General features: G+C 40.2%; 43 protein-coding genes. 18 read left to right on the forward strand and 25 right to left on the reverse strand.

All coding sequences use genetic code 11. The features are described 5' to 3' along the window. Positions 1-97 precede the first annotated feature (97 nt). The gene (locus PaeCFBP13512_RS21580; RefSeq protein ID WP_069329538.1) at positions 98-1,600 is read right to left on the reverse strand and encodes an HD-GYP domain-containing protein; all 1,503 of its coding nucleotides are present in this window, start codon (positions 1,598-1,600) and stop codon (positions 98-100) included. Between the two features lie 176 nt (positions 1,601-1,776). On the opposite strand from PaeCFBP13512_RS21580, the gene PaeCFBP13512_RS21585 reads away from it, so the two are divergent. Beyond that, complete coding sequence (locus tag PaeCFBP13512_RS21585; RefSeq protein WP_137225886.1) at positions 1,777-3,252, forward strand: potassium/proton antiporter; 1,476 nt, start codon at positions 1,777-1,779, stop codon at positions 3,250-3,252. Positions 3,253-3,371: 119 nt separating this feature from the next. On the opposite strand, the gene PaeCFBP13512_RS21590 is transcribed toward PaeCFBP13512_RS21585, so the two are convergent. Next, a complete protein-coding gene (locus PaeCFBP13512_RS21590; protein ID WP_069329539.1) occupies positions 3,372-4,265 on the reverse strand; it encodes an anti-sigma factor domain-containing protein in 894 nt (297 codons plus the stop codon). Then, positions 4,262-4,810: an RNA polymerase sigma factor gene (locus PaeCFBP13512_RS21595; protein WP_241669457.1), complete on the reverse strand. Its 549-nt coding sequence runs from the start codon at positions 4,808-4,810 to the stop codon at positions 4,262-4,264. The genes PaeCFBP13512_RS21590 and PaeCFBP13512_RS21595 overlap by 4 nt, the downstream gene beginning before the upstream one ends. Positions 4,811-5,187: 377 nt before the next feature. Between PaeCFBP13512_RS21595 and PaeCFBP13512_RS21600 the strand changes: the two genes are divergently transcribed. The 3 genes from PaeCFBP13512_RS21600 to PaeCFBP13512_RS21610 all read left to right on the forward strand — a co-directional run bounded on the left by PaeCFBP13512_RS21600 (position 5,188) and on the right by PaeCFBP13512_RS21610 (position 8,992). Beyond that, on the forward strand, positions 5,188-6,876 hold the full coding sequence (locus tag PaeCFBP13512_RS21600; RefSeq protein ID WP_161594334.1) for a copper amine oxidase N-terminal domain-containing protein: 1,689 nt from the start codon (positions 5,188-5,190) through the stop codon (positions 6,874-6,876). A 260-nt stretch (positions 6,877-7,136) separates the two neighbouring features. Continuing rightward, on the forward strand, positions 7,137-7,619 hold the full coding sequence (locus PaeCFBP13512_RS21605; RefSeq protein WP_069329542.1) for a copper amine oxidase N-terminal domain-containing protein: 483 nt from the start codon (positions 7,137-7,139) through the stop codon (positions 7,617-7,619). 659 nt (positions 7,620-8,278) lie between these two features. Beyond that, positions 8,279-8,992 (forward strand): YoaK family protein, encoded by a 714-nt coding sequence (locus PaeCFBP13512_RS21610; protein ID WP_137225890.1) that lies wholly within the window; start codon positions 8,279-8,281, stop codon positions 8,990-8,992. A 336-nt stretch (positions 8,993-9,328) separates the two neighbouring features. Here PaeCFBP13512_RS21610 and PaeCFBP13512_RS21615 read toward each other — a convergent pair whose 3' ends face one another. Further along, positions 9,329-9,634, reverse strand: a complete 306-nt coding sequence (locus tag PaeCFBP13512_RS21615; protein ID WP_137225892.1) for an MTH1187 family thiamine-binding protein — start codon at positions 9,632-9,634, stop codon at positions 9,329-9,331. A gap of 367 nt (positions 9,635-10,001) precedes the next feature. Between PaeCFBP13512_RS21615 and PaeCFBP13512_RS21620 the strand changes: the two genes are divergently transcribed. The 6 genes from PaeCFBP13512_RS21620 (at position 10,002) to PaeCFBP13512_RS21645 (ending at position 16,865) form a co-directional block, all read left to right on the forward strand. Then, positions 10,002-12,002, forward strand: a complete 2,001-nt coding sequence (locus PaeCFBP13512_RS21620) for an anaerobic ribonucleoside triphosphate reductase (RefSeq protein WP_137225894.1) — start codon at positions 10,002-10,004, stop codon at positions 12,000-12,002. After that, a complete protein-coding gene (gene nrdG / locus PaeCFBP13512_RS21625) occupies positions 11,999-12,556 on the forward strand; it encodes an anaerobic ribonucleoside-triphosphate reductase activating protein (protein WP_137225896.1) in 558 nt (185 codons plus the stop codon). The genes PaeCFBP13512_RS21620 and nrdG overlap by 4 nt, the downstream gene beginning before the upstream one ends. Before the next feature lie 300 nt (positions 12,557-12,856). Further along, positions 12,857-13,687 (forward strand): TerC family protein, encoded by an 831-nt coding sequence (locus tag PaeCFBP13512_RS21630; RefSeq protein WP_069329547.1) that lies wholly within the window; start codon positions 12,857-12,859, stop codon positions 13,685-13,687. Between the two features lie 7 nt (positions 13,688-13,694). Then, positions 13,695-14,324, forward strand: a complete 630-nt coding sequence (locus PaeCFBP13512_RS21635; RefSeq protein WP_069329548.1) for a DedA family protein — start codon at positions 13,695-13,697, stop codon at positions 14,322-14,324. 455 nt (positions 14,325-14,779) lie between these two features. Continuing rightward, positions 14,780-16,366: a methyl-accepting chemotaxis protein gene (locus tag PaeCFBP13512_RS21640; protein WP_069329549.1), complete on the forward strand. Its 1,587-nt coding sequence runs from the start codon at positions 14,780-14,782 to the stop codon at positions 16,364-16,366. 49 nt (positions 16,367-16,415) lie between these two features. Next, positions 16,416-16,865: a chemotaxis protein CheW gene (locus PaeCFBP13512_RS21645; RefSeq protein WP_161594335.1), complete on the forward strand. Its 450-nt coding sequence runs from the start codon at positions 16,416-16,418 to the stop codon at positions 16,863-16,865. Here the strand turns inward: PaeCFBP13512_RS21645 and PaeCFBP13512_RS21650 are convergent. The 3 genes from PaeCFBP13512_RS21650 to PaeCFBP13512_RS21660 all read right to left on the reverse strand — a co-directional run bounded on the left by PaeCFBP13512_RS21650 (position 16,849) and on the right by PaeCFBP13512_RS21660 (position 19,768). Beyond that, positions 16,849-18,477, reverse strand: a complete 1,629-nt coding sequence (locus PaeCFBP13512_RS21650) for an NAD(P)H-hydrate dehydratase (protein ID WP_137225900.1) — start codon at positions 18,475-18,477, stop codon at positions 16,849-16,851. The genes PaeCFBP13512_RS21645 and PaeCFBP13512_RS21650 overlap by 17 nt on opposite strands. A gap of 138 nt (positions 18,478-18,615) precedes the next feature. Further along, the gene (locus tag PaeCFBP13512_RS21655) at positions 18,616-19,248 is read right to left on the reverse strand and encodes an NAD(P)-dependent oxidoreductase (RefSeq protein WP_137225902.1); all 633 of its coding nucleotides are present in this window, start codon (positions 19,246-19,248) and stop codon (positions 18,616-18,618) included. 73 nt (positions 19,249-19,321) lie between these two features. Then, positions 19,322-19,768 (reverse strand): Rrf2 family transcriptional regulator, encoded by a 447-nt coding sequence (locus PaeCFBP13512_RS21660; protein ID WP_137225904.1) that lies wholly within the window; start codon positions 19,766-19,768, stop codon positions 19,322-19,324. A gap of 282 nt (positions 19,769-20,050) precedes the next feature. Between PaeCFBP13512_RS21660 and PaeCFBP13512_RS21665 the strand changes: the two genes are divergently transcribed. Further along, positions 20,051-20,905 carry a hypothetical protein gene (locus PaeCFBP13512_RS21665; RefSeq protein WP_137225906.1) on the forward strand — a complete coding sequence of 285 codons (855 nt, stop codon included), beginning with the start codon at positions 20,051-20,053 and terminating at the stop codon, positions 20,903-20,905. A 93-nt stretch (positions 20,906-20,998) separates the two neighbouring features. On the opposite strand, the gene PaeCFBP13512_RS21670 is transcribed toward PaeCFBP13512_RS21665, so the two are convergent. The 6 genes from PaeCFBP13512_RS21670 to PaeCFBP13512_RS21695 form a co-directional block, all read right to left on the reverse strand. Next, positions 20,999-22,069, reverse strand: coding sequence for a lactonase family protein (locus PaeCFBP13512_RS21670; RefSeq protein WP_137225908.1), 1,071 nt, complete (start codon positions 22,067-22,069; stop codon positions 20,999-21,001). A 78-nt stretch (positions 22,070-22,147) separates the two neighbouring features. Continuing rightward, positions 22,148-23,221: an AbrB family transcriptional regulator gene (locus PaeCFBP13512_RS21675; RefSeq protein WP_137225910.1), complete on the reverse strand. Its 1,074-nt coding sequence runs from the start codon at positions 23,219-23,221 to the stop codon at positions 22,148-22,150. Further along, on the reverse strand, positions 23,218-23,946 hold the full coding sequence (locus PaeCFBP13512_RS21680) for an MBL fold metallo-hydrolase (protein WP_137225912.1): 729 nt from the start codon (positions 23,944-23,946) through the stop codon (positions 23,218-23,220). The genes PaeCFBP13512_RS21675 and PaeCFBP13512_RS21680 overlap by 4 nt, the downstream gene beginning before the upstream one ends. Positions 23,947-24,033: 87 nt before the next feature. Continuing rightward, positions 24,034-25,113 (reverse strand): GGDEF domain-containing protein, encoded by a 1,080-nt coding sequence (locus PaeCFBP13512_RS21685; RefSeq protein ID WP_137225914.1) that lies wholly within the window; start codon positions 25,111-25,113, stop codon positions 24,034-24,036. A gap of 196 nt (positions 25,114-25,309) precedes the next feature. Further along, positions 25,310-25,939, reverse strand: a complete 630-nt coding sequence (locus PaeCFBP13512_RS21690; RefSeq protein WP_069329558.1) for a nitroreductase family protein — start codon at positions 25,937-25,939, stop codon at positions 25,310-25,312. Between the two features lie 250 nt (positions 25,940-26,189). Beyond that, entirely contained in the window at positions 26,190-27,401 is a 1,212-nt protein-coding gene (locus PaeCFBP13512_RS21695; protein ID WP_137225916.1) for an amidase, read from the reverse strand. Between the two features lie 201 nt (positions 27,402-27,602). On the opposite strand from PaeCFBP13512_RS21695, the gene PaeCFBP13512_RS21700 reads away from it, so the two are divergent. The 3 genes from PaeCFBP13512_RS21700 to PaeCFBP13512_RS21710 are packed head-to-tail and all read left to right on the forward strand — an operon-like array spanning position 27,603 to position 29,314. After that, positions 27,603-28,085 (forward strand): Lrp/AsnC family transcriptional regulator, encoded by a 483-nt coding sequence (locus PaeCFBP13512_RS21700; RefSeq protein WP_069329560.1) that lies wholly within the window; start codon positions 27,603-27,605, stop codon positions 28,083-28,085. Between the two features lie 3 nt (positions 28,086-28,088). Continuing rightward, complete coding sequence (locus PaeCFBP13512_RS21705) at positions 28,089-28,751, forward strand: chromate transporter (RefSeq protein ID WP_137225918.1); 663 nt, start codon at positions 28,089-28,091, stop codon at positions 28,749-28,751. Continuing rightward, a complete protein-coding gene (locus tag PaeCFBP13512_RS21710; RefSeq protein WP_137225920.1) occupies positions 28,751-29,314 on the forward strand; it encodes a chromate transporter in 564 nt (187 codons plus the stop codon). Before PaeCFBP13512_RS21705 ends, PaeCFBP13512_RS21710 begins: the two co-directional genes overlap by 1 nt. Before the next feature lie 77 nt (positions 29,315-29,391). Here the strand turns inward: PaeCFBP13512_RS21710 and PaeCFBP13512_RS21715 are convergent, their stop codons facing one another. The 3 genes from PaeCFBP13512_RS21715 to PaeCFBP13512_RS21725 all read right to left on the reverse strand — a co-directional run bounded on the left by PaeCFBP13512_RS21715 (position 29,392) and on the right by PaeCFBP13512_RS21725 (position 31,743). Beyond that, on the reverse strand, positions 29,392-30,465 hold the full coding sequence (locus PaeCFBP13512_RS21715; RefSeq protein ID WP_137225922.1) for an S-layer homology domain-containing protein: 1,074 nt from the start codon (positions 30,463-30,465) through the stop codon (positions 29,392-29,394). 85 nt (positions 30,466-30,550) lie between these two features. Next, positions 30,551-31,189 (reverse strand): hypothetical protein, encoded by a 639-nt coding sequence (locus PaeCFBP13512_RS21720; RefSeq protein ID WP_069329563.1) that lies wholly within the window; start codon positions 31,187-31,189, stop codon positions 30,551-30,553. Further along, a complete protein-coding gene (locus tag PaeCFBP13512_RS21725) occupies positions 31,186-31,743 on the reverse strand; it encodes an RNA polymerase sigma factor (RefSeq protein WP_137225924.1) in 558 nt (185 codons plus the stop codon). The genes PaeCFBP13512_RS21720 and PaeCFBP13512_RS21725 overlap by 4 nt, the downstream gene beginning before the upstream one ends. Before the next feature lie 295 nt (positions 31,744-32,038). Between PaeCFBP13512_RS21725 and PaeCFBP13512_RS21730 the strand changes: the two genes are divergently transcribed. Further along, positions 32,039-33,373, forward strand: a complete 1,335-nt coding sequence (locus tag PaeCFBP13512_RS21730; protein WP_137225925.1) for an SMP-30/gluconolactonase/LRE family protein — start codon at positions 32,039-32,041, stop codon at positions 33,371-33,373. 99 nt (positions 33,374-33,472) lie between these two features. On the opposite strand, the gene PaeCFBP13512_RS21735 is transcribed toward PaeCFBP13512_RS21730, so the two are convergent. Further along, positions 33,473-33,877 carry a CBS domain-containing protein gene (locus tag PaeCFBP13512_RS21735; protein ID WP_069329566.1) on the reverse strand — a complete coding sequence of 135 codons (405 nt, stop codon included), beginning with the start codon at positions 33,875-33,877 and terminating at the stop codon, positions 33,473-33,475. 206 nt (positions 33,878-34,083) lie between these two features. On the opposite strand from PaeCFBP13512_RS21735, the gene PaeCFBP13512_RS21740 reads away from it, so the two are divergent. After that, the gene (locus PaeCFBP13512_RS21740; RefSeq protein WP_161594336.1) at positions 34,084-34,506 is read left to right on the forward strand and encodes an Imm63 family immunity protein; all 423 of its coding nucleotides are present in this window, start codon (positions 34,084-34,086) and stop codon (positions 34,504-34,506) included. Between the two features lie 88 nt (positions 34,507-34,594). Here PaeCFBP13512_RS21740 and PaeCFBP13512_RS21745 read toward each other — a convergent pair whose 3' ends face one another. The 3 genes from PaeCFBP13512_RS21745 to PaeCFBP13512_RS21755 all read right to left on the reverse strand — a co-directional run bounded on the left by PaeCFBP13512_RS21745 (position 34,595) and on the right by PaeCFBP13512_RS21755 (position 38,698). Next, a complete protein-coding gene (locus tag PaeCFBP13512_RS21745) occupies positions 34,595-35,047 on the reverse strand; it encodes an Lrp/AsnC family transcriptional regulator (RefSeq protein ID WP_069329568.1) in 453 nt (150 codons plus the stop codon). Between the two features lie 238 nt (positions 35,048-35,285). Then, positions 35,286-38,306, reverse strand: coding sequence for an ATP-binding protein (locus PaeCFBP13512_RS21750; RefSeq protein WP_137225929.1), 3,021 nt, complete (start codon positions 38,304-38,306; stop codon positions 35,286-35,288). Further along, on the reverse strand, positions 38,306-38,698 hold the full coding sequence (locus PaeCFBP13512_RS21755) for a response regulator transcription factor (RefSeq protein ID WP_069329570.1): 393 nt from the start codon (positions 38,696-38,698) through the stop codon (positions 38,306-38,308). The genes PaeCFBP13512_RS21750 and PaeCFBP13512_RS21755 overlap by 1 nt, the downstream gene beginning before the upstream one ends. 268 nt (positions 38,699-38,966) lie before the next feature. Here PaeCFBP13512_RS21755 and PaeCFBP13512_RS21760 point away from each other — a divergent pair, with 268 nt between their 5' ends. Then, positions 38,967-39,479: a CcdC family protein gene (locus PaeCFBP13512_RS21760; protein ID WP_069329571.1), complete on the forward strand. Its 513-nt coding sequence runs from the start codon at positions 38,967-38,969 to the stop codon at positions 39,477-39,479. Between the two features lie 100 nt (positions 39,480-39,579). On the opposite strand, the gene PaeCFBP13512_RS21765 is transcribed toward PaeCFBP13512_RS21760, so the two are convergent. Further along, complete coding sequence (locus tag PaeCFBP13512_RS21765) at positions 39,580-40,593, reverse strand: NADP-dependent oxidoreductase (RefSeq protein WP_137225931.1); 1,014 nt, start codon at positions 40,591-40,593, stop codon at positions 39,580-39,582. 266 nt (positions 40,594-40,859) lie between these two features. Here PaeCFBP13512_RS21765 and PaeCFBP13512_RS21770 point away from each other — a divergent pair, with 266 nt between their 5' ends. After that, the gene (locus PaeCFBP13512_RS21770; protein WP_069329573.1) at positions 40,860-41,840 is read left to right on the forward strand and encodes an L-lactate dehydrogenase; all 981 of its coding nucleotides are present in this window, start codon (positions 40,860-40,862) and stop codon (positions 41,838-41,840) included. 142 nt (positions 41,841-41,982) lie between these two features. Here PaeCFBP13512_RS21770 and PaeCFBP13512_RS21775 read toward each other — a convergent pair whose 3' ends face one another. From PaeCFBP13512_RS21775 to PaeCFBP13512_RS21790, 4 genes are all read right to left on the reverse strand, one after another. Continuing rightward, a complete protein-coding gene (locus tag PaeCFBP13512_RS21775) occupies positions 41,983-42,747 on the reverse strand; it encodes an alpha/beta hydrolase (RefSeq protein WP_137225933.1) in 765 nt (254 codons plus the stop codon). Between the two features lie 566 nt (positions 42,748-43,313). Continuing rightward, positions 43,314-43,778, reverse strand: a complete 465-nt coding sequence (locus tag PaeCFBP13512_RS21780; RefSeq protein ID WP_241669458.1) for a universal stress protein — start codon at positions 43,776-43,778, stop codon at positions 43,314-43,316. 54 nt (positions 43,779-43,832) lie between these two features. Continuing rightward, on the reverse strand, positions 43,833-45,047 hold the full coding sequence (locus PaeCFBP13512_RS21785) for an MFS transporter (RefSeq protein ID WP_069329578.1): 1,215 nt from the start codon (positions 45,045-45,047) through the stop codon (positions 43,833-43,835). Between the two features lie 26 nt (positions 45,048-45,073). Next, positions 45,074-45,493 carry a MerR family transcriptional regulator gene (locus PaeCFBP13512_RS21790; RefSeq protein ID WP_069329579.1) on the reverse strand — a complete coding sequence of 140 codons (420 nt, stop codon included), beginning with the start codon at positions 45,491-45,493 and terminating at the stop codon, positions 45,074-45,076. Between the last annotated feature and the right edge of the window lie 200 nt (positions 45,494-45,693).

Consider the following 45,693-nt stretch of genomic DNA (forward strand, 5'->3'; position numbering starts at 1 on the left):
ATCAAACCTGATTTTTGCATAGCAAAATATCTTACATCCAGCGCTTGGCACTATAAGCGCGACTTCTTCTACTTGAATTAAAAAAAGAGCTAATCTTTTAAGAGATTAGCTCTTTTTTCTTGCGATAATTATCAATAAAAATGGAAGCAAATTGAGGGTCCCACTGTGTTCCCCGTCCTTCTTCCAAAATCATAATCGCTTTTTCAGAAGGCATTCCTTTCCGGTAAGGACGATTTGAAGTCATCGCATCATACGCATCAGCTACAGCGATAATTCGACCGAACAATGGAATATCATTTCCTTGTAGTCCGTCAGGATACCCTTTACCATCATAACGTTCATGATGAGAACGTACACCCGGAAGATAAGGTTGCATCGCATCTTTAGGCTCAACCTGTTTTAGAATACTTTCACCCAGTGCAGGATGCTTTTTGATCTGATCGAATTCTTCATCCGTCAGCTTGCCATCTTTTAATAATACAGAATCGGTAATACCGATCTTTCCAATATCATGAAGCAATGCTGTTTTACGTAAGCGATCCAATTCATAAGCGCCAAGCCCAGCATTTTCACCAATAATGACGGCATATTCAGCGACTCGTAACGAATGCCCAGCTGTATAGGGATCACGCGCATCCAGCGCCGCCGCCAGTGTAGCAAAGTAACTATCTTGTAATTGAGCATTACGTTGATCCCGTAATTGCAATCCTTTGATCATATGATTAAAGCCTGAGATCAACAATGAGAAGTCATCTGAATAATAATCTTCCGCTTCTCCGTTGAAATCACCATTTTTGACATGTGCCATTTCACTGTATAGATTGCTGATCGGATGTTCTACATCTCGTGCTAATAATTGCGCGCCCACTATACTAAAAGCAATACTAACCACAATCACAGCTCCTGCCCAGCTCCAATATTCACTGGTCTGCACACCGGTTATTTCTTGCAAACGAATCTGTGCAGCTAAGCTAAATAACACCAATGGAAACACGCCGATCAAAAAAATACTGAGTTGAAATTTACGACGAACCGATACATGCACTTGTCCTAACAACCAAATTTCTTTGTCATAGAGACGATGCAGACGTTCTTTCATGACGATTAACATCGGACGAATAGCTGTTGCTGTGAGAAAAAATTCAATAAAAGCATGCATACTTGCCACCATTAATGCACCTGCGCCACCAATCCACAAATAATAGGTGGGTAACGTAATCCAACCTTTTCCCATACAGATCAGCATCAATATCAATGCAGGTACCGTTAATCCTAAGAAATGCGGCAACATGATACGATATACCGATAATTTAGGGAATTTATGTAGCTGGACATAAGCACGCTCTAGCATTTCTTCAGAAGGTAGATCAATCGCACATACTTCACGAATCGGACGAATATGATGCCAGAATACAAGACTTTCAATACTTAACATGATTAGAAACGAAAACATCATAATGCCGACCATTCTTATATTTTGCAAGAGTGGTGCATCAACCGTTGTTAAAACAAATAATCCACCAACGACAGCGACTGCAATCACCGATCCGATTATATAATTCAATAAAATTTGCTTGAGGAATGCTCGATATGACTTCAAAGTAGTCTCCTCTTTTCTTAAATACAGTACTTGTTAGCATGATCATTTTTTCTTATCTTTATTTATTTCGGTTCTTACACTTTAAAAGTTGATGTTTTTAGAAAGATGATTTCGTTTATATATAAAAGCTTAATATATAACTATAGATATACTTTATGATAAAAAGGGGCTTGCCTATGCATACAACAGAAATGACCAGTAATTTGATCTTACTTCTTGGAAGCCTTCTACTGATCGGTGTGCTTTCGACCAAATTTTCTTCTCGCTTCGGGATGCCAGCGTTAGTCTTTTTTATACTGGCGGGAATGGGACTCGGGCGTTTCATTTATTATGATAATGCTTTTATCACGCAATGGTTTGGTGTATTAGCACTCGTTATTATTTTGTTTGAAGGTGGGATGCAGACACGGATGGAGATGGTAAAGCCTGTTATTCGTCCTGCCTTATCGTTAGCAACGATCGGTGTGTTATTAACTACATTTATTATCGGTTATTTTGCTCATTTAATTCTGGGTGTTAGTCTGATAGAAGGATTATTATTCGGGGCGATTGTAGGTTCAACCGATGCGGCCGCTGTATTCTCTGTACTGGGTAGCAAAAATGTCAGCAAAAAACTCACGTCTACTCTTGAAGCCGAATCCGGTAGTAACGATCCTATGGCGGTCTTTTTAACGATTATGTTTATCGAATTGATTCAAGATCCTTCGATCAGTATTTGGAGCAAAATTCTTTCTTTTTTCTGGGAAATGGGTTTTGGACTCGTACTCGGTATTATTTGCGGTAAGCTCGCTGTGATGCTGATTAACAAAATCAATTTCGAGACAGCCAGTCTTTATCCAGTACTTGCTATTTCAGCTGCTCTATTTACCTATGGTGTGAGTTCACTAACTCATGCCAGCGGTTTTCTTGGCGTATACGTGATGGCACTCGTGATGGGTAATTCAGATCTCACCTATCGACGTTCGATTTTACAATTCAATCAAGGTTTCGGCTGGATTATGCAGATACTGATGTTTGTTTTACTTGGATTACTTGTTTTCCCTTCTCAATTACCTGCTGTCGCCTGGCAAGGAATCATCTTATCTGTGCTACTCATTCTCGTAGCCAGACCCGTTGGTGTATTTTTGAGTCTTTTGGTCAGCAAGTTCTCGTTTCGGGAAAAAACGTTATTGTCTTGGGCAGGACTTCGTGGAGCAGTACCGATTGTACTCGCCACCTATCCACTATTAGCAGGCGTTCCTAACGGACATTTATTTTTTAATGTTGTTTTCTTTATCGTGTTATCTTCTGCACTGATTCAAGGAACGACCATTTCACCCCTTGCTGAAAAGTTAGGCTTAACCGAGAATGTACCGGATCAACAACCTTCGATTATTGAACTTGTAGCGACCGGTCGTACCACATCAGAGATCAGTCATCTGACTCTCGATAAGCGTAGCTGTATGATCAATCGAGAAATTCAAGATATTCATTTACCGGAAAGTGTATTGATTACTGCACTGATTCGCAATGAAGAAATACTGACACCGCGCGGTAATACAGTATTGATGGCTGGCGATAAAGTCTATCTATTAGGACCCAAAGCCAAGCGTGAACATATTCGTAAATTATTTACAGGCGAGATAGATCCTACTTCTCCGCCGCTAATCTAACAGGTGAGCGTATGTCTTAGTCTTAATCTATATACGCAAAACAAGCGCTCTTCCGATAAAGGGAGGGCGCTTGCTATGGGTGTACATCTATTCTTAAATATTGTAAAGAACGGACTTGCTTAACCTTGAATTTCAGCGGCAAGCACAATAGGTCCTCGTGGTTGATCGCCCTGTTTGTCCGGTTCAAGTGTAATCGCAATGGTGTCATAATCTTCGGGTTGGAATGTATAATACATCGCTCCTGTTCCGTCTTGAGTAAGGAACGTTCCTGCACTTTGTTTCACATCACCTTTGATCAGCCAGACTTGAAAAGCTTCTTTACCTTTTAACTTCGGCAAATTATCGGCTTGAACGAGTAAATGTGTTCCTTTATCATCAATTACGATCGTAGCCAAACCTTGAGCTACAATATCAGCTGTAGCTGGATTCAGCTTAACGGCTTTATCTACTTTAAGACCTTGTGTAGGCATAGAAACAGTTGCTAATTTGCCTTGTAAACTGTTCACTTGTGTACTCGAAATCGCTAATTGCTGTTGTAGACTATCAATTTCCCCTCGCAAATTAGAAGCGTACACACCTATAATCACAGCGGCGGCAGCAACCAATGTTGTAGCAACACGCCAGAATCTATTTTTACCTTTATGTTGAACCCAAGCTTTGTCTTCTTGAGTGCTGTATACTACTGATGGCTTCACAGTCTGATCATCCGATGATTTTTCCACTACGATAGGAGTGGTTCCCCGATCATCTGATATCGTTTGTTCTGTATGGCTAGGTGTAAGTATATGACTCAACACACGATTTTTCATACCTTTTGGTGGCGCAACGTCTTCAACGGCGAATGGCAAAGTATCCATCACCTCCCGAAGTTCTTCAACCGCCAGACGGCATTGTTCGTCTTCTTGCAGATACGCTTCAAAGCGTTGCTGTTCTTCTTGATTCAGACCACCCAGTACATACATTTCAATCATATCGTGCATATCACTTTTCTTATATTGATTATCATTATTCATAAATAGTTTTCCCCCCTCACCGCTCCAGCAAGCTTCTTATGAAGCTGCCTTATGGCAAGTCTTACTCTGCTCTTGACTGTCCCTAACGGAATACTGTATCGCTCGGAGACTTCATGCTGAGTCAATCCTTGAAAATATATAGATTCAATAACTTGCTTCTGATCTTCTCTAAGTTCATTCATCGCTTCTTTAATACGCTGCCGCTCCCAGTTCAGCGTAACTTGTTCTTCCGTGTTCGCCTTCAGATCAGGGATACCGCGAAGCGTTTCATCTTTGGTAGGGTCAACAGGCGCCCGTGATGATTTACGACGCAGCATATCTACAGCAATATTGCGCGTAATCGTGAACATCCATGTAGACAGCTTCCCCTGACTTTGGTCATATCGTTCTGCATGATTCCACACACGCAGAAATAATTCCTGTACAACTTCTTCTGCTGCCATCGTATCTTGTACGATCCGATAGGCGAACGAATACACTGCCCGTTCATAACGGTCATATACGCATTCAAGTGCTTCGGCGTCTTTTTGAGAAATCCGTCGCATAAGTTCTCTGTCTTCTGCTATATCGTTCATCCAAGGGCTCCTTTCCCGTTCCCTTATATTATAACCTTCGCAAGAAATTTTGCTACGGATGACTTTTCAAAAAATATTATTTTGTCATTCTCGAATTTACAATTTAAGTTTATTTTGGAAATCTTGATTCAATTCTAAGTCAATGGCTTATTAAGTAGAGTAGACAGTTTAATTGCTATACTTCTGAGAATTGCGTCACAAAGGGGTTACAAATCAGTTAAATCTTTTTCATGTTTACGCAGAAATATGATCCACTGCTCCAAAGTAAGCGTATCCTTTTACGTAATACCTGTTCTTAATTGAACAGTATGCAATTGATCCTACATTATTTTAAGGAGAGTGGAAACATGTACAAATCTGTTCTATCTAAGGTCATCATGCTGCTTATGGCAGTAGTCTTGATCTTACCAACAACCGTTGGAGCTGCCGCTGCAACATCTAAGGGCGCTGGTGCTGATCTTCGTTCAACATTGGGACAAATTCTTGGTGAACATGCTTTACTCGCAGTGATTGCAATGCAAAAAGGTATTGATGGCAAAGCTGATTTTGATCAAGCTGCCGCTGCTTTGAATGCAAATACAGATGATTTGAGTGCTGCTGTCGCTTCTGTTTATGGTAATGAAGCTGGCGCTGCTTTCAAAACAATCTGGGCTTCTCATATTGGTTATTTCGTGGATTATGTGAAAGCAACAGCTGCTAATGACACTGCTGCCAAACAAAAAGCGAAAGACGAATTAGAAGAATATAAAGTAACACAAGCCAAGTTCTTTGCAGATGCAAATCCTAATTTGCCACAATCTGCATTGGAAGCAGGATTGGAAGAACATATTAATATGCTATTAACTGCATTTGATGCATATGTAGCAAAAGATTATACAAAAGCATACACAACTGCGGATGAAGCTTACAAACATATGTATATGTTTGGTGATATCTTAAGCGCTGCAATTGTAAAACAATATCCTGACAAATTTACAACAGACATGTCTACAATGGGAGCTTCTGATTTGCGCTCTGCTCTAGGTATCATTTTGGGCGAGCATGCAACATTAGCTGTCTGGGCAATGCAAAAAGGAATTGACGGTGCGCCTGATTTCGAACAAGCCGCTGGTCTTTTGAACAAAAACACAGATGAGTTAAGTGCTGCTGTCGCTTCTGTTTACGGTAACGAAGCTGGCGCTGCTTTCAAAACAATCTGGGCTTCTCATATCGGATACTTTGTCGATTATGTAAAAGCAACTGCTGCTGGTGATACAACAGCAAAACAAAAAGCGATTGATGAATTAGCTGAGTACAAAGTAACTCAAGCAAAATTCTTCGCTGATGCTAACCCTAACTTACCTCAAGCTGCTCTTGAAGCTGGACTTACAGAACATATCGCAATGTTGCTTAAAGCATTCGATTCCTATGTAGCTAAAGATTACACAACAGCTTATTCTGAAGCACGTATGTCTTACCACCACATGTTTGGATTTGCAGACATTTTAAGCGAAGCAATCGTAATGCAATACCCTGCTAAATTCGGTGGTACTGCTACTCCAACTCCGACAACACCAGCTACACCTTCTATGCCAAGCATGCCTAATATGCCTGCTACACCACCAACAACACCTTCTACAGGTGGAGCGAATGGTACAAGTGCAGATACTAGTCCTGAATTGAAAACAAAAGTAATGCAATTTACACCAGGTAGCAAAATGTACATGGTTAATGGTGTATCTATGATGATGAGTACTCCAGCTACTGTATACAAAGGAAAAACATATGTACCGTTGCGTTACCTTGCAGCGAATGCAAATATGAAAGTGTTCTATACGAAAGAAACATCTACAACTTGGTTGGATACTGGTATCCAACGTTATGAGTTCTGGGTCAATTCTAAAGTATACAAAGTCGACAACATGCGTAAAGGTATGAACGATATGGTCATTTCCCGTAACGGACAGACTCTTATCCCTGTACGTTGGTTTGTAGACAACTTTGAATGGAACATGAGCGTGAATAACAACACCGTTACAATCAGCAAAACGTATTAATATTGAGATCATTATAAATATGATCTGTCTTTAATCGTTTGACGCCAAACAACACCTTGTGCAGATCTATGCGCAAGGTGTTGTTTGGTGTTCATTGTTAGTTGATGTATAGACCATTTTATCTTTAATTTTTGTATTCGCTTTAATATATTACTCATTTGTCATTTTTTTTAATTACGAACTGATTAGTTATTGTCAAATTGGTTTATAAGTTAGTAAGAGAGCAAAAAATATATCTATTAGACGAAGGAGCACTACACATGAAATTAAACAAATTGCTTGCACCTGTACTTGGATTGTCCCTATTGTTACCAGCTGCTGGAGCATTTGCAGCAACACCAACAACAGCAGATATGAGTCCTGAACTAAAAACGAAAGTGATTCAATTTACAATGGGAAGTAAAATGTACATGGTTAATGGCGCTTCAATGTCTATGCCAATGGCTCCTGTTGTATATAAAGGAACTACATATGTACCATTGCGTCAACTTGCAATGAATGCAAACATGAAAGTATCTTACAACAAAGAAACATCTACAACTTGGTTGGATACTGGTATCCAACGTTATGAGTTCTGGGTAAACTCTAAAGTATACAAAGTCGACAACATGCGTAAAGGCTTGAACGATATGGTTATTTCCCGTAACGGACAAACTCTTGTACCTGTACGTTGGTTTGTAGATAACTTTGAGTGGGATATGAACGTTAGCAACAACATGATTACAATCAACAAAACATATTAATCTGCTGATATTCAGTAGAACACATATAAGCAAAGACATCCTCAATGAGGGTGTCTTTTTTCTTTTCAAAATATACAGTCTATGGCTCAAAAGTTAATTCTTGCTTTTTATCTGAAATAAGCGTATAATAATTACTGTTATTGTTTAACCCTCGGTTTTATCCTTCGCATTCTTTTTTCGGTATGCTGCCGGAATCATCTCAAATTTCCTTTATGATTAAAACCCAAGAAATTTGAAGTTTGCCGATTCACACTGGCGCGGTCATCGGAGCCGCAAGGACAAGAGAGAGGTAGGGCTTTTGTTGTTTTGGACTCAACTGTAACTTAGATGTTATACAGAGCGAACCAAAACCGTCCCCGTCCATTTCCAAATTCGGGGTTACGGGTTAAAAATAGCTGCAGTCAGCAGCCATATTATCATCAGACTGGGCAGATTACAGTAATCGTGCTCCTACGAAGTGTATTTTGTATACGCGGCAACTTTGAATATAATGATTTATCACATATTTCTGATATTTTTTACACATATGGCTTTTAGGTTGCAATCAATAACGGCATAACTTTTGGATATTATGCCCACACATCCCCGGAAACATCTAGACCTGCTTACAGGTTATGTTTTCGGGGATTTCTATGTCTTAACCGATTGGAGGATTGGATATGTCCAAGCAACATTTGCGTTATGTATTGTTATTACTATTATGTTTTACAGCTGGACTGGTTGATGTGATTGGTTATCTACGATTAGAGCATGTATTCACAGCGAATATGACAGGAAATATTGTTGTACTGGGTATGTCGCTCGGTCGATTACAAGATCTGGCGATTGCACGTGTATTAACCGCATTAGTTGGATTCATACTGGGTAATATTATTGCTGCTATTCTAATCGGAAGTGATAAATCCCCTTCTCTCTGGCATCCTCGTGTGACAACTGCATTGATTGTGGAATGGGTTCTACTTTGTGCATTTGCTGTTATAGCATATCTTCCTTTAACCGAAACACTTGTGTTTGTCTGTCTGGGTTGCCTCAGTATGGCTATGGGGATTCAGACAACAGCGGCTAGACGATTAGGGATTGCCGGTATCTCGACAACGGTACTCACCAACAATCTAGTCAATGCTGTAGAAGATATGGTTGCTCATCTACGCCAGCTCTTTTTTAATCGTACCCAAACAACCAGTCGCTTATTATCGACTGAATCTCGATTACGCATCTTAGGTATTATGCTGTATGCTTGTGGTGCAATGATCGCTACTGTATTAGAACGCCACTTTCCTCTACTGCTCGGCTGGATTCCAGTAGGTCTGGTAGCGATGGTTATCGTTATAGCATGCTGGAAATATCCTCAATCCCGTTCGATGCAAAAGTAAAAAATAATCTTTTTCTCTAACAAAACAAAAAAAGAGACCCCAACGGTCGCAGCCGCTGGGGTCAAGGTATAGTAATTCAAAAGGGGTTATTACAGTCATTATAATAGGTACATCTTAATATTACCTTAGGCGAACCTGAAAGAAACATTAATTTTTCAATTTTAGGTATCTTGCTTTATAATGTCTTACAAAAAAAGGAACTCCACGGTCGCAGTCCATGGAGTTCAGTAATGCTTATATATTCAAAAGGGGTATGTCATTACTATAACCGCTGTATCTTAAAACTTTATGAAATGCACCTAAAAATCGCATTAAAATTCATTTTTTTTGATTTATTTAAGAATGTAGCTTTTGATTGACTGAATCTAACTTATATTGTGCTGAAGTCGGATGATCTCGTCGATCATCTATTTTGATCGATGTAGATACACGTCCTGCTCCTTCTTGAAAAGGAGATTCATGCAAAGCAAGGATCGCTTTCATCACATCCCTTATTTCTCCCTCAATGATGGTACTCATCGGTGTTAATTGTGTCTGTACACCCGTCTGCTCACTTAATACCCGTTGCATCTGTGCTACATAACTACTAATACTGGTGCTTCCTGTTCCTAACGGAATAACCGTTACTTCAGCTATAGCCATTTTATTCTCCTCCTTGAGTAGATAATATTAATCTTATTATATAGTTTACCCATTCTACGGTTGGTATGCCTATGTTGAATCTTCTGTGCACCTTATTGTAGCTAGGTTCTTCTATTGATTGAAGTTGTAAAGAGATAAATATCACTTACATAATCAACATATTGATATAAATTAATAAAGTGATAACTATATATAGATCATCTGTAGATTTGTAATGAAAAATATTTATTTGTGATGATGTGTACGTATAGCTATTTTAGCTGAATGGTAACCCTAACACCCGACACCTTCTATCTTTATGATGTCGGGTGTTATTTATCTGTTAGGTAATGATCCTTGTTCTATCTAATGAAAGGAAGTGTGATTAATGTCTATTTTGACTTCACATCGCAAATCAGCTTACATAGCACCTCAACCCTCTCCTGAATTGCAATCGATTCTGGATATGGGTGAACATATTATTGATGGTGAACATGAATCAGCACGTGAAAATGCCAATCTGAATGGAGCAAGCTTTTCCGGTAAAATGAGCCGTCTAGGTAGTGAATATGCTAAATGGTACACCAAGCGTCAGTTGTTACCTCAACCGATTGCTCAAGCAGTTGCACAAAATCGCATCTATATTCATGATCTAGATCATTATGCGGTCGGTACAACCAATTGTATCTTTATTCCTTTTGATAAATTATTACGAGATGGATTCAGTAGTGGTAATGGCAGTCTACGTACTCCAAACTCGATTATGACAGCTATGGCGCAAGTAGCGATTATTTTTCAATGTCAGCAAAATGCGCAGTATGGCGGTGTAGCCGCTAATAAATTGGATTACGATCTAGCTCCTTATGTCACCAAGTCTTTCCGTAAACATCTGCGTAAAGGATTCCGTTATTTTGATGAAAGTAACGAGTGGAGTGAACAGCTTCTCCAGACGGCTATTATGGATGATATTGTTTTAGCTGAACAGTATCCGCGTGCTTATCAATATGCCCTAGAAGAAACGAAAGTCGAAACGCTACAAGCCGCAGAAAGTCTAATCCATAACCTGAATACGATGTCTAGCCGTGGAGGTGGGCAGATTCCTTTTACCAGTATTAATTATGGAACATGTACCTCTACCGAAGGACGATTGATCGTACAATGTCTGCTAGCTGCTACTGTGCGAGGACTTGGTCATGGCGAGACACCGATTTTCCCGATTCAAATTTTCAAATGTAAACAAGGCGTGAACCAGCAAGCTGGCGATGTTAATTATGATCTATTTCTTCAAGCGATAGATTGTTCGGCTCGTCGTCTATACCCCAACTTCGCCAATCTGGATGCACCGATCAACCGTGAGCTTGAAATTCCAGGCGAACCGGATACTGAATTTGCTACTATGGGTTGCCGTACACGGGTGATGGCTGATCGATTCGGACGTAATCATCTGTCTGGTAAAGGGAATCTTTCTTTCAATACGATTAATCTGGTAAAGCTGGGACTGGATTATGGTATGGCTATTGCTGGACAACGCTCGGTCGCTGACGAGCAAGGATTCTACCATGAGTTGGATGAATGTATAGAGCTTGCTGCACAAGGATTATTGCATCGTTATCATCTTCAAGCGTCTCAACCTGCCAAAGCATCTGATTTTATGATGCGTGAAGGGGTATGGGAAGGCGGCGACCTTCTTGCTCCCGATGATGCTGTAGAAGATTGTCTGAAGCATGGTTCGTTATCGATCGGATTTATTGGATTGGCTGAATGTATGAAATCTCTATATGGAGCACATCACGGGGAAAATGATACCGTTTATCAACAAGCATTGACACTGATTGCTTATATGAGAACTGCTTGTGATGAACTTAGTGAGCGCTATAATCTTAACTTTTCACTCATGGCAACACCAGCTGAAGGATTATCAGGTAAATTTGTGACTGTTGATCGTGAACACTATGGTGCGATTGCAGGAGTGACCGATCGTGAGTATTACACCAATTCATTTCATATTCCTGTCTATTATTCGATTACCGCTGCTCGCAAAATTCAGTTAGAAGCGCCTTTCCACAGTTATTGTAATGCAGGAGCGATTTCGTATATTGAGCTGGATGGTAATGCCCGTCATAATGTAAAAGCGATGCAACAGATTATTCAATATGCGCTGGCTCAACATATTAGTTACTTTAGTATTAATCATCCGATTGATCGCTGTACCGGTTGCGGACACGAAGGCATTATAGGAAGTCACTGCCCTGCTTGTGGTGCCTCTGAACTGGATGTTCCTATCGCTCGCTTGCGCCGTGTAACAGGGTATCTTACAGGTGATTATCAGACTCGATTCAATCCTGCCAAGCAAGCAGAAGTGCGGGATCGGTTGAAACATTCACGATGAATATCTGTGGTTATATTCCCGAGTCAGTCAATGAAGGCGATGGATTACGAGCCGTCATTTTTATCAGCGGTTGTAAGCATGGTTGCGCAGGTTGTTTTAGTCGACATACATGGTCTTTTCAAGCAGGAGAACCTTTTACCCAGAAGCTTCAACAACAACTTATTGATGAGATGAAGCAGAATCCTTTATTGGATGGAATAACGATAGCTGGAGGAGATCCTTTTTTCTCCGCTATCGAAGTTTCTTCATTTGTGCAGGAAGTTCGGCATCAGCTCCCTCATTTCTCAATCTGGATCTATAGCGGATATACATGGGAAGAATTGAATACTTCTTCTATAGAAGGTGTTCAGACATTATTAAACCAATGCGATATACTGATTGATGGCCCATTTGTAGAGTCACAAAGTGATGTTTCTTTGCGTTATCGGGGAAGTCGTAATCAACGAATTATTGATATTCAGCAAAGTGCTATCCAGCAAAAACCTATTTTATGTCAATCCAGTGACATTGGCTATAAAAGTGCCGATATCACCGCTATGACTACATTAACATAATTGACTTATCTTCTTAAATTGCTTATGATTTGTTTAGTAAGATAATGGTTAAGTAAGAATTGTAAGAGATTTACTAACCACATAACTCTATATTCCTGTTAAAGGGGAGTAGCTGTACAGGCAAAGTCGTCATTACGGGATTTATCCCCGGTTTTGCTTGGCAATGATAAACATTGTTAGCGAGACCTTTACCATGTTTTGGTGAAGACTCGTTATTTTTCTGGGAGACCTTTACCAATCATGGTAAAGGTCTTTTTTATATACTAACGACAAAAAAACGAGATTTAGGGAGGCAATTCAATGGATGTAGCATTGTTATTGGAGTATGGATGGGTATTACTCGTACTGATCGTACTGGAAGGTCTGCTCGCAGCAGATAACGCTTTGGTACTCGCAATTATGGTTAAACATTTACCTGAAGAAGAACGCAAAAGGGCACTGTTTTATGGACTATTCGGTGCATTTGTTTTCAGATTAGGTTCACTATTCATTATTTCATTCCTTGTCGATGTATGGCAGGTTCAAGCGATTGGTGCACTTTACCTTCTGTATATCGCATTTAATCATATTATTCGTAAAATTATTTCTCATCGCTCCAAAATTGATGAAGCTGCTGAAGAAGCTGGCCCAGATGGTAAGCCTAAAAAGCAATCTGGTTTCTGGATGACTGTATTCAAAGTCGAAGTGGCTGATATTGCATTTGCAGTAGATTCGATCTTAGCAGCTGTTGCTCTAGCTGTAGCATTGCCTGCAAGTGGATTGCCTGCTATCGGTGGTATGGATGGCGGACACTTTATCGTTATCTTCTTGGGTGGATTTATCGGTCTAATCATTATGCGTTTTGCTGCTTCTTATTTCGTGAAATTGTTGCAAAGTCGCCCAGGTCTAGAAGTTGCTGCTTTTGTTATCGTAGGTTGGGTAGGTGTGAAGCTTGCTGTCATCACGCTTGCACATCCAGCGCTAGGTGTATTGCCTGAACATTTCCCTGAAAATACGATCTGGAAATTGTCGTTCTATATTGTACTTGTAGCGATCGCTGTGTGCGGTTGGTTGTTATCTAGCAAAGTAGAAGTTAAAGATGAAGACAATGCTGTACGTGAAGTCGAAAAAGAGATTAAAGAAGATCTATAATTAGCCGATGCATGAATGGTTAATAGGTCTGATCGAGGGATTCAAAAGTCTGGGCTATGTTGGCATTGCATTAGCCCTGACCTTCGAATTCGTCCCGGCAGAGTTGGTTCTTCCACTCGCTGGCTTCTGGGTGTATGAAGGTGATTTCAATATTATTCTGGTGATTTTGGCAGGTACAATCGGCGGAGTGACCGGGCCGTTGACCCTATATGCACTGGGTCGTTATGGAGGAAGACCCCTTGTTCTTCGCTTCGGTAAATACTTTCTTGTTCGGGAAAAAGAAATTGTGAAAGCCGAACAGTTTTTTGCAAAGTATGGAAGTGGCGTTGCTTTCTTCGGAAGATTTCTTCCGGGAGTACGTACAGCAGTATCGATTCCTTGCGGCATGGCAAATATGAATGTCTGGAAATTCAGCATCTATACCTTTGCTGCGATGTTGCCCATCACCAGTCTGTATGTGTATCTCGGTTATAAGTTAGGGCCACGCTGGGAAGAGGTGGGTCCACTCGCTTCTCAATATTTGACCCCTGTAGCGATTGTGATTCTTGTCGTTCTGGTCGCATGGATCGGTTGGAAATGGTTAAGTGCTCGCCGCAAAAGAGCGACTTCTCAATCGACTGACCATGATTCTGAATAAATAGATAACATAAAAAGCGTCTGTTAAACCTAGAAAAGAGTGTCATTTCTACGGTTTACAGACGCTTTTTTTTATTATTGATCATATCAGAAGAAAATTTATTATTTTTTATAGTCAGAAAATGTATACGACTGTAAATAGAGCGCCCCACAAGATTATATTATTTCTAAATGATCAATTTGAACAAAGCCTTATTTTATACGGTTTGACAGCTTACACGATGATAAGTTTGTCTTTATATTTTCAACGGTACATTTTTTACAATTGAATTGTTATCCACTTATTTACATAAATTATTTACATAAATTTGAAAAATAGTATTAATAATTGTAATTTATAAGACGACATAGTAAGTATAAAAACTTATTTTGCATAAATGCGAAAGTAAGTTACTTTTAAAAAATTTGATCGATGTAATTGATAATTGAATTACATATCGATATGGAGTGGACAAGATGAGAATAGGTGCTAATTTTCAAACGTTTACCAAATTAATCGCTGCCTTTATCTGTGTAGCCTTGATTGTAGCTGCAATTGGTTTATATGGTTTGAGTAATCAGAATCGGATGAATGAAAGTGTAAACGGTCTGTACAATAATAATCTGGTATCTATGCAAGCTCTCTCTGCTGCTGAATTGTCTTTGCAAAAAATGCGTGTCGCTTCTCGAGATATTGCGCTAACTGCCGATGATACGGCTAAACAAAAAGTCGTTGGTTCGATCCCTGATCTCATCACTGCTGTTCAAGAAAATATGTCTCAATATAGCAATACACCGTTGTCTGATCAAGAACGTAATGAATTGCAGAACTTTAATAAATTTTGGGCGAATTATAATGATGTATACAGTCAAGCGGTCAACCTAGCCGAAAATGCTACACCTCAAGAATTTCAGACATTTGTTCAAAATTCTGTTGTGCCGGCGGGAACAGATATGTATGATAGTATTGCCAAATTAAACCAAATTAACGAACAAACAGCCAGTGCAGCGAATAACACAGCCAAAGCTGTTTTTGCCAATGCGAAGTTCTGGACGACCTTATGGATTGTGGTAGCCTTCTTATTCTGTATCTTATTAGGAACGTTGATTTCTCGGATGATCAGTGTGCCATTAAAACAAATCAGTCGTCTACTTCAACAAGTAGCTGCTGGGGATCTACGTGAACAATCCAAACTTGTAGGCAAAGATGAAATTGGACAGCTTGCTCTTGCTGCTAATGATATGACCAATCGTCTTAACGGCTTAATTGCCAATATTATCGAATCGGCGCAAAGTGTCGCTGCCACTTCAGAAGAAATCTCAGCCAGCACCGAAGAAATCGCTGGAAGTAGTGAAAATCAATCTCAATCGGCTCAAGCGATTGCTCAATTGTTCAAAGATATGTCTATTGCTATTGATGATGTAGCTCGAAGTGCAGAAGAAGCTGCTGAATTATCCAATACTACAGTTGAAAAAGCTCAACATGGCGGTCATATTGTCGCTCAAGGTACACAAGCGATTCAAGAAGTGAATCAACAAATGTCCAAACTTGAAAATGATTCTACTCGTATCGGTGATATTATCGAAGTGATTGATGAGATTGCAGATCAGACGAATCTGCTTGCTTTGAATGCTGCTATTGAAGCTGCTCGTGCAGGTGAACAAGGACTTGGATTCGCTGTGGTTGCCGATGAAGTCCGTAAGCTTGCAGAACGTAGTAGCGCAGCTACCAAAGAAATCACAGGCATTATTCGCTCGATGCAGACCAATATGAAGCATAGCATTGAAGCGGTTAACAGCAATGCAGAACACTCTCTTTTAACCAGTGATGCTTTTGAAGATATTGTTCATCGGGTGAGTGATTCTTCACTCAAAATTAACGGTATTGCTGCGGCGAGTGAACAACAAAGTGCTCAATCTGTAGATGTCATGCATTCAGTCAATGAAATTGCTGCGGCTACGGAAGAAGTGGCTTCTGCTTGTGAACAAACAGCTTCTTCTTCTCAGACATTAGCTCAATTAGCAGATCAACTCCACTCTTCTGTAACTACGTTTAAAATCTAGTTTTGGATCTGGTGTATAGTCAAAATAATAATAAATGGAGGTCCTACTTATGATGATCAGATCGTCCGACCAATATATTGAATGTATGGCTGATAACCAGCGGATTGCTCTGCCTATTCATGCAGTACAGGAAATTATCCGTTTTGAGTTATTTAACCCTACACCTCAACTCGATCCACAAGTATTAGGTACAATCAGTTGGTATGGTCGTACGTTACCTGTTGTGCGTCTACAACCTAATTCGAACGACAACGATTCAGCTGATTTTGCCAAATCATGTATGACTGCACGCATCTTAATATTACGCCAGCATAATCAAGCGATACTGGGCTTATATGTAGACAGGGTATGTAGAATTGCCACCCACCCGCAACATTTATGGACAGCAACGTCTACGTACCCATGGATTACACGTTATCTTGAACAAGATTATACTCATATCTCGCTACTTGATATTGAATCTTTAAATTACGCTTTCGGTCTTACAGCGACTCGATAAGATCACCTGCTAGTAATGAAGCAGGATTACCTGTACGCTGATTCGCTGCCACTTCACCGGCATGTCCATGCAAATGTACACCGAATGTAGCTGCTTGTATGCCGCTTAGACCTTGAGCAAGTAATCCTGCTATAATGCCTGTCAGCGCATCACCGGAGCCTCCTGTTGCCATTCCCGGGTGTCCGGTGGTATTTACATAGACTCTCCCATCTGCTGAAGCAATCACGGTTCGTGCGCCTTTGAGCACCAGTGTAATTCCATGCTTGATCGCAAAGTCACGAGCGATGCCGATCCGATCTCGTTGTACCTCTGGCGTAGAGATACCTGCAAGTCTAGCCATCTCTCCTGGATGTGGCGTGAGCACAGTATCCGCGGATCGAGATTGCCAGCTGGATAATCCATCTGCTTCAGCGATCATATTCAGACCATCGGCATCTAAGACAAGTGGCTGATCTGTTTTTTCCCATAACGTCTGTAACCATTCTCCATCCTGTTCAAATCGACCTAAACCCGGTCCTATAGCAAGTACATCACATTTCTCAGCTAAAGGAAGAATAGCATCTGTGCTAGAACGCTCCCACTTCCCGTCTACGCCTTCTACAGCAGGAGCAAGCATAAGTTCAGGCACATGACCTGCAATATGTGGTAGCAAAGCTTGTGGAAGCGCCCATGTCACTAATCCACTCCCTATCCGCAATGCTGCACGCGAAGCCAGTAATCCAGCTCCACTCATATTCATACTTCCTCCTACAATCAATACATGCCCATAGGTTCCTTTGTGTCCGTCTACTGCACGTGCACGTTCAGGATCGACTTCCAACACATGTTCTAGCACTTCATTCGTAACCAGATGAGTATCTACATCTAACGTTTGAGCAGTAAATCGTGGAATCCCAATCTGGCGTACAACTACATCGCCAGCGACTCCTGCTCCCGGATATTGAACTAATCCTCGCTTGAGAAAAGCCAGACTGACGGTTACCGATGCTTGAATACATGTCTCTGCCACTTCCCCTGTATCTGCATGAAGCCCACTTGGAATATCTGCCGCAATAATAGGCTTACCGCTACGATTTGCCGCTGTAATCATCGCATCATAAGGTGCACGCGGTTCCCCTTTACTTCCGGTTCCTAGTAGAGCATCTACAATACCTGTATAGGAATGCCATTTAGATTCTTCTTCCCAGTCCTTATTCCAGATCGCAACATCAATACCTGATTGCCGGGTTGCATCACGCTGAATAGCTGCATCACCGATCATTTCTGCCGGGTCTTGAGCATACAACAGAGTGACTTTAATGCCTGCATCTTGCAGATAACGAGCAGCCACTAATCCATCGCCACCATTGTTTCCTTTACCGACAAGAATAAGCCAGTGTTGCCTCTGATCATGTACAGTAAGGTTCTTATCGCTTCGAATCTGTCCAACACGTGACAAGCTTGAACCGAAAGGAATATCGGCTTGCTCTGGCTTAGCGCTGTTACTCCACTGAATCACTTCTTCAGCGATCGCTTTACCAGCGCTCTCCATCAGGGATAGTGCAGGAATACCTAGCTGTTGAATCGTATGTTGGTCTAAGTCACGCATTTGTTGTGCAGTCACAATATACATTATCGATTCGCTCCTCTATATCTATCATTTATGTTTAGGATGTATTTATACGATTGCCTTATTATGTATTAACCGTATTTGCTAGATAACAAAAACACCGCCCCTAAGGACGGTGTGTTGATTACATCTAGATTCAGCTTAATAAGCCACAGTAAAGCGAGTACGTGTAAATAATGGATCTTCAACTTCATCAAATAAAGCAGCTGCATAATCTTCTATAGAGATGCGACTTGCTCCATCATCATCGGTAACAAGGCGATTCGTACCGATGCGGAAATTCCCTGTGCGTTTACCCGGCTCGATCCAACTAGCTGGACTGACATAAGTCCAATCCAGATCGCTCTGGCTATAGATTTCATAAGCATCGACATGGGCTTGAGCAAGCGGTCGAATCTCTGCCGGGAAATCAGGTGTATCCATCAAGCGTACACCCGGTTCTACTTCTAGGCTTCCTGCTCCACCGACTACTAATAGACGATGTACACCTGCTCTTTTCATACCTTCTACCACAGCACTAGCGGCTTCGATCAGTTCGCCTTCATTTCCAAATTGCGGGCCAAAAGCATTGATAACTACATCATGCCCTGCGACTACAGCTTCGACACTAATGGGATCCAGTACATTGACACTGATTCCTTGTAGACGTTCTGTATTCTTATCAATTTTAGAAGAATCCCGAGTCGCTGCGGTGATCTCATATTTACGTCGTAGTCCTTCTTGTACAAGGCGTTGTCCGATGGTTCCGGTTGCACCAATAATAGCAATTTTCATTTAAGATTCCATCCTTTCCGTCATGAGCGGTCTTTCTTTTTACATACCCTGCTCAGCCGATGATGATTCAGTATTAGTTCTGGATCGCTTGACGAACCTGTTCCATTTCCTGCAAATCAGTTGTCACCTGCTGGAGTGTAATCTTTTCTAACTCATCTTCCATCGCTTTTTGTGCACGATAAAATACTCTTTCCAGTTCCGCTTGAATATTACGTCCAATATCACAATTCGGATTCGGATGTTCATGAATAGCGAACAGTTCATCTTTGGCATCATTTTGCGCTGCACGATAAATATCCAATAACGTAATCTCAGCGGCAGGACGTGTCATTTGAGCACCTGCTACACCGGGCTGTGTACGTACAATCCCTGCTTTGGCTAACTGGCTGATCATACGGCGAATCACAACTGGATTCGTATTAACACTTGCCGCAATCCATTCCGAAGTGATATGTCCATCACTTGCATCCAATAATGACAATGTGTGAATAGCCACTGCAAAACGGCTATTATATGCCATAAGTGTGCACCCCTTCTTTATCTATTTGCTAACCTTAAAATAAGCTATACGCTACTCATCTATATCAGAATGATTGTTTTGACAAATAAGATAGATTATCTTGAAGCTTCAAAAAGCATTGTATTCAAGCACTTATATACTATAGTATACATCAAAGAGTTATACTTCTAAAAGAAAGTTACTACGTTGTAGCCAGAATTATTCCAGTCGTTCTTATTCTGTAATAACCATTTTGGTTAAGGATAATGATGTAATGATCAAAATACAATGTGTAACACATGAATGATAGATAAAGGAGTGAATCTGTTGGATTGGTCTATTTTACTGCGTTCTCATGCTATAGGCTTATATCTGATCGGAATGGTAGGGCTATTCGCTTTTGCAGTCGTGTACGGATTTACAGCCAAGCAACGTAAATATAGAGATGATGAACGTATGCGCCGTATTCAAAATAGTCTGGATCGCTTAACGCAAGCGGCAGGACAAGTCTATCCTGTACTGATTAGCAAAAGTCTTTCTTCTACTCATGCAAATCCAGCTTCTTTACCGGTTCCAGCCGAAAGTGTACTGGCTTGCAAAGCAGCTACGTATGCTTCTGATGAATTGTTAGAGCGAATTGATCAGTATATGGAAGATCGTGATCGCAAAAGTCTGGCTTTACTGTATCGCACACTGGACAGCGATATTCGGAGGTTGACCCGTGAGCGCAAAATGATATTAGCTCGCGGAGAACATCCACGTTGGGGATTACTATTATGGCTTACGATCCGCCCGGCAATTCCTTTTCTCGTCTTAGTCATAGAATCATTATTATTGTGGAATCTATGGAATGATCTTATGGCGGCTCGATATCTACAAGCTCCTGCGGTTTTATTCGCTATTTTGCGCTTTATTTCATGTACAGGCGCTCTCGTGTTATTGTATGCGATTATCACAGCCGATTTTCGTCAAAATGCACGTAGGTTGGTATTTATCTGGTTATCGTTATTGATCAGCGGATTATGTCTTTTACATATGTTAAGTCTGCAAGCCGCACCTTATCTGTTGATAGCTCAAGTTCTTATTTTTGCTAGTGGATTCCGATTTACACGTGAACCGAAGCGCAAAGAACGTCCTTATGTAGGAGAATATGAATAAGGTTTAGCTAATGAGATCAAATAAGAAAAAAACACTTCAGTTCAGCAGCCTTGATCTGCTTGAGTACTGAAGTGTTTTTTATTGATTGTCTATTTATTCGCCCGGTTCAGGTTGTTCAGCCATCACACAGACTGGACGATTCAGTGTTAACTCGTTACCTGTTAGTAATAACTTTCCTGTATCTGCTTCTATCGCAAATTGTACAATATTGTTGCTGTCCTGATTGCTCACCAGAATATATCCACCAGGTACAACAGCTACATTACGTGGAGTTTCTCCTTTGACAGTCACCCATTCGATCGGCGACAATTCGCCTGTAAGTTCATCAATATTGTAATGGACGAGACTGTTATGTCCACGATTAGAAGCATAGACAAAACGTCCACATGGAGAGATACGAATATCTCCGCCTGTATTTTCACCTGTAAAATCTTCTGGCAATGTAGAGACATGACCGATAATCTCTAGTTGACCATCTTCAGGATTACGACCATACGCTGTTACTGTACTATTGAGTTCATTGATTCCATAAGCCAATTGACCATTAGGATGGAAAATCAAATGACGAGGGCCCGATTGTGCAGGAAGCTCAGTAGCACCTTCTTCTGTCAATGTACCGTTATCTTCTAAACGATATGTAAATACCTTATCCAAACCTAGATCAGATACATACACATGATGGTTATCTAATGAAGAGACTGCTGAATGTGGATGCGGAGCATCTTGACGATCTGGGTCGGTTCCACTTCCGGTATGCTTCACTTCACCCGTCATTTCAGCTAGAGCACCTTGATCACCTACAGCAAAAACATTGATATTAGCGCCTGTATAATTAGAAGCCAATAGATGCTTACCATCTGGTGTTAATTGTACATAACAAGGAGCGCCTCCACCTGTAGACTTACGATCTAACAAATGAAGTTCACGTGTTTCGGGATTGATTTGATACGTTAAAATTTCACCTTCGCCTTTTTCACTAGCGGCATATAATACGGTGCTGTCTGTGGATAATGCGAGATATGAAGGATTTTCGATACCTTTGATCCCACCGACCAGACGTAATTCACCTGTATCTGTGTTCATTACTGCTGTCTGAATACCTACTTCTTCTTCACTTGAATACGTACCGATATAGAACCAGACTTCATTTTCAAAAACAGACATGATTATATCCCCTTTCAGTCATCAACTACATAAAGACTTCCTCTATCTTATAACGACTCCGAGAGGGGATTGAATCATTCATCTGGCAATTCGCCGAAAAATCAATTTCAATAATGGCGGAACTGCTAGAAAAATAAACAGCGTTCTAAATAACTGATAACAGCTTACCGTTGCGATATCTGCATTCACTTCATGAGCAATAATACTCATCTGATCCATACCACCCGGTGACATACTTAACATAGCTGTTGCTGGAGAGACATGATGCCATTTCAGCAATATAAAAGCAAGCATACAAGCAAATAACAACAAAACTGCACCACTACCTAATGCCAAAGCGATCATTTGCAACTTATTAGTCAATCGTTCTGGTTGGAGCATCAATCCAATCGCACTACCAATCAGCAATTGCGCCGCATCAAGAATCGCAGAAGGCAAAGCAGGTGCGTGTATCCCTGCCAACTGGATCACAGCAGTCGTAATCATCGGAAGCAAAATAAAAGCGGTAGGAAACCGAACTTTTTTACCCAGTATAGCCATACCTGTACAAGCGATAGCAAATAAAAAGATATTCGGAAACAATCCGCTCCAATTGGCTGTCGAATGGGCTAATGCTTCGGTTACACTGTCCATATCCACACCGAAAATAGGACTAAATATCAAAAGCGGTACACCAATAATAATCATCATTAAGCGTGAGACTTGAAGAAAAGTAACAACAGTTATATCAATACCTTTGACTTCTTCTGCCAAAATAACCATCTGTGTTAATCCACCTGGAATACTCCCTAACAATACTGTTGGAAATGAAATTCCTGAGATTTTGGTAATGATATACGCTGTAAACACTGCAAATAAAATCAGCAAAGCGGTTAAGCCGATCATCGAAGGCAATTGTCCACCGATCTGTTGCAAAGTTGCGATAGTCAATGATAATCCAATCGAATAACCGACAATAATCATCCCTGCATTACGTGATGCATTCGGCCATAGTGGCGGTAGTGAAGGAAATAATTTGGAACTGATAAAAATAACGATCATCGGTCCGAGCAACCACGGAATCGGTAGATGAATGACTTTAAATAATAATCCACCGATCAATGCAAGTGTCAGCGTATATAACCATCTGATCCATGGCTTTGGCTCAATCACGAAGGATTCACGATCTCGTTAAGTCGTTGCTGAATATCCCCTTTAAATAATCCGCCATGATAACAAATAACCGTTTCGATCGGAAGCTGTTGAAAAGCACGAAGTGATTCAGTGGCTTGTTCCATATCTAATGTAAACATAGGATTAGGCCCTTGCAATTCACCATTTTCGACGATCATCGCATCTGCGGCAAATAACGTTTTACTCGCAATATCATAAAAGCTCGTATGTCCTGGCGTATGCCCCGGTGTATGTATCACTTGTAGACCTTCACCAAAAGGAAGAATTTCATTTCCTTGTAGAACATGAGTCACATTATCCGGCGTATTGGCTGAAAATACTCTGCGGAATGATTGTTGTAAATGTTCGGATAGCGGTTCAAGTACTGTATCGATCCGTTCAGGTTTGGCTTTGGCAAAAGGATGTGTTCCATTGATCGCCCCTGCATCTTTAGCTTGTGCATATACATTTAACTGATCTTGAGTAGCTTCCAAAAACTGAGGTAAACTTCCCACATGATCGAGATCATCATGAGACAAAATAATCGTTTTGAGCGGATACGCAGGATCAATCTGTTGCATAATAGTGTCGTAACAACCTGGAACACCCGTATCAATCAACACCGCTTGATCTTCTGTATAAATAACCACTGGATGGATCACCATTTCATGTTCTCCCATCGGTATTTTAATTTCTAACATTTCGATATGATCTGCAATTTTCATTATTCCCCAGAGTCTAGATAACGACTCCGGTTCACCTCCTTGTGTAATAAAATACTCTATTTCTTATATCCACATTATACAACATTGTTAAACAGCACAGACCCGGTTACGTCCTTGACGCTTCGCTTCATATAAAGCTTCATCCACTTTGGCTAGCATAACATTCGGCTTGGTATCTGGAAAAGTCGCTACACCTATAGAGACAGTAATCGATAATGTACGTTGATCAGGTAAAAGAAATGTAGTCTGCTCAATCACATTCCGCAATTTTTCAGCTACATGACTGGCATTGTCTTGAGTACAGTAATTTAAAATAACAATAAACTCTTCTCCACCTTTGCGAGCGCAGGTATCCCCTGAGCGTACAAATTCTTGTAGTAATTCTCCCATCTGAGATAACACAGCGTCTCCGCTACTGTGTCCATACGTATCATTGATTGATTTGAAATAATCGATATCTATCATTAATAAAGAAAAACTTTTTTGATTGGCTTTGGCATAATTCATCGTTTCTTCGAATAAAGCTTCAAAAGCACGTGGATTGTGCAGCCCTGTTAAATGATCTCGATTCGCTAACTCTTTCAATAATAGAAACAAATGATTCGATCGTGTAAGGTACACAAGAATGATGTAAGTGAATAATCCGCCTACCAAAAACACGCTTAAAACGATCAGAAATTGCCATAACATTGGATCTTCTAACGTAAAATAAAATAAGACCGGCGGCAAAATCATCGAACAACAGATCGTAATCAACCAGCGACTTAGCAGTAACCGACGATCTCCAATCAATAATAGTGAAGAACATATCCATGCGCCCAGTACTATCGCTATGCTGACCATTAATACATCTATATCACCGTATTCAAAAAGGAACAGTCGCCCGAAAATAATAATTGTTCCTGCAATCAAACCAGATAGTCTACCTACTGTATAGACGGCTCCAATCACTGCTAATGCTCTGAGGTCAATTACAACATGACTTTCAGGAAGATGGAATCCCCACAGAATAAGAACCAATCCAAAAAGACCATACACAATACCAGCTAGACTTATAAAAAACCATTTTCGTTTTATTAATTCATCACGAACTTTATTTAGTAACAAATTACCTAAAAACAAAAAGGTTGAGGTTAACGTTAAATTATTAATCAATTCAAGTACCATAGGGTATATCCTCACATCCTCTAACGAATCTGCTATCCTTTCTCTATATTCGACATATTACTCCAAATAGTTCATAGTTTAAAGCTAATTATGACAAAATAATCCACTTTAATATCAATGACATATCAAAAAGCCTGACGTATATCACGTCAGGCTTTTTGATTATATATCATCTACTCATTTAGAAGAAACAATCTTAGAATGAGTTTTTGATAACTGCTTCAGTTAAATCAAAACGTCCAGAAGCATAAGCAGGTTTTGCTGCTTTACCTACGCTGATTAGGATCGTTGGGATATAACGAGCAGGTACATTGAAATGTTCTGCAAATTTATTTTTATCAAATCCACCCATAGCACAAGTATCATAACCCAATGCTTTTGCTGCAAGCATTAAGTTCATCGCTGCAAAAGAAGAATTGACATTTGCACTATCGCGTGCAAATTCAGCACTTTGATAAGCTCCATCAATTTGAGCCACTAATGAATCACGAATTTCTTGAGTCAATGCTCCTCCTTCAACAGCTGCATCATAAATTGTACCTGCATTTTTGTTCGCTTCTAGATCCGCAAGAATAGCAACTACAAAAGAACTGTCTGACACTTGAGATTGGTTATAAGCGATTGGCAACAATTCTTGTTTTTTCGCTTCATCGTCAATGACAAGGAATTTCCAGTGTTGAAGGTTCCAAGCAGATGGAGCATCATTAGCTGCTGTCAGAATTGTATCCATATCTTCTTGTGGAATTTGGTAACCTTTTTCATACGATTTTACAGAATGTCGTTGCTCTATCACTTGAATCGTTTCTGGCTTAATTGCGTTAGACATGGGTTTATTCTCCTTTGGGGTGGGGGTTGATGAAAGCTAACGATAAACTTAATTTCATTTGTGAATTAAGTAACATTTAGTAACTATCTATATAATTCATTGTTATTGTAATAGATATGTTGATAGCTTGTCAACAAATGTTAAACCATATTAATTCTGCTCCAGATATTGGTAAAATAAAACAAGCTCTCACCGAAAACCTTTCGAGATGTAAAAGGAATTTGCGATATAGAGCTTATGTGATATTTATTCATTTCTGACGTTTATGAGTCCAGTCTCTTACCCATTCAAGCAAGCGAATATCTTGCCCTTTCCCTGCGATCACTGACAATCCAATCGGTGCACCTTGTACTGTAGCGACTGGAATACTAATCTGTGGCAGACCGGCTAGACCTGCAATACAAGACAATTGCATCGTCTGGGAACGACGACGTTCATTTTCTTCTCCTTGAATATTAAGATAAGGAGCTGCACCTGTTGCTGTTGGCAACACCAGTAGTCCGTGCGTACCCAATAATTGATATAGACGCTCACTCACTTGTTGTTTTAGAGCAAATGAATATGAATGATCTTCCAGACGTAATGTGGAAGCCCATGCAAATCGATCTGCAATATCTTTGCCAAAAGAAGGTTGTGTGGATTCTATCCACTGCTGATGTTCTTGCCAGATTTCTAAAGCTTGGATCGTACGAAAAGCAGTCATCCATGCCGACAATCCTTCCGGTGCAATCTCTGTCCATGAAGTATGACCGTTGTTTTCTTTAAGATAGTGAGTCATTTCTTCCAACGATTCTTGCAAAGCGGTACGTGTATCAGGTTCTGCTAATGCCCAAGCTTCTTCTGGAAAATAAATATGATCGAATAGAGAACGCTCATTATGCTCTTCTGAGGAATCGATTAATACTTTGCCTACTTCTAATAACATATCAGCAGAGTTCGCCATCCAACCTACGGTATCAAATCCTTGTGCAAGTGGAATCACTCCATCGATCGGAACCAAACCGTGTGTAGGACGCATACCATAAATACCACAATACGATGAAGGAATACGTACAGAACCTCCTGTATCTGTACCGATCGCAAAATCTCGCAGACCTGCGGCAACAGCTACAGCTGAACCGCTAGAAGAACCTCCCGGAATACGATCCGCTGCTTGTGGATTAATCGGTGTTCCATAATGAACATTTTGCCCATTTAAGCTATACATCAATTCATCGGTATGTGTTGTTCCTTGTAGAATAGCTCCAGCTTCGAGTAATCGCTCTATCGCTGAAGAAGTATAACTAGCAGGCGAATGAGTCCGCAACCAGTCTGGATTCCCTGCACTAGCTGTATGACCTGCAAGAGCAAATACATCTTTAACTCCGAATGTCCATCCAGAAAGTGATCCTTGTAGCGCCTGTGGTGAAGATGAAGCCATCGTCAATTGCTCGTTCATAAAGGCATTCCATGTTGAACTCATCTCTATTCCTCCCTACCGATACCATCTCTATTCATTCCTACATATCCACGTAAGCTTTGTGTAAGTAAATTTCAATTTTTATGTTGAAAACGATTTTTAATCATTATATATTTAAACATATCGTAAATGAAAGAGTTATTTTCGAACCAAAACGAAATAAGATAACGATGTAAATAAAAATGATTAGGAGGCATAAATAAGATGAATCATCACCGTTCTTCAACCGATCAACCTGTCGATATTGATGAGATTGACCGCAAAATTATTACCATTCTGAATAAAAACGGTCGAATTTCATATACTGACCTTGCCAAAGATATTGGTTTATCTCGTGTAGCTGTACAAGCTCGAATCAATGCTTTGATAGAAAATGAAGTGATTGAGCGCTTCACTGCTGTTATTAACCCTGCCAAAATTGGGATTACTGTATCGGCATTCTTCAATGTAGAAGTAGAACCCAAGCATCTTCAAGAAACTGCGGATCAATTAGCCGAAGAACCGTTTGTCACTAGCCTTTACCATATGACAGGCCCTAGCAAATTGCATATGCACGGATTATTTATCGACAATCAAGAAATGGAGTCTTTTCTAAAAGATAAATTGTACAATATGCCTGGTATTATGAGCGTAGATTGCCAAGTATTGATTACCCGTTACAAAAGTCGGATGGGAATGAGGCTGTAATATATGAGTAAACCATCGACTACACCTTCCAAATCTACATCTACGACTCCTGTTTATCATAAAGCGACCTATAGTGAATTATCATGGGCGATGGTACGTACCGGTATTCTTGGTTATGGCGGTGGGCCTTCGGTTATGCCTCTTTTTCGTTATGAAGCGGTGACTCGTTATCGCTGGTTAAGTGATGATGAATTTGGCGAAATTCTAGCGCTTGGCAATGCTTTACCCGGTCCAATTGCTACGAAGATGGCAGCGTACTTGGGCTATCGTGGCAAAGGTGTGCTCGGGGCTATTTTAGCTGTGATCGCTCATATTCTCCCTTCTTGTCTAGCGATGATCGTGTTATTATCAGCAGTCTCTTACTTAAGCCAGTCCAAAATCATTCAAGGAATGATTGCTGCTGTGGTACCTGTAATTGCTGTCATGCTAGGCGTAATGGCATACGAATTTGGCGAAAAAGCGGTTAAAGGGCTAGGCATTAAAGTCGGTATTGGACTATTTATCGTAGCGTTTATTCTGTTGCAACTGGTAAATGTCCATGCAGCTATTGTGATTGCATTATTTTTAGCCTATGGAGCGGTTCATTTCAAATTTGTTCAATGGCTGAAAGATCGCCGTAACCCACCTAATCCGCCTGTAAAGCCGACTGAAGGCGGTGGTGCTTAATGGTGACACTGACTATTGATTGGATCGAATGGCTTCGTTTATTTTGGGGCTTTTTTCTAGCCAATGTACTTGGTTATGGTGGAGGCCCTGCTTCGATTCCACTGATGTACAACGAGATTGTAGCGCATTACCACTGGCTAGATGACAAAACATTTTCGAATGTGCTGGCGCTTGGTAATACACTTCCCGGGCCTATTGCGACGAAGATTGCTGCTTTTGTCGGGTATGATGTCTCAGGGATAAGCGGAATATTTATCGCTTTATTTGCGACGATTGTCCCTTCGGCAGTGGCTTTGATTCTACTGCTTAATCTATTGCAGAAATACCGTACTTCTCCTGTAGTCAAAGGATTAACATTACTGGTTCAGCCTGTTATCGCTGTAATGATGGCGGTACTGACATGGCAATTAACAGCAGGTTCGTTTGTCTCGATAGGCATCTGGCAAAGTCTTGGTATTGCTGCTGTCGCTTTCTGGGCGATGCAAATTCGCAAAATTCATCCTGCGTTTGTGATTCTAGCGGCTTTTGTCTATGGTGCATTGGTACTTCCGAATTTTATTTGATCAACATAATATCAATCAAATGTACACCAAAAACGACTGTAGATCATCTACAGTCGTTTTTTCACCTATTTATATGATTAATCTGCAATATTGCTGTTACCACTTACTCCATTGATACTGCCTGCTTGACCAGTGACAGGTGAACCATCGCCATTACTTGCAAATTGAAAAGCATAGCCGTAATTGGTATCTGCTTTGAAATGTTGCAATTGATCGGCTGTGAGGTACGCACTTACATAGGTGTAGTCTACTTTTTGCGCATTTCCTTCATATGTCCATGCTGTGGCAACATTCACATCATAATTCAATCCTTGTAGACGTTTGACTTCGGCTTGTACTTCTTTGCTATTGGTTTCTAAAGGAGTGCCGTTCGAAAATAAATCGATCGCTACAAAATACTTCATATCTTTTCCTGCATATTGATCTAAAGCTTTTTTCAATCCACTCACGTACAATATTTCTCCGTTGTTCGGTGTTGCATAACTTTCAGATACCATGCCTCCACTATTGGGCTGAGGGACAGGGTCAGATGCTTTTTTCTCGTGCGGTAATATATCGATTCTTACTCCTTTGTCTTTCGGTTTTGCTACTTTATCGTTTTTAATCTTTTTCAAATATCCTAAAGCATGATGCAGGATCGCATTTGCTTCTGCACGAGTGATTTCTTTTTTCGGATTCAAGTTTTTGTTGTGATCTAACTTTACAATCCCAAGCACGATAGCCAATTGTACTGAACCTAAGAATGAAGGATTTAGCTTTTTCATATCTTTGATATTAGGTGTAATCACATCAATCGCTGGCATGTTTCCTGCTGTTTGTAGAGCAGTCATCACTTCATCAATATAGCGTTCACGACTAATCTTTTGGTTAGAATGTGCTGCTTTGGATTTCAGTTTGAATGCTTTTTCAATCATTTGGCTCGCTTGTTTTTGTGTTAATGTTTTACTGGATGCAATGGTTGTATTGCTAACTCCATTAATAGTCGGTTGAGCATGTAATTTCACCATTCTTTCTTGTCCGGTTACACCATTCAAGTCTTGAACGCTAGATGTAGCTGCAAAAGACATACTCCCTAGTGATAAAGATAAAATAGATGCAGATAAGATTGATGTTACGATTTTTTTATTGATGTTGTTGTTTTTGTTATTCATGGTAATTCCTCCTCGAATGTTTGAACAATAATGGCTTACACTATAAAAGACGACGTTTAGCAGATCAGGTTATTTTTGCTTTCTATTATTTTTTAAAATCGATATCAATACCTTGATCCGCATCTACAGGCAAACCATCACCATTGGTAGCAAAACGGAATCCATAACCATAATGCGAATCTGCTACAAAATTCTTTAATTGATCGGCTGTAAAATAACCTGCAATATAGGAGTAATCGACTTGTTGTTGATTGCCTTGATACGTCCACGCTGTAGCATAACCTACCTTATAATGGAGCGCAGTCAGACGTTCTAATTCGTTCACAGCTTCTGCACTGTTAACCTCTATAGGCTTCATATCGTTAAATACATCAATCGCTACAAAGTATTTCACATCTTTCCCTGCGTTTTTCTTCAAAGCTTGTTGAACTTCTGGACTATAGAATTTACTTCCATTGACAGGTGTCGCATAACTATCTGATGGAATACCGCCTGAAGGGGTAGTTTCACTTTGAATAACCGTTCCAGATGCTGTATAGATCGGATTTTGTTGATTCCAGACATTTGTAGCCATAAATGAAATAATAACTGCCGCCGCGGCAAAAGCTATAGCACTTGACCATTTCAGCCAATACTTCGATCTTGGTTGACGACGTGCTTCATATCGGGTCAATAAATCATCGTCGATCTGTCCAATAGCACGATAAAGTTGTTCACTATTCATAAGTAGATTCCTTCCTCTAGAAGATAAGCTTTGAGCTTGGTACGTGTACGAAAAAGACTAGCTTTGACATTGTTCTCTTTCATAGCAAATTGCTCAGCCATCTCTGCTTGTGAACGGCTATACCAGTATCTGGCTAAAAACAAATTGCATTCACGCTCAGGTAACGTATGCAGAAATTGGTTGATCGTTTTCGCCAAATCTTTTTCCAAAATAGCTTGTTCGACATCATAATCAGAAGGGATACAATCATCGAGTTCGCCAAGAATAATAGTCATTTCTCCACCACGCTTTTGAGCTTTTTTCGCTTTAAATTTATCAAGTGATAGATTTCTAGTAATTCTGCCTACAAAAAAAGACAGTTTACTTGGGCGTTGTGGAGGAATGGCATTCCATGTACGAAGCCATGTGTCATTAACGCATTCTTCTGCATCTTCGGAATCACTCAAAATGTTATAAGAGATCGTATAGCAATATCTTCCGTAATGGCGGGAAGATTCTGTTATCGCTGCTTCATTTCTCGTTATAAATAGTTCTATAATTTCGTTATCTTCCACGTATAGGCTCTCCTTTGTGCTACATATACTCTTCACTTATACAGACGATAAATCATGACTCAGGTTATTTTTAAATAGCTAAAAAAATAATTATTTTCTTCCCATCTACAAATGTAATATAATTCCAGTCTAAATACGATGTAGATCATTCTTGAAAGACTAGATACTCTTGTATATTTTTCGATAGATATGTAACTATTGTCTTTTTGTTGTTAAAAGAAGGATGCTCCCTTTCGATAGCGAATGCTACCCTTAGGCTTATGATGCCAAATGAAATGTACAGGAGGGATTATTTTTGAAAAAGTGTAAGTCGCTTGGGGTTATTGTCGCTATGACGGGGTGTTTATTATTATCACCATCGACTGGATGGGCAGCAGATAAGGTAGATTCAAATGTCCAGACTATTGTAGAGGGTAAAAGTACCGATCAAGTCAGCCGATTAATCGGTCAGACCTTGTACAGTCCTTATGCTTTGGTAGCTGATCAGTTGGATGCTCAAGCTACATGGGATGCCGATCAAGGCACATTAACGCTGACCAAAGGTACAACCAAAATCACTCTCAGTGATCGTGCTACATCTACAACCGCATCGTATCCTACACTACAACTTGTAGGGGACCAAGTATTCGTATCTGTACGTGCTGTTTTTGAAGCTTTTGACTACAAAGTGATATACACTTCTGCTACTCGCTCTGTCACTATTCAACCTTCTGCTCCTGTTATCTCTAATCCTACGCCTACAGCAACATCAGACACTTACAAATCAGTCTCGATTTTAACAGACCTTGATCCAAGCACAGCTACAGGTCTGCGGATAGAAGGTGTGATTGCTAATGCAGATAATCAAGTGTTTACTGTCGAAATGGGAAGTAAAACATTATATCGGATTGCCGCAGATACGGGACAAATGAATGCATTGACCGAATTACCACGTTCAGGTACAGGAATGGCACTTGATACGGATGGTAATCTCTATATTGCAAGCGGAGGCGAAGAAGGTCTTATTTACCGGATCAATGAAGAAGACTTATCCAGTGCGGCTTTTGACTCTTCCAAAGTAGTCACCTATGCCAGTGGAGTTCCGGGAGCGAACGGATTAGCCTTTGATGGTAGTGGTAATCTGTATGTAAGCGGTGGAGCTACAGGAGCTATCTATAAAGTTTCGGCAAGCGGACAAGTCAGTACGTATGCCAGCGGGATCTTGCCTACACGTGAAGAGCAAAAAATCGTAGTGAATGGAATTGCTTTCGGTACAGATGGACAATTATATGTGAGCAATACAAGCTCTGGAGAAGTGAATCGCTTTGCGATCAACAGCGATGGTTCTCTAGGACAACGACAACTTGTTGCTCAAAGCCCGCTATTATATGGAGCAGACGGCTTAAATTTCGGACCGGATGGTGCTATCTATGTAGCAGCTAACGAACGTAATGCCATTGTACGTGTTGGTCTGGATGGACAAGTACGTGATATCGCTAGCAACAATAACAATGGGCCGTTAGAATTTCCTGCCAGTCTTCATTTTGTAGGTAATACATTATATATCAGTAATTTTGATCAACCACGCGGGATCAATAATCCTAATGATCCTGGTATTGGTGCTTCGATCGCAACGATTGATTTTAGCTAATAAGAGAACAACAACAATACACGCCCAACTGTTCATATCTGATGAGCAGTTGGGCGTGTATGATTTTATAATCGTATGCTATCTCTAGATACAGACCACTTAGTCTGTAATATTATCATTATAGTATTCAATAATATCTTTGCGACGAATAATCCCTAGAAATATGCCTTTAGAATCAATCACAGGTACAAAGTTCTGATCAGCGGCAAGCGATAACATATCTTCCATCGCTGCGGTGATAATAACACTTTCGTTGCGGACATGCTTTTGAATATCATAGACAGGAATCTCACGCATTTTTTCAAAATCAAGATTGCATGTATTTTTGAGTTTCCATAATAAGTCCCCTTCAGAAAGAGTCCCTACATACCGTCCAGATTCATCAATAATCGGCAAAGCAGTATAAGAATGACGCTCTAATATCTCTAAGGCTTCAAACATCGAAATCGTTGAAGGAATATAAGCGACTTGTTCTTTAGGTAATAAAAAAGAAGAAATTTGCATCTGCTGTAGACACTCCTTTGGCTATAAATTGGTGATGTATATCTATTAAAACATACATATGACTATATTTGAAAGCGATTGCAGGTTGAGATTTTGTAACTATTTGATGAGATTGAAGCAGTCATTCAGTTTATTTATACTATAATAGACACGACAAAATGACACCCGAGCTATACTCAAGCTCTAGAAATGAGGTTCTTGTTATAATGATCTATCATGCCAATCAAATTATAGAAAAGATCACAACACTACTTCAGAAAACAACAATCTATAATCAACAGCACCATATGAAATGGGTACGTGCTCCTTTTTTCGATCAAGAGCCATTTGAACTTTCTCCGTATGTTCAGATTACAGACGAAGGATATGTATTACAAATGTACGAACGTAATGTGCAAATGCTCAACAAACTTACGACCGATGTAGATGATGTGGTGTACTGGATTTTGGAAGATACGATTCAACTGATTCTACACACTGATCGATTACAACGTCAACAGGATTCTTCTTATACAGCTAGAGATGAAATATCTATTGAAGAACAAGCTAATCAAGCCTTTTCTGAAATAGGTGGAATCTATGAACAATGGCATCATCAACATCGTCGCAGTACATTAGAGACGCCTTAGATACATCATAATCACTACCAGAACAGTCTATAGCACGCAAAAGGATCTTGTCTCTACAAGATCCTTTTTTGGCTAACACCAAACAACGTTAGATCGTTTGCTGATCTTTGCTCATAGCAGGAACAAGAGATTTGTGATCGATAGGAGAAGAAAGTGTAATTAACGTAGTATACGAGCCGTGGCTAGTAATGCAATTTTCAAAAGGTTCCAAATCCATAATAGATGCAGTCACCACTTTAATCAAATAATTGTAATCTCCGCTTACTCGGTGACATTCTACGATCTGAGCAGTATCCTGACAAAATTGCACAAACGAAATACCATCATGCGCACGGAATAAATAATACGCTGTCGTATGTTGTCCAATCTTATCCGGTGCGACCACTGCTCGGTATTGTTGAATCACTCCACTCTCTTCCATTCGACGTACTCGTTCCGTGACGGCTGGTTGAGACAGCCCTACTTCTTTTCCTAATTCGGTCATTGAAATACGTGCTTGGGTTTGCAGACAGAGTAGAATATGTTGATCCACCTGATCCATGAATGTTCACTCCTTTAATTTCAAGGTTATAACAATAAATAAATTTGAATCCGTAAGTGTATACACGAAATAAATCGGTTGTTATATGTAGTATTGCGATAATATCATATAAAATGAACAGAGTAAATCTTTACTATTCTAAGCGTATCACAAAAACACCTTCACACTGAAATGGCTATAGATCAATTGGATCGACTTAGCTTATTTTTTCAGTAGAAGGTGTTCTATGATGGAATGCTTATTCAGGATTGTGAGGGTCTTCTTTAATCCAATCCACTTGAATAAAATCTTCATTTACTTGTAATTCCGCTTCGCCAAGTCCATTTTTTTGCAACGTAGTCTTGACCGTATCTTCATTTTGCATAGCGATTACCAGCCCTGCACTTTTGGTTTCACTCTGAATTAAATGCATCCCTAGCTCTAGCAACCGTTCTACGCTAAATGGTTTCTGCAAATAACGTTCATTTGAAGTCTCTGCATAATTATCGGGTTGATCTAAAGCAGAAGAGATGATTACAGGCACATGGCGATACGCTTTATTGTTTTTGAGCACTTGAATAAAGTCCCAGCCATTTTGAGGGCCATGAAGCTGTACATCGACCAGACATAATAGTGGCGGTTGCTCACTATATTCTAGAGCTAACAATGCTTCTTCTGCGGTGTCCATGCGCAAGATCTCGTAATGCTGTTCTTCAAAAGTAGCTCCGATCAGCCGTGCTAGATTTTCATCGTCTTCGATCACAACGATTTTGTTATCCAGTGTACGCAGATGGAATTTAGGCAATTTCACATAAAATGTACTGCCTTTTCCTAAAATCGAATCAAAGTATACTTCTCCACCCAAATCTTCCACAATCTCTTTCACAATTGCCAATCCTAAGCCTGTTCCACCGATCTGACGACGATCTGAATTGTCTACCCGATAAAATTTACCGAACATATGGGGCTTCGATTCTTCAGGTATGCCCAGACCATAATCTTGAACCGCCGCAATCCAGTGGGTATCTCCATCCATCAAACGAATATCGACCCGTTCTTGTCCGGGCGAATACTTAATCGCATTACTGATCAAATTATGCATAATCTGTGTAATACGGTCACTATCTGCTCGTACCAGACACACACCTTCAGGCACATCAATACCAATCGTATATCCCTGCTTGTTATCCCATTGCTTGGCGACATTTTGTATAATCGGATTCATATCAAATGGAACCAATGTATAATTCTGCTTGCCTGATTCCATCCGCTGTAGATCTAGAAAATCACTGATCAGATTGGACAACCGATTCGCTTCTCTATGAATCGTTTCCATGTATTTCTTCGCTTTTTCCGGTTTTACTTCACGATGAAGCAAAATCTCTACAAAGCCTAAAATACTCGCAAGCGGTGTACGCAGTTCATGAGATACAATACTTACAAATTCGTTTTTCAACTGATCAGCTTGCTCTTCTTCTGTACGATCACGGAATACAAATAGATGATAATTTTCCAGATTCATCCCTTTGATCATATTCATATACATTTCCATATAATAAATAGAACCATCCCGACCTTGTAGGGAGAACTGCGTTTTCCATTCTTTCGTCTCATTGGTGAGTAACTGTTGAATCTGCTCACTAAGCATCGTATGTTCTACGGTATGCTGATCTAGGTATTGGGCAAGCGAAGTAATATTAGCACCGGTAGATAGTTCTGGATTCACACGACTGACCTGCTGGTTGCAAAATGAAATGGTACCTTCAGGATCACACAGCACTAAGCCTTCATGCAAAGAATCGATAATTTGCTGAATTGTATCTCGTTGTTGCTTGAGCATCCGCTTTTCCAATTCCAATTCAAGATTGAGTTCTTCCAGACGAACACTTTGTTTACGCCGCTCTTCACTCGCTAATTGAGCTTGATAAGCCAGTCCGAATTGCCCGATTAATCCTTCAGTCATCAGCTTGTCTTTGATATGAACCATAAGACTACCGTATGTGGTAAACAGAACAAATCCGAGCACATTCATCTCTTCGTTGAAAATAGGATAGTAATGATCGTCAGCCCGCTCATATCCGTGATGGACGCCTTTTTCTTCCATACTTAGACTGCGACTACGTACCACAGGAAGCTTTTCTTCTAACACTTGTAATGCTGGGCCAAATAAATGTTCAATCGCTTCTCCATGTATCGTACGCGGCCATCCAATCGAATACACCATCCGTGAAGAAGCAGGATTACCAATCTCATCTTGCACCACTAACATCAGAGCATCATGACGAGTAGCTTGCATCAATGCACGCAGACTGCTTTCCAAAAAGTCATTCATTTGTGCAAAACCGGTAAGCTTTTCCTGATACGAATTAATCAGTTGTAACTGTGTCTCACGTTCAGTTAATCGTTCCAAAATCGTTTCTTGCTCTTGCTGTTGCATCAGAATCTCTTCATTCTGCGCTTCCAATTCATCATGCTGTTCTCCCATTTGACGGAGACTTTCTTCCAATTCTTGATGGCGTTCTTTCAATTGATCGCTCATATGATTAATACCGCCAACCAGACCGCCGATTTCATCTTTGGAAAACGTATCTTCTAAATGAATATATTCGCCGTGGCTAATCCGCTCGACCACTTGTTCCATTTGAGCGATCGGGTGAATAATCGACTTCCGCAGATACCGAATCAAGATAATCGCTGTGCCTAATCCTAAAAAAATTAAAACAAGCGGTACAAACAGTATTAACGAATTTAAATGTCTACTTTTCGCAATCAGATCATTCACTTCTTGCCGTTCAATCTGCATTAAGCGATCCAGTTCACTATTGACCGATTGCACCAGACTGGTCGTGATCGTCTGCGAGATGCGATTGATTTCAGCTTGATTATTCTGCTGTTTGAGCGTTTGCATCACTGGGAAGTAACTGAAATACTCTGTGCTTTTACTTGATAATTCATCCAACCGGGAATCTTCAGCCTGTGCTTGTTTAAATGTATTTAATCGTTCAGTAAATGCATCACGACTGGTCTCTGCTTCAAGCAAAAATTCATTTCGATCATAAGCAAGATACGCTCTAAAATCAGACACTGCTGTACGATAATCTTCATCCATATCTTGAATCTGATTTTGCTGATCCAGATGGATATTAATATCATTCGTAATGTCTGCTGTTTGTTGCTTAAAAAACCATTCCACCATAAAAATAATAATGCCAAAAATCAGAAAAAGCGCAATCGTCCATAATGCGACGCGACGTGCCAGTCCCCCGCGGGCTGGATTCATTATTCATCCCCTCCGCCGCTGCTCGACAGTAATTCTTCTGCTGCATCCATCAATTGTAATGGACTAAACGGCTTCGACATATACAAAGAGACTCCCGCTTGCTCCGCACGGATTCGATCTTTCTCCTGTGCTTTGGCGGTCAGTAAAATAACAGGTTTCTGCGCATTGACTCCACCACTTTGACGTAGCCATTCACAGACTTCAATCCCTGTCGCTTCTGGCATCATATAATCTAAAATCACAAGGTCAAAAGGGTGACTCGACAGCTTTTCTTGAGCTTGCTTACCATCTTCTGCTTCAACCACGTTGTACCCTTCATCTGCTAATGTTTCCTGAAGCAAAAAGCGTAAAGCCGGTTCATCTTCTGCGATTAAAATTTGATACGTTGTCATTTCATGTATCCCCTTTGTTGTAAAAGATTATAGAATCATGTCTTGCGATGCCAAGATTATATACGGTAATAGATCTCCTCTACATTTTACTATATTTAACTATTTCGACAAAATTGCTTTTGATAGATGTAGGTCTTTATCATCATAAGTAAAATTTTAACAAAATAGACGACTTTACAAGCTTTGCTACCGTCGATCGCTCCTGTTAATATGATATAATGAAAGCGTAATTCCATTTTAATTACAGAAGAGGGGTTTGACCTTTATTATGCTACAATTTAGTCCCTCATTTTTACAGATCGGATCTACTGTTGGTCTTCTAGTGATTGCGATAACTGCTATTTTGGTACGTTCTCGCACCAATCACCGACCGGTTAATGCCAAAAAAATTCTGATCCCACCTATGGGAATGAGTACTGGTTTTCTAATGTTTGTGGTGGCTGATTTCCGGGTATCCTGGATGTGGGCTTTAGGTGCTTTTTTAGCAGGATGGTTTATTTTCTCTTATCCTTTAATTCGCGGTACCAGATTCGAACGTTCAGGCACCGATATCGTGGTTCAGCGTTCAAAAAGCTTTTTGTTTATTTTGATTGGTCTGTTGATGATCCGCTTACTATTGCATCGGTTTATTGAGCAATATATTTCAATTCCGCAGACAGCAGGCGTATTCTTTATTCTGGCATTTGGAACATTATTGCACTGGAGAATCTCTATGTATCGCCAATATCGCAAAATGACTTCAGATCCAGATATCTCGTTGTCTCATCCATCTACCAAATAACAACAAAAAGCCGACTTCTATCTATATAGATAAAAGTCGGCTTTTGTATTAGAGTACACTATTATTAAAGTTCATTGATCTTCGATGATAAAGTATAGGATTAGTCGGTGACTTTAACCAATTGTTTACCTAGATTTTCGCCGCTAAATAATCCAATAAAGGCTTTAGGTGTATTCTCAAAACCTTCTACGATATTTTCACGATATTTGATTTTGCCTTCTTTAACCCAGCTACCCATTTCTTTCAATCCTTCAGCAGCATCTACGGCATAATCTCCTACAAGGAATCCTTTAAGGAGCACAGTGCGTTTGAGTAATGTCGGTTGAATACGTGGTCCGATATCTGGTTTTTCATTGTTATACAGTGAAATTTGTCCACATAATGGAATACGAGCATTGGTATTGAGTAGATCGATTACAGCATCTGAGATCTCGCCGCCTACATTGTCAAAATAAATATCGACACCATCCGGGCAAGCTTCTTCTAGCGCTTCACGGACAGGTTTCTCATCTTTATAGTTAATGACTGCATCGAATCCAAGTTCATCTAACAAATAACGATTTTTTTCTTCTGAACCGGAGATCCCTACAACACGGCATCCTTTAATTTTACCAATCTGTCCTACTAACATCCCTACAGCACCACCTGCACCAGAGACAACCAGTGTCTCGCCCGGTTGCGGATTACCGATACGTAGTGTGCCAAAGTAAGCTGTTAATCCAGGCATACCCAGTACACCAACAGCTGTAGAGATAGGAGCCAATTCGGGATCGACTTTGCGGCACGTATCCGCTTCTACTACTGCATAACGTTGCCATCCCCATCCACCAACAACGATATCGCCTTCTTGATAACGAGAATCGTTACTTTGCAGAACTTTACCGATAGAACCACCGGCTACAGGTTCATTTAGAGCATAAGAAGCAGCATAAGACTTCGCTTCACTCATGCGTCCTCTCATATAAGGATCGACCGATATATATAAAGTTTGAATTTGCAGTTGTCCTTCTTTAGCTTCCTCCAGTGGTTGCTGATCTATCGTAAAGTTTTCTGCGGTAGGTACACCTTTTGGACGGCTTACCAATAGAATGCGTTCATTTTGAATAGTAGACATCATTTATTCCTCCTTGTTTTGCTTACTCTTTACTATTACCCTTAATCATCTATTCTATCGCTTATTCACACTTTTTTCACATTCTGATCATTCATAATAAATATTAAGTTAACTTTCATGACACACCTGTTAATAATAGACAAAATAAAGTAGTATAATAAAAGATGATGAATACTTAATTGACATTAAAATGCACTTTAGTTGTGTTTTGTATCATATAGATCAATCAACGTTAGAGGTATATTTAGATTAGTAGGAGGTTAGCTATGCGTAGAAAATCAAGAAAAGTCGCTATAGTGGGTGCAGGAATGGTCGGTGCAGGTTGTGCCTATTCGATGATCAATCAGTCGATTGGTGATGAGATTATGATGATTGGACGTACACATGAACGTGCAGTCGCTCAAGCTCTTGACCTTTCCCATTGTATGGAGTTCACATCCCATCGTACCAAAGTGTATGCAGGGACATTACAAGATTGCGGAGATATGGATATTGTGATTATTACAGCGGGTGCTAATCCTGTACCCGGTCAGAATAATCGAATGAATATTCTCCATGAGACGGCGGCTATTGCTCGTGAAATTACAGAACCGATTGTCGCAAGTGGATTCAACGGTGTATTTATTGTTGCGGCTAATCCGGTAGATGTGATTACTCATCTAGTATGGCAAATTTCAGGTTTTCCGCGTGAACGTGTGATCGGAACAGGGACATCGATCGATTCTTCCCGTCTCAAAACATTGCTGTCTGATGTCTTTTCAATTGATCCACGCAGTGTACATGGTTATGCGCTTGGAGAACATGGAGAATCTCAATTTGTAGCATGGTCGCATGTAACGATTGGTGGTAAGCCTTTATTGCATATTCTGGATCAACATACGGCTCGTTTTCCCGATCTGAATCTGGATGATATTGCTCGCAAAACCAAAGATGCAGGCTGGGAGATTTTTACCCGCAAAGGGAACACTCAGTTCGGTATCGGTAACGCGCTTGCTTATATTGCCCGTTCGATTCTGAATGATGAACAACGAATCATTGCAGTTTCTTCTATATTAGAAGGTGAATATGGACAACACGATGTCTGTGCAGGAGTGCCTGCAATTATCGGCGGTGAAGGCATTAAAGAAATTATCGAACTTCAACTGACCGCAGAAGAGCAGGTCAAGTTCGAATATTCTTGTCAGCAAATTCGTAGTGGTATCGAAGCTGTTCTTCCTGTGATCATTCCAAATAGTGATGTTGTCTAATTTATAATCAATCTATCTGCTCACTCTAAATAGTGAACAACTATCAAATAAAAAAAGAGCTATACTTCTGAATCATCAGATCGTATAGCTCTTTTGCTTGTATTAAATATTCATTTATAAAGCTATATTATATTCTTTCTAGTTACTCTTCCGAAATCGATGCTGCATCCCACTCTAGATCTTCCAGAAATCGGTATACATCCTCAAAGACCAGATCATGTTGCTTGTCCATCGTTAGAATATGACCGGATTGGTCATACCATTTCAGCTCCTTGAGCGGCATAGTCAGATCTTCATAAATAATTCGGGCACTTTCTAGATAAAGCTCTTCATCAAGCTCTCCCTGCATAATCATTGTCGGTGCAGAGATACGCTTCACTTGACTAGCAGTGGAGGCGATTAGTTTACGCAGTTGATCCAGACTGTGTAGTGGCTCTTCAGCCAGCTCTATCAGTTCCTGCTCAATCTGTAGCTCTTCTTTGCCCTCAATAGACTTGAACCAGCGAGCATATTCGAGTACCCGTCTGAGGATATCCTCATTGTCTTTTTCACGTATAGGTGCGCACATAGAGACAATAGCTTTGGCGGGAAACAGAGTTCCCAGTCGCAGGGAGAATACACCGCCCAGTGATACACCAACTACAGCGATCTCTTCATACCCTTCCTGCTCCAGATATTCATAACCGTCTACAGCACTTTTCCACCATTCCGAAGGTTTCGTATGTAGCAGTTCCTCTGGAGTACTGCCGTGTCCTTTATACAGTGGTCCATGGCAGGTATACCCTCTATCATTCAGGAAACGTCCCAGTTTGCGGACATGCAATGTATTGCCAGTGTATCCATGTAGCAGTAGAGCAGCCCTTGCTCCTCCGCGATAGGTAAATGACTGAGGTGGAACCAGTTTCATCCGATCATCTCTCCAATTCTATTTTCTCTATATTATAAACAGAATGACTGCTCTAAAAGCAGAACCAGAAGTAAGAATACCATATTTGCTAGCGGTAACCTAATCCACAGTATACGGATCAGAAGTCCTCGTAGTTGTTGGTTATCCTACTTCTGGAGAGAGATTGCCACCTTATTTTGTTACTATGATATCATCGGAATAAGTCACTATATAGTTCGCATTGTCAAAGGCTGATGCAGGAACAGAAAGATCGGCTACAACATTTTGTAAGCGAATTACAGGCAGGATCTTATTTCCCTTCTTCCACTGCGCCACAAAATGAGTAATCCAGCAGATCGATAATAGAATAGTGTTGAAGCTGTTCTACCCGTAGTCATTGCTAAAAACGATACTTTCTAAGATGTTGTCTAATTCATAACCACTCTATCTGCTCACTGTGAATAGTGATCAACTCTCAAATAAAAAAAGAGCTATACTTCTGAATAATCAGATCGTATAGCTCTTTTGCTTTAGATTGAGGTCTATCGACTTTATACATCGATAGTCATCTATTTGTATTCTGTGTGTTATTTTACAGTCAATACTGGACAGTTCGCATGTTGGATAACTTTGTGACTGACACTTCCAAGGAATAGTTCAGACATCTTACTCATGCCTCTCGTTCCCATCACGATCAGATCATAATTCTGGCTATTCGCTAGATCACAAATAATGGTCGCTGGATCACCTGTCTGATAATTGATATCATACTGAATCCCTGTAGGATTAAGCACTTGACGATAAGGTTCTGTCATTTCATGACCTTCTTCATTTAACTTGGCATCTACATCGATCCCCAGGGGTGGTTCAGCAACCATCATTACCGGATTGACATGAACTGCTGTAAGAGATGGCTTATTGGATAAAGCTTGAATCAATTCGATTGCTTTCTGCAAAGCTCGATCAGCATGTTCTGATCCATCTACAGCGACTAATATTTTGTCAAATATCGAACTCGTTGACATCTGATCTTGGGCTTGAATATCATTCATCGTTATCCTCTTCCTTCTATTATATAGATTTGAACTGTAAATATAGTTCAATAATTAGTGAGCATGGGATACATCAATATCACGTAAATGGCGACGACGTACAATCAATACGATTACCCCGATAAATACCATTAGAGCACCAAAGTAAAATGGCATCTGTGCATTGTACCATTCTGATAATTTACCAGCTAACCAAGGAGAAGCCGCACCACCTAAGAAACGAACAAAGCTATATGAGGCAGAAGCTACAGAACGTTCTACAGGAGCCGATTCCATAACCGCTGTTGTAATCAACGTATTATTAATCCCTAAGAAAATACCGGCTACAATTACAGCTACAATCACAGTCGTTGGTGAACCCATAAATGTACCGATACCCATCACTAACAAGTCGATAGTAAATAAGGTCAACATAACACCCATCGAAGCAGCAAGATTGAAACGGCTTTGTAATTTAGGTGCTACAAATACGGAAGTGAAAGCAAGCAAGATTCCCCATCCAAAGAATACATATCCAAGTCCATGTTCATCTAAGCCCATGACATAAGGAGAATAAGCCATTAATGTAAAGAATCCAAAGTTATATAAAAACGCTACAATCGCTAATGTTTTGAGTGCTGGATAGCTAAGTGCTTTGAACGGATCAGCTAGTGAACTGCGTTTAGTTGGTTTTGGAATTTTGGGTAACACGAATAAAATAAACAAGAAACCAATCACCATCAATACACTAACTCCGAAGAAAGGACCTCTCCAAGAAATGGAACCCAATTCTCCGCCTAGCAAAGGACCGACTGAAATCCCAAGTCCCAATGCCGCTTCATACAAAATAATTGCTTTGGCTGTACCTGATGTGGATAATCCAACGATGGCAGATAATGCAGTTGCGATAAAGAGTGCATTACCAAATCCCCATCCTCCACGGAACCCAACGATTTGAGCAATCGTATCTGATGCGCCGCCCAATGCGGAGAACACAATAATAAGCAAAATCCCACTTAATAATGTCCATTTCACTCCGATCCGACTGGATACAAAACCTGTAATTAACATGGCTAGACCAGTAACCAAGTTATAGCTTGTAAATAATAAAGACACCTGACTTTTACTAGCGTGTAATTGATTAGCAATCGCTGGCAAAATAGGGTCGACTAGACCTAATCCCATAAATGAGATCACACATGCAAAAGCAACAGCCCAGACTGCTTTAGGTTGGGAAAACAACCCGCCACGTTCAGGCAGTTCTTTTAAAGTTGATGGTTTGGTACTCATATTGATGTATTCCTCCTTGGAAAACGTTAATTTAATTTAGCGAGTCCTTCTTGAATCCGTTGACGCAATAATTCTGCATCTGCTTTGAACGCATAAATACGGCTTAATTTCTCATCCACCATATGTAGCTGTTGATCTAACGTCTTGTTCATTTCAATCAATTGCTGTCGACGTTCTTCTTCATCCGTAGTGTTGCGGTATTGCTCGCGCTGATCATTGAGCATCTCGGTTACTTTGACATAATGCTGTAATTCTTGAAGCGAGAAGCCTAGCACATCGCGAGCGTTGATGATTTTTTTGAGCCGATCAATATCGGTCTGACTGTACAATCGTGTTCCGCCTTCACTGCGCTGAGGAGAAACAAGCCCAATCTCTTCATAATAACGAAGCGTACGCTTGGTTAAGTTACAGGCTGTAGCTACTTCATCAATCTTGTAGAGAGTCATTTATTATCCCCACCTTTTTTGAAATAAATCCCCTTTTATATAAAAATAATTACATATTGATTATGTAACTATAATACTACTATCTCACGTTAACGTCAATGTTATATCGTAAATTTATATGTATTTTTTGTTATATAATAATTTAATATAGATTTATTATATTATCTTTATTACGTATCCTCTATCCATATTTATCATTA

Source organism: Paenibacillus sp. CFBP13512, from assembly GCF_005233705.1.
Lineage (GTDB): Bacteria > Bacillota > Bacilli > Paenibacillales > Paenibacillaceae > Saccharibacillus > Saccharibacillus nuruki.

Excerpts from the sequence above, each read along its gene's own strand:
- PaeCFBP13512_RS21640 (WP_069329549.1), top strand. The coding sequence starts at position 14,780 with ATGAGAATAGGTGCTAATTTTCAAACGTTTACCAAATTAATCGCTGCC.
- PaeCFBP13512_RS21590 (WP_069329539.1), bottom strand. The coding sequence starts at position 4,265 with ATGAATAATGATAATCAATATAAGAAAAGTGATATGCACGATATGATT.
- PaeCFBP13512_RS21655 (WP_137225902.1), bottom strand. The coding sequence starts at position 19,248 with ATGAAAATTGCTATTATTGGTGCAACCGGAACCATCGGACAACGCCTT.
- PaeCFBP13512_RS21700 (WP_069329560.1), top strand. The coding sequence starts at position 27,603 with ATGAATCATCACCGTTCTTCAACCGATCAACCTGTCGATATTGATGAG.
- PaeCFBP13512_RS21600 (WP_161594334.1), top strand. The coding sequence starts at position 5,188 with ATGTACAAATCTGTTCTATCTAAGGTCATCATGCTGCTTATGGCAGTA.
- PaeCFBP13512_RS21610 (WP_137225890.1), top strand. The coding sequence starts at position 8,279 with ATGTCCAAGCAACATTTGCGTTATGTATTGTTATTACTATTATGTTTT.
- PaeCFBP13512_RS21665 (WP_137225906.1), top strand. The coding sequence starts at position 20,051 with ATGATAGATAAAGGAGTGAATCTGTTGGATTGGTCTATTTTACTGCGT.
- PaeCFBP13512_RS21740 (WP_161594336.1), top strand. The coding sequence starts at position 34,084 with ATGATCTATCATGCCAATCAAATTATAGAAAAGATCACAACACTACTT.
- PaeCFBP13512_RS21720 (WP_069329563.1), bottom strand. The coding sequence starts at position 31,189 with ATGAATAGTGAACAACTTTATCGTGCTATTGGACAGATCGACGATGAT.
- PaeCFBP13512_RS21735 (WP_069329566.1), bottom strand. The coding sequence starts at position 33,877 with ATGCAAATTTCTTCTTTTTTATTACCTAAAGAACAAGTCGCTTATATT.
- PaeCFBP13512_RS21695 (WP_137225916.1), bottom strand. The coding sequence starts at position 27,401 with ATGAGTTCAACATGGAATGCCTTTATGAACGAGCAATTGACGATGGCT.
- PaeCFBP13512_RS21715 (WP_137225922.1), bottom strand. The coding sequence starts at position 30,465 with ATGAATAACAAAAACAACAACATCAATAAAAAAATCGTAACATCAATC.
- PaeCFBP13512_RS21670 (WP_137225908.1), bottom strand. The coding sequence starts at position 22,069 with ATGTCTGTTTTTGAAAATGAAGTCTGGTTCTATATCGGTACGTATTCA.
- PaeCFBP13512_RS21750 (WP_137225929.1), bottom strand. The coding sequence starts at position 38,306 with ATGAATCCAGCCCGCGGGGGACTGGCACGTCGCGTCGCATTATGGACG.
- PaeCFBP13512_RS21705 (WP_137225918.1), top strand. The coding sequence starts at position 28,089 with ATGAGTAAACCATCGACTACACCTTCCAAATCTACATCTACGACTCCT.
- PaeCFBP13512_RS21710 (WP_137225920.1), top strand. The coding sequence starts at position 28,751 with ATGGTGACACTGACTATTGATTGGATCGAATGGCTTCGTTTATTTTGG.
- PaeCFBP13512_RS21755 (WP_069329570.1), bottom strand. The coding sequence starts at position 38,698 with ATGACAACGTATCAAATTTTAATCGCAGAAGATGAACCGGCTTTACGC.
- PaeCFBP13512_RS21595 (WP_241669457.1), bottom strand. The coding sequence starts at position 4,810 with ATGCGACGGATTTCTCAAAAAGACGCCGAAGCACTTGAATGCGTATAT.
- PaeCFBP13512_RS21585 (WP_137225886.1), top strand. The coding sequence starts at position 1,777 with ATGCATACAACAGAAATGACCAGTAATTTGATCTTACTTCTTGGAAGC.
- PaeCFBP13512_RS21645 (WP_161594335.1), top strand. The coding sequence starts at position 16,416 with ATGATGATCAGATCGTCCGACCAATATATTGAATGTATGGCTGATAAC.
- PaeCFBP13512_RS21760 (WP_069329571.1), top strand. The coding sequence starts at position 38,967 with ATGCTACAATTTAGTCCCTCATTTTTACAGATCGGATCTACTGTTGGT.
- PaeCFBP13512_RS21685 (WP_137225914.1), bottom strand. The coding sequence starts at position 25,113 with ATGGTACTTGAATTGATTAATAATTTAACGTTAACCTCAACCTTTTTG.
- PaeCFBP13512_RS21790 (WP_069329579.1), bottom strand. The coding sequence starts at position 45,493 with ATGACTCTCTACAAGATTGATGAAGTAGCTACAGCCTGTAACTTAACC.
- PaeCFBP13512_RS21630 (WP_069329547.1), top strand. The coding sequence starts at position 12,857 with ATGGATGTAGCATTGTTATTGGAGTATGGATGGGTATTACTCGTACTG.
- PaeCFBP13512_RS21765 (WP_137225931.1), bottom strand. The coding sequence starts at position 40,593 with ATGTCTACTATTCAAAATGAACGCATTCTATTGGTAAGCCGTCCAAAA.
- PaeCFBP13512_RS21690 (WP_069329558.1), bottom strand. The coding sequence starts at position 25,939 with ATGTCTAACGCAATTAAGCCAGAAACGATTCAAGTGATAGAGCAACGA.
- PaeCFBP13512_RS21785 (WP_069329578.1), bottom strand. The coding sequence starts at position 45,047 with ATGAGTACCAAACCATCAACTTTAAAAGAACTGCCTGAACGTGGCGGG.
- PaeCFBP13512_RS21780 (WP_241669458.1), bottom strand. The coding sequence starts at position 43,778 with ATGAATGATATTCAAGCCCAAGATCAGATGTCAACGAGTTCGATATTT.
- PaeCFBP13512_RS21745 (WP_069329568.1), bottom strand. The coding sequence starts at position 35,047 with ATGGATCAGGTGGATCAACATATTCTACTCTGTCTGCAAACCCAAGCA.
- PaeCFBP13512_RS21650 (WP_137225900.1), bottom strand. The coding sequence starts at position 18,477 with ATGTATATTGTGACTGCACAACAAATGCGTGACTTAGACCAACATACG.
- PaeCFBP13512_RS21605 (WP_069329542.1), top strand. The coding sequence starts at position 7,137 with ATGAAATTAAACAAATTGCTTGCACCTGTACTTGGATTGTCCCTATTG.
- PaeCFBP13512_RS21620 (WP_137225894.1), top strand. The coding sequence starts at position 10,002 with ATGTCTATTTTGACTTCACATCGCAAATCAGCTTACATAGCACCTCAA.
- PaeCFBP13512_RS21770 (WP_069329573.1), top strand. The coding sequence starts at position 40,860 with ATGCGTAGAAAATCAAGAAAAGTCGCTATAGTGGGTGCAGGAATGGTC.
- PaeCFBP13512_RS21660 (WP_137225904.1), bottom strand. The coding sequence starts at position 19,768 with ATGGCATATAATAGCCGTTTTGCAGTGGCTATTCACACATTGTCATTA.
- PaeCFBP13512_RS21775 (WP_137225933.1), bottom strand. The coding sequence starts at position 42,747 with ATGAAACTGGTTCCACCTCAGTCATTTACCTATCGCGGAGGAGCAAGG.
- nrdG (WP_137225896.1), top strand. The coding sequence starts at position 11,999 with ATGAATATCTGTGGTTATATTCCCGAGTCAGTCAATGAAGGCGATGGA.
- PaeCFBP13512_RS21680 (WP_137225912.1), bottom strand. The coding sequence starts at position 23,946 with ATGAAAATTGCAGATCATATCGAAATGTTAGAAATTAAAATACCGATG.
- PaeCFBP13512_RS21635 (WP_069329548.1), top strand. The coding sequence starts at position 13,695 with ATGCATGAATGGTTAATAGGTCTGATCGAGGGATTCAAAAGTCTGGGC.
- PaeCFBP13512_RS21615 (WP_137225892.1), bottom strand. The coding sequence starts at position 9,634 with ATGGCTATAGCTGAAGTAACGGTTATTCCGTTAGGAACAGGAAGCACC.